General features: G+C 64.3%; 33 protein-coding genes. 22 read left to right on the forward strand and 11 right to left on the reverse strand.

What is annotated here, in order from left to right; genetic code table 11:
* Positions 1 to 34: 34 nt before the first annotated feature.
* The 4 genes from VNH11_33920 to VNH11_33935 form a co-directional block, all read right to left on the reverse strand.
* The gene (locus VNH11_33920; GenBank protein HVA51389.1) at positions 35 to 1915 is read right to left on the reverse strand and encodes a CocE/NonD family hydrolase; all 1881 of its coding nucleotides are present in this window, start codon (positions 1913 to 1915) and stop codon (positions 35 to 37) included.
* A gap of 410 nt (positions 1916 to 2325) precedes the next feature.
* Positions 2326 to 3489, reverse strand: a complete 1164-nt coding sequence (locus tag VNH11_33925) for a rhomboid family intramembrane serine protease (protein ID HVA51390.1) — start codon at positions 3487 to 3489, stop codon at positions 2326 to 2328.
* Between the two features lie 79 nt (positions 3490 to 3568).
* The gene (locus VNH11_33930; GenBank protein ID HVA51391.1) at positions 3569 to 4339 is read right to left on the reverse strand and encodes a M90 family metallopeptidase; all 771 of its coding nucleotides are present in this window, start codon (positions 4337 to 4339) and stop codon (positions 3569 to 3571) included.
* Positions 4340 to 4587: 248 nt separating this feature from the next.
* Complete coding sequence (locus VNH11_33935; protein HVA51392.1) at positions 4588 to 5511, reverse strand: glycosyltransferase family 2 protein; 924 nt, start codon at positions 5509 to 5511, stop codon at positions 4588 to 4590.
* Positions 5512 to 5747: 236 nt separating this feature from the next.
* On the opposite strand from VNH11_33935, the gene VNH11_33940 reads away from it, so the two are divergent.
* The 3 genes from VNH11_33940 to VNH11_33950 all read left to right on the forward strand — a co-directional run bounded on the left by VNH11_33940 (position 5748) and on the right by VNH11_33950 (position 10170).
* Positions 5748 to 7064 carry a Gfo/Idh/MocA family oxidoreductase gene (locus VNH11_33940; GenBank protein HVA51393.1) on the forward strand — a complete coding sequence of 439 codons (1317 nt, stop codon included), beginning with the start codon at positions 5748 to 5750 and terminating at the stop codon, positions 7062 to 7064.
* A 104-nt stretch (positions 7065 to 7168) separates the two neighbouring features.
* Positions 7169 to 8674, forward strand: coding sequence for a sulfatase (locus VNH11_33945; protein ID HVA51394.1), 1506 nt, complete (start codon positions 7169 to 7171; stop codon positions 8672 to 8674).
* A gap of 59 nt (positions 8675 to 8733) precedes the next feature.
* A complete protein-coding gene (locus VNH11_33950; GenBank protein ID HVA51395.1) occupies positions 8734 to 10170 on the forward strand; it encodes a PQQ-binding-like beta-propeller repeat protein in 1437 nt (478 codons plus the stop codon).
* 245 nt (positions 10171 to 10415) lie between these two features.
* Here VNH11_33950 and VNH11_33955 read toward each other — a convergent pair whose 3' ends face one another.
* The 4 genes from VNH11_33955 to queC form a co-directional block, all read right to left on the reverse strand.
* On the reverse strand, positions 10416 to 12473 hold the full coding sequence (locus VNH11_33955; protein ID HVA51396.1) for a hypothetical protein: 2058 nt from the start codon (positions 12471 to 12473) through the stop codon (positions 10416 to 10418).
* Positions 12470 to 13450: a trypsin-like peptidase domain-containing protein gene (locus VNH11_33960; GenBank protein HVA51397.1), complete on the reverse strand. Its 981-nt coding sequence runs from the start codon at positions 13448 to 13450 to the stop codon at positions 12470 to 12472. The genes VNH11_33955 and VNH11_33960 overlap by 4 nt, the downstream gene beginning before the upstream one ends.
* 158 nt (positions 13451 to 13608) lie before the next feature.
* Positions 13609 to 15840 carry a hypothetical protein gene (locus VNH11_33965; GenBank protein ID HVA51398.1) on the reverse strand — a complete coding sequence of 744 codons (2232 nt, stop codon included), beginning with the start codon at positions 15838 to 15840 and terminating at the stop codon, positions 13609 to 13611.
* 328 nt (positions 15841 to 16168) lie between these two features.
* Positions 16169 to 16906 (reverse strand): 7-cyano-7-deazaguanine synthase QueC, encoded by a 738-nt coding sequence (queC, locus tag VNH11_33970; GenBank protein HVA51399.1) that lies wholly within the window; start codon positions 16904 to 16906, stop codon positions 16169 to 16171.
* A gap of 237 nt (positions 16907 to 17143) precedes the next feature.
* Here queC and VNH11_33975 point away from each other — a divergent pair, with 237 nt between their 5' ends.
* The 14 genes from VNH11_33975 (at position 17144) to VNH11_34040 (ending at position 38597) form a co-directional block, all read left to right on the forward strand.
* On the forward strand, positions 17144 to 19342 hold the full coding sequence (locus tag VNH11_33975) for a hypothetical protein (GenBank protein ID HVA51400.1): 2199 nt from the start codon (positions 17144 to 17146) through the stop codon (positions 19340 to 19342).
* A gap of 21 nt (positions 19343 to 19363) precedes the next feature.
* Positions 19364 to 19624, forward strand: coding sequence for a DUF4160 domain-containing protein (locus tag VNH11_33980; protein HVA51401.1), 261 nt, complete (start codon positions 19364 to 19366; stop codon positions 19622 to 19624).
* A gap of 3 nt (positions 19625 to 19627) precedes the next feature.
* Positions 19628 to 19873 carry a DUF2442 domain-containing protein gene (locus tag VNH11_33985; GenBank protein ID HVA51402.1) on the forward strand — a complete coding sequence of 82 codons (246 nt, stop codon included), beginning with the start codon at positions 19628 to 19630 and terminating at the stop codon, positions 19871 to 19873.
* A 29-nt stretch (positions 19874 to 19902) separates the two neighbouring features.
* Positions 19903 to 20343, forward strand: coding sequence for an SMI1/KNR4 family protein (locus tag VNH11_33990; GenBank protein HVA51403.1), 441 nt, complete (start codon positions 19903 to 19905; stop codon positions 20341 to 20343).
* Between the two features lie 50 nt (positions 20344 to 20393).
* Positions 20394 to 20579: a hypothetical protein gene (locus VNH11_33995; GenBank protein ID HVA51404.1), complete on the forward strand. Its 186-nt coding sequence runs from the start codon at positions 20394 to 20396 to the stop codon at positions 20577 to 20579.
* Positions 20580 to 20624: 45 nt separating this feature from the next.
* Complete coding sequence (locus tag VNH11_34000) at positions 20625 to 23327, forward strand: hypothetical protein (protein HVA51405.1); 2703 nt, start codon at positions 20625 to 20627, stop codon at positions 23325 to 23327.
* Positions 23328 to 23351: 24 nt separating this feature from the next.
* Positions 23352 to 23939, forward strand: a complete 588-nt coding sequence (locus VNH11_34005) for a hypothetical protein (protein HVA51406.1) — start codon at positions 23352 to 23354, stop codon at positions 23937 to 23939.
* Between the two features lie 134 nt (positions 23940 to 24073).
* A complete protein-coding gene (locus VNH11_34010) occupies positions 24074 to 25762 on the forward strand; it encodes a hypothetical protein (protein ID HVA51407.1) in 1689 nt (562 codons plus the stop codon).
* Between the two features lie 191 nt (positions 25763 to 25953).
* Positions 25954 to 27534: a hypothetical protein gene (locus VNH11_34015; protein ID HVA51408.1), complete on the forward strand. Its 1581-nt coding sequence runs from the start codon at positions 25954 to 25956 to the stop codon at positions 27532 to 27534.
* A 50-nt stretch (positions 27535 to 27584) separates the two neighbouring features.
* Positions 27585 to 28952, forward strand: coding sequence for a hypothetical protein (locus tag VNH11_34020; GenBank protein ID HVA51409.1), 1368 nt, complete (start codon positions 27585 to 27587; stop codon positions 28950 to 28952).
* Between the two features lie 2 nt (positions 28953 to 28954).
* Positions 28955 to 30694 (forward strand): PDZ domain-containing protein, encoded by a 1740-nt coding sequence (locus tag VNH11_34025; protein HVA51410.1) that lies wholly within the window; start codon positions 28955 to 28957, stop codon positions 30692 to 30694.
* Between the two features lie 359 nt (positions 30695 to 31053).
* The gene (locus VNH11_34030; GenBank protein ID HVA51411.1) at positions 31054 to 34515 is read left to right on the forward strand and encodes a hypothetical protein; all 3462 of its coding nucleotides are present in this window, start codon (positions 31054 to 31056) and stop codon (positions 34513 to 34515) included.
* Between the two features lie 7 nt (positions 34516 to 34522).
* A complete protein-coding gene (locus VNH11_34035) occupies positions 34523 to 35656 on the forward strand; it encodes a squalene--hopene cyclase (GenBank protein ID HVA51412.1) in 1134 nt (377 codons plus the stop codon).
* A 7-nt stretch (positions 35657 to 35663) separates the two neighbouring features.
* Positions 35664 to 38597 (forward strand): TlpA disulfide reductase family protein, encoded by a 2934-nt coding sequence (locus VNH11_34040; GenBank protein ID HVA51413.1) that lies wholly within the window; start codon positions 35664 to 35666, stop codon positions 38595 to 38597.
* 17 nt (positions 38598 to 38614) lie between these two features.
* On the opposite strand, the gene VNH11_34045 is transcribed toward VNH11_34040, so the two are convergent.
* Both VNH11_34045 and VNH11_34050 read right to left on the reverse strand, forming a co-directional pair.
* Positions 38615 to 38821 (reverse strand): hypothetical protein, encoded by a 207-nt coding sequence (locus tag VNH11_34045; protein ID HVA51414.1) that lies wholly within the window; start codon positions 38819 to 38821, stop codon positions 38615 to 38617.
* Positions 38822 to 38876: 55 nt separating this feature from the next.
* Positions 38877 to 39137, reverse strand: coding sequence for a hypothetical protein (locus VNH11_34050; protein ID HVA51415.1), 261 nt, complete (start codon positions 39135 to 39137; stop codon positions 38877 to 38879).
* Positions 39138 to 39338: 201 nt separating this feature from the next.
* Here VNH11_34050 and VNH11_34055 point away from each other — a divergent pair, with 201 nt between their 5' ends.
* Entirely contained in the window at positions 39339 to 39815 is a 477-nt protein-coding gene (locus VNH11_34055; GenBank protein HVA51416.1) for a flavin reductase family protein, read from the forward strand.
* Here the strand turns inward: VNH11_34055 and VNH11_34060 are convergent.
* On the reverse strand, positions 39794 to 39994 hold the full coding sequence (locus tag VNH11_34060; protein HVA51417.1) for a hypothetical protein: 201 nt from the start codon (positions 39992 to 39994) through the stop codon (positions 39794 to 39796). The two genes, VNH11_34055 and VNH11_34060, sit on opposite strands and share 22 nt — an antisense overlap.
* A gap of 190 nt (positions 39995 to 40184) precedes the next feature.
* Here VNH11_34060 and VNH11_34065 point away from each other — a divergent pair, with 190 nt between their 5' ends.
* The 4 genes from VNH11_34065 to VNH11_34080 all read left to right on the forward strand — a co-directional run.
* On the forward strand, positions 40185 to 41807 hold the full coding sequence (locus tag VNH11_34065) for a HAMP domain-containing sensor histidine kinase (protein HVA51418.1): 1623 nt from the start codon (positions 40185 to 40187) through the stop codon (positions 41805 to 41807).
* Positions 41808 to 41811: 4 nt separating this feature from the next.
* Entirely contained in the window at positions 41812 to 43170 is a 1359-nt protein-coding gene (locus VNH11_34070; GenBank protein HVA51419.1) for a sigma-54 dependent transcriptional regulator, read from the forward strand.
* A gap of 149 nt (positions 43171 to 43319) precedes the next feature.
* On the forward strand, positions 43320 to 44231 hold the full coding sequence (locus tag VNH11_34075) for a hypothetical protein (GenBank protein HVA51420.1): 912 nt from the start codon (positions 43320 to 43322) through the stop codon (positions 44229 to 44231).
* Positions 44232 to 44367: 136 nt separating this feature from the next.
* The coding region (locus tag VNH11_34080) for a hypothetical protein (protein HVA51421.1) at positions 44368 to 44728 on the forward strand (361 nt) is incomplete at its 3' end.

Genomic DNA, 44728 nt, shown 5'->3' on the forward strand with positions numbered 1-44728 from the left:
CCCCCCCCCCACCGCGAACGCCTCACTCCGTCCGTCAAGGCACTACCGGCAGCAGCACGCGCGAGGCGAGCTTCCCGGAGCGATAGAGCCGCTGCGTCGCCCGCCGGAAGTCAGCGGGCTGCGCGTGGTAGATGTCGACAAACTGCTGTGGGTTGCGGTCGACGAGCGGAAACCAGGTGCTTTGCACCTGCAACATCAGGCGGTGCCCGCTGCGGAATGTGTGATAGGCGTCCTGCAGCGTGAAGGCGACGAGCGTAGGCTCGCCCGGTGCAAACGCTTCAGGCCGCTCGAGGCTGTTGCGGAATCTCCCCCGCATCACATCTCCGCGAACGAGCTGCTGATAGCCGCCCATGCGGACGCCCGCCGGGTTGGGATTCGGATCGGGGTAGTCGTCGGGATAGACGTCGACCAGCTTCACGATCCAGTCGCTGTCGGTGCCGCTGGTCGATACGTGCAGCTCTGCCCGGAGCGGGCCGGCGATCATCACGTCCTCCTCCAACACGTCCGTCTGATAGACCAGCACGTCGGGCCGCCGCGCGGCAAACCGCTGGTCGGCAATCATATACTCGGCAGCCATGCCGATCGTGATCTGGTCGATGAACGGCACCGGCCGGTCGGGGTCGCTCGGGTATTCGTCGTAGGCCGGGCCGTTCTCTTCCGGCGGCCCGAACGACAGCCTTCCGCCGGCGCAAAAATAAAGCGGCTTCGGTTGCGTCGCCGCCGGAGGCCAACGCTCGTGCTTGCGCCATCGGTTCGTGCCGGTCTCGAACACCCAGGCTTCCGGTGGCTTGAAATCCCCCTTGCCTTTCAGGTGAAACTCGAAGAACGGCAACTCGATCTTCTCGCGGTAAAACCCCGACACCTTCGAGTTGAACGCAACGTCGCCCAGCTTGGAGCCGTCGTCGCCGTTCCAACCGCCGTGCCGCCAGGGTCCCATCACCAGCATGTTGGCGGCGTCGGGGCTGCTTCGCTCGACCTGCTTGTACGTCTCCAGCGCTCCGAACAGGTTCTCGGCGTCGAACCAGCCGCCCACGGTCATCACGGCCGGGCGGATGTTCTTCAAGTGCGGACGCAGGTTGCGGGCCTTCCAAAAGTCGTCGTAGACGCCGTGTTGCATGGCCTCGTTCCAGAACGCCACCTGATCTTCGAAATACTTGGCGTTCGCGTCGGCCAGCGTGCCAAGTCGCAGGAAGAAGTCGTAGCCGTCGGGCGTGTCGTGCTCGAACCGCGACCGTTGCTTCTTGATCGGCTCTGGCCGCGGGCGGCCGAAGTTCGACATGAAGTTGAACAGGTGCGTCAGAAACAGGGCGCCGTTGTGGTGCCAGTCGTCGCCGACGAACCAATCGGTGACGGGTGCTTGCGGCGAGGCGGCCCGCAGTGCCGGATGGGCGTCGATCATGCCGGCCGCCGTGTAAAAGCCTGGATAAGAAATGCCCCACATGCCGACTTTGCCGTTGTGGTTCGGAACGTGCCGGGTCAACCATTCGATGGTGTCCCAGGTATCGCTGCTTTCGTCGATGTCGGCCGGTCCGTTCTTTTCCGGCAGGCAGGGCCGCATGTTGACGAACTCCCCTTCCGACATCCACCGTCCGCGCACGTCTTGATAGGCGAAGATGTAGCCTTCCTTGCCGAACAGCGGCGACGGGCCGAGGTCGCCTTTGTATTGGTCGGCGCCGTAGGGACCGCTGCTGTAGGGCGTCCGCATGAGCAGAATGGGCCAGGCTTGCGTGTCGTCCTTCGGCACGTAGACGGCGGTAAACAGCCGCTTGCCGTCGCGCATCGGGATGCGGTATTCATATTTCGTGTAGTTCGCTTTGACGTGCTCCGGCCCTTGTGCGGCGGCGACGCCGGCCGATGCGATCGGCAACAAAAGCAGCGGGAAAACAAACGCGGGCAGTCGAACTCTCAGGGGCATCGAGGAAGTCTCCGGTTAGTCCAAAGGTGTGCGTCTCGCCGGTTCGTCGGCAGTGGACATCTATTATTCACTGCCCGGCCGTGGATTGCACGGGGCCCGTCGCCGTCGTTGTTCTACACTTCTCGCGCGTCAGCCGCGTAGCGGCGAGATAGTATAGCCGTGGGCGCAAGCCCACGGGACCAATGGGGTAGGTCAGATAAGCCGCGTAGCGGCGACAGAGGTAGGTAGCGCACCACGCGCTCTGTCGCCGCTACGCGGCTGCGCGGACCGTTCGCGTTCCTCTTCCGAGGGCTTGCGCCCACGGCTAAACTCCACCGTCCCTACGGGACTGGGGAACGCAACGGCCGCGCCGGGGCCTCGGACTTGTGTAGAACAACAAGGCCCGTCGCCCCAGCGGATCGCGGTGTCGTTCACCAATCTTCGCACGCCAGTTCCGGTGGGGCCAGCTCGCGCAGCCTGGTTGCCTCGTCGAGCAGCTTTTTTCGCACCGGTTCTAGGGAGGCGGGCAGGCTTCCCTCGGGCAGCTTCGCCAACACCCGCAGCGCTTGGGCCGGGCGACGCTCGTTGCGCACCAAGACCTGCCCCAGCTTGAGACGCACGCGGGCGGCGTCGGGAAAGTGCGCCAGGTGGCTCACCATCAACTCGATCGACTCCGGCCAGGCCTCGGTCTCGAGCAGCTTCGCGATGAGCTGGCGCGAATCGGGCTCCGGGAGCTGCCAACCTTCGATCGTCGGCGACATCTTCTTGTTCAACGCGTAAGCGCCGCGGGCGTGCCCTTCGCCGAGCAGCCTTTGAATTTCAGCCAGCGCAGCGGCCCGCTTCGCGCCGGCTTGTTGGCCCGCGGTGCGCGCGTCGGCCTTGGTTTTGGACTTTCGCTTTTTGCGTTTCTTGACCTTTTCTCCCTCTCGGCCGGCGAACACGGCATAAAGGTCCCAGCCTTCACAATCGACCCGGTCCGACTTGAGCAACCAAGTGGCGGCGACGAAGCCGAGTGCCGCGCCGGAAAGGTGCAAAACGCTCGGTCCCCAGCCGAAACCGTCCAAAGCGGCGGTGGCGATCTCGATGCCGAGATAGATCGCGGCCATCGCCAAAATCGAAATCTCGAAGCTGATCGGCCTGAACCCGACGATCAAAATGCAGCTCAAATCGTTGCGCGGCGCCCAGACCATGGCCATTGCCAGCAGGCCGTAGATGGCGGCCGAGGCACCGAGCGATCCGCCACCGTCGGCGCCGAGCATGCAGAGTTGTTCCAGCGCCGACTGGACGACGCCGATTCCCAGGTAAACCGCAGTGAACCGCCACCAGCCGAGTTTGCCCTCGACCACCAGCCCGAAGGCCCACAGAAACACCATATTGCCCAGCAGATGGAAGAATCCCGCGTGCAGGAAACTGGAAGTGAGCCATTGGAGCGGGTGCAGCCCGTCGCCGTAGGCCAGCATCCACGGTTCGACCTGTTCCTCAGGCACACCGCTGGCCCAGAGTGTCATGAACACGACGGTGTTGATCACGATCAGTCCGCCGGTGGCCCAAGGCGGATGATAAATCGGCGCGTCGGTATTCCAGGGAATGAGCACGCGGGGATTCTTGCAGCGTGAGTGCCAAAGGGACGGGTTCCATCTGCCTCGACATAATACTAATTGGCGCGGCGGGCGGTCACAACGGGCGGCCCCAGGGCCAACTCGCCGGATCCTGCCGGTAGAAGTCGCGCAGGATGGCGTACAGTTCGGGGTGGCGTTCTCGCAGCACGACCGGCCGCTCAAAAAAACATTCGGTGGCCACCGCGAAGAACTCCGCCCGGCTCGACGCGCCGTATTCATTCAAGAGCGTGGCGCGTCCCTGGCGTGACGCCCGCACCAGCCGGTGGTATTCTTTTTCGACGACCCGCTCCCATTGCCTTTCCTGCCCGTGCTCCAAAGGGGGCGTGCCGTCCATGCCGCCGTCGAGATCGTCGAGGTGATGGGCAAATTCGTGAAACACCAGGTTCCCGCCCTCTTCGTCGGCCAGACCTTGTGTGTTTTTCCAGGAGAGTACGATCGGCCCTCGATGCCAGGCTTCGCCATAGACCGGGTAGCCGTTGTGGACCAGGCCGTCTCGGTCGCCGGGCGGGTGGAGGTAGGTGTCGGGGTAGATCAGCACCGACTGGATCTGATCGTAGTGATATTCATAGTCGATGCCGAGCACGAGCAAGCAGGCCTGGGCGGCGATCGTCACTTTCATCTCATCATCGACGACGAGACCGCCGCACCCCAGCCAGTTTTTCTCCGCCACGAACACTTGGACTCGTTGCCGCAGTTTCGCTTGTTCCGGCGGCGTCAGCAGCCGGTACTGAACCACGTTGCGGTTCAGGTGCGCAAGCCAGTCCGCGGGAAACGGGCTGGCAAGAATCCGCTTGCGGCGGCGGCGTTTGAGCCAAGAGAAGATCATCGAGGCGTCCTTCGCGTATGCGAGCTCGCCTCGCGCGGATAGCACGTGGCAACGTGTAACAGATCGCCGTCCTGCCGCTCACTTCTGCGCCACATGGCCGAAACTTAGCGGATCGCGAGGATCGATTGCGGGGATCACCGTCTGGAAACGGCCGGCATCGCATAGAGAGATGTTCGCGACATCAACCGGCGGACTGTTGGCCGACGGCGGCAGCACACGCGATTCGTCACGCCGAGCACTGCAAATTGTCAAGGCCCAACGAGGAATGATGAACCACCTTTCTCCGCCGCGGGGTTGAGCACGACCTCCTGCACGGCGTCCTCCTGCACGGCGTCGCGACCATCCGGCGCGTGCCGCGCCGCCTCACCGCGGTAATAGTCGGTTTGCAAACGGAGAGTGGGACCGGGGCTGAACAGTCGGCTCTCGCTCAACCCCCATTTCCAGAGGCGATAGGCGATACTCGTCTTCAACACGCCCAGACCATACACCACCGAGCGGCGGAAGCTGATCGAGCTGGCTTCGGTAAAATACTTGGTCGGGCAACTCACTTCGCCCACGTTCAAGCCGAAGGCGATGGCTTGCGTCAGCATCTGATTATCGAACACGAAGTCATCGGAGTTCGCCAGCAGGGGCAACGTCGTCAGCGCCTTGCGCGAAAAGGCCCGGTAACCGGTGTGGTACTCCGAGAGCTTGGCTCCCAGCAGGATATTTTGAAACAGGGTCAGCAGGCGGTTGAAGACGTACTTGTAGAGCGGCATTCCGCCGCGCAGCGCCGTGCCGCCGAGCACGCGCGAACCAAGCACGACGTCGTAGATGCCGGAGGCCACCATGCCCGACATCGCCGAAATCAGCCGCGGATCATACTGGTAATCGGGGTGCAGCATCACGACGATATCGGCCCCCAGGGCCAGTGCTTCGCGATAGCAGGTCTTTTGATTGGCGCCATAGCCGAGGTTCCGCTGATGGACGAAGACGTGCATTCCCAGGTCGCGTGCCAACTGGCTGGTTTCGTCGGTGCTGGCGTCGTCGACCAGCACCAGCTCGTCTACGATGTCGAGCGGAATATCGGCGTAGGTCTGCTTGAGCGTTCTGGCGGCCTTGTAGGCCGGCAGCACGACAATGATTTTTTTCTGGTGCAGCATCAGTTCCGAAACGGCGAATTCGTTGGTCAAAACCCAGAGCCGGTTTAATTATGATCGAGCGCCAGCGACGCTGCCAAGGGCACTAACCCAATCCTGACCCAAATCCGTTCGCCACGGCAAGACCGGCACCGACAAATCCGTTAATGCCGTCGCCCTTTGCCGATGCGGTGAAACCCGTCGCATTTGCCCGACCCATCTGTTATCTTGATACTCGCGGCGCGCGTGCCGCCCCCGCCTGACAATTTGTCCTGCCAAGGAGCCTTTTCATGTCGTCTTCGCCCTCCACGAACCATCAAGCCAAGGCCGCCAACGCCGTCCCTTCGCGTCGCGATTTTCTCAAGCAGTCGAGTGCCGCCGTGGTCGGCGGGGCGCTGGCCGGAACGCTCAGCGTTGCCCGCAGCGCGCATGGCGGCGTCGACGATACGCTCAAGGTTGGCCTGATCGGCTGCGGCAACCGGGGCACCGGGGCGGCCAAGAACGCGCTGTTGGCCGATAAGAACGTCAAGCTCACCGCCCTGGGCGACACCTTCGCCGACCGCATCGCCTATAGCCTCGACGCGCTGAAGAAGGAAGTGCCGGAAGATAAAATCGCCGTTGCCGACGACCATTGCTTCGTCGGCTTCGACGCCTATCAGAAGGTGCTCGACAGCGGCGTCGATGTGGTGCTGCTCTGCACGCCGCCCCACTTTCGCCCGGCCCACTTCAAGGCCGCCGTGGCGGCCGGCAAGCACATCTTCGCCGAGAAGCCCGTAGCCGTCGACGCGCCCGGCGTGCGCAGCGTGCTGGCCACGGCCGAAGAAGCCCGCAAGAAAGGGCTGTCGGTCGTGTCGGGCCTCTGCTGGCGCTATCACCAGCCCAAGCGCGAGGTGATCGGGCGGATTCACGACGGCGCCATCGGCGACGTGGTGGCGATGCAGGTCAACTACAACACCGGCGGCCTGTGGGTCAAGCCCCGGCAACCAAACTGGAGCGACATGGAATGGCAGATCCGGAACTGGCTCTACTTCACCTGGCTGTCGGGCGACCACAACGTCGAGCAGCACATTCACAGCCTCGACAAGGCGGCCTGGGTGATGAAAGACGAGCCGCCGGTCAAAGCCACCGGGCTGGGCGGCCGGCAGGTGCGCACGCAGCCGGAGTACGGCAACATCTTCGATCATCACGCGGTGGTTTATGAATATGCCAACGGCGTCAAGCTGTTCGCCTTCTGCCGGCAGCAAGACCATTGCAGCAGCGACGTGAACGACTACATCCTGGGCAGCAAGGGCAAGGTCGACGTGATGGCCCACAACATCACGGGCGAAACGCCTTGGCGTTATCGCGGGCCGCAGCCCAACATGTATCAGGTCGAGCACGACGAACTGTTTGCCAGCATCCGCTCCGGCCAGCCGCTCGACAACAGCCTCTACATGGCCCGCAGCACGATGCTGGCCATCCTGGGCCGCATGGCGACCTACACCGGGCAAACGATCACTTGGGAGCAGGCGATGAACTCGCAAGAAGACCTGACGCCGCCGGCCTACGATTGGACCTCGCTGCCGGTGGCCTCGGTCGCCTTGCCCGGCGTGACGAAGTTCGTTTAGCCGCCATGCTGGCCAGGCCGTGTCGGGCGCCGTGGAAGTTGCCGGAAAGTACGAGTGCTTGAACGGGACGGCCTGGGAAGACCATCCTCCGCATCCGACATGCTATGAAACATTCCCTTCGCACGCTGGCCGTTCTGCTCCTGTTGTCGCCGCTGCTCCGCGCCGCCGATGCCGTTCCAGCGCGGCCGAACATCCTCATCATCTTCCCCGACCAAATGCGGGCCAGCGCCATGGCCTGCGACGGCAACGCGGACGTCAAGACGCCCAACATCGACCGGCTGGCCGCCGAAGGGGTCCGTTTCCATCGCACCTATGCCAACGTTCCGGTCTGTTGCCCGGCACGCGCGACGCTGCTCACCGGAACCTATCCGCACGTCAACGGCATGTTGGCGAACGACCTGCGGCTACGGGAAGACCAGGTCACCTTGGCCGAAATCCTGCGCGGCGCCGGCTATCGCACCGGCTTCGTCGGCAAGTGGCACTTGGACGGCGGCCCGCGCGATCCGGGCTTCGTGCCGCCGGGGCCGCGCCGCCAGGGTTTCGAGTTTTGGGCGGCCTATGAATGCCATCACCGGCACTTTCGCCCCACCTATTTCCGCGACACGCCCGAACCAATCACCGTGCAAAAGTTCGAGCCGGAAGCGTCGTGCGACTTCGCCGTCGAGTTCCTCCGTTCGCAGCCAAAGGACCAGCCGTTCTTTCTGACCGTGCAGATGGGCCCGCCGCACGATCCTTACGGCGCGCCGGAGGAATACATGCGACAGTACCTGCCGGAACGGATCACGCCGCCCGAAAATTGGCGGCCGGGGAGCGAAGCCAGCAGGCCGCCGCCCCAAAACCGTCCGCTCGGCGCTGCGTTCGTGCCCTATGTGCCGGCGGGCGGACGCGAGGAAATCGCGGCCTATTACGCGGCGGTGACGGCGGTCGACGACCAGGTCGGCCGGCTGCTGCGAACGCTCCGCGAGCAGGGGATGGACGACAACACGATCGTACTCTTCACCTCCGACCACGGCGACATGCTCGGCTCGCACGGGTTGCGGCGGAAGCGGAAGCCCTACGACGAATCGGCCCGAATTCCCGGCATCGTCCGCTGGCCGGCCCGCATCGGCCAGGGCCGCGTGGTCGAGACGCTGTTCAGCCACGTCGACATGGCCCCCACGTTGCTGGCTCTGGCGGGGGCCGACGTGCCGCCGAACATGCAGGGGACGGACCTGTCGCGCGTGGCCCTGGGTGAAACGACCGATGGCCCCCAGGCGGTGCTCTTGCAGATGTTCGTGCCCTTCAACCCGGACCAGGTGAGCAGGCCCTGGCGCGGCATCGTCACCGCCGATGACACCTACGCACGCTTCGAGGACGAGGCGTGGGTGCTGTTCGACCGTCAACACGATCCCTCCGAGCTGCACAATCTTGTCGGCGACGAGGCCCACGCGGAGTTGCAGCGCACGCTCGATCGGCAGCTTGCCGCGTTGATGAAGAAGCAGGGCGACTCGTGGAGTTTCAATTCCTCCGAGCTTGTGGAAGAAGGCGGCCGGCTTTACCGTCACGCGACCTTTTACACGATCGACGAATACCGTGCCTGGGCCAAGGCCCGGCGGGATGCCGCGAAGTGAACGTACACTTGCCTGCCAATTTACAATCGTCTCTGAAACTTACCTTCGGAATAAGCACCATGACCCATCGCTTTGCTCGCTTTTCATCGGCCCTGTTTACCGTGCTCGCGCTGGCCGCCCCGGGCCAGGCGGCGCCGGCGGACGACTCCTTTTTCCGGCGCGATGGCGGCGCCGCCGAGGACGGGCAAAAGCTGCCTGGCCGGCTCGATGAAAGCACCCAGAAATGGCGCACGCCGCTGGCTTCCGGGCACTCCACGCCGTGCGTCTACGGCGATGCGATCTATGTCACCACGTTCGACGACGGCAAGCTCGCCACTGTGGCCCTCGACCGCGGCACAGGCCGGACGCGGTGGAAGCAAACGGCCCCCGCCACGCGCATCGAAACGTATCACGCCACCAGCAGCCCCGCCGCAGCCACGCCGGCCTGCGACGGCCAGCGGCTGTACGTGTTCTTCGGCAGCTACGGCCTGCTGTGCTACGACCTGGAAGGCAAGCTCGTCTGGTCGCGCGAGCTGGGTCCGTTTCAGGACGAGTTCGGCGCGGCCAGCTCGCCGATTCTCCTCGACGACAAGCTGATCGTCAGCGCCGACCACGATGTTGATAGTTTCATCATGGCCGTCGATCGCCGCACGGGCAAGACGCTCTGGAAGACGGACCGGCCGGACTTCACACGCAGCTATTCCACGCCCGTGGTGGTCACGGTCGACGGCCGCAAGCAGATCGTGGTGGCCGGCGCGTTGCAGCTTGTGGCCTACGACGCCGACGACGGCGAAAAACTATGGTGGGTACACGGGCTGGCCCGCATCGTCAATCCCACCCCCGCTCAGGACCGCGGCCTGCTTTACGTGGCCACGTGGTCGCCGGGCGGCGACACCGATGCCCGCGTGGCGATGGATCCCTGGCCCACCGCCGTCAAGAAATTCGACGCCGACGGCGACGGCAAGCTCACTCAGGAAGAGGTCAACGATCCCGAAGTGCTCGACCGCTTTTTCCGCATCGATCTCGACCAAAACAAGAAACTCGACGAAGCCGAATGGACGAAGTACGCCCGCGTGTTTGAGTTGGCGCAGAACACCTTGTTGGCCATCCGGCCGGGCGGTTCGGGAGATGTGACCGATCAGGCGATCGTCTGGGAATATCGCAAGGGATTGCCTTATGTTCCCAGCCCGCTGGTTTATCGCGGCGTGCTGTACCTGGTGAAGAACGGCGGCATTCTGACCTGTCTCGACGCGGCCAGCGGGCGGCTGCTCAAGCAGCTCCGTTTGCCGTCGAACGAAGGCTACTATGCTTCGCCCGTGGCCGGCGACGGCAAGGTCTATATCGCCAGCGAGCCGGGCGTGGTGACGGTGGTCAACACCGGCTCGGCCACGAGCACGCTGTCGTCGCACGACTTCGGCGAACGCACGATGGCCACGCCCGTGATCGCCGGCGGCGACGTGTATCTTCGCACTGAGAAGGCGCTCTATTGCTTCGCACGCGACACACGCAGTCGTTGACTCGTAGGTTGGGACCAGCGAACGCAAGCGACACGCGTGTCGCGTCTGATGCGATTTCCCCAAGGCGGGACCGAGGCTAGGCCCACGCGCGCAGAACAAAAGCGACACGCGCGTGTCGCTTTTGTTCTGCGCGCCGTGTCCATGTGGCAAGCAACCCGTCCATCCGTTTCGCCGTAAGGCTCTGATATAAATGGAGTTGCGGAGAGCGAACTCCGACGCGTCGTCTTCGGGCGGCGCGGGTCCGCTCACGGAGGGGGCAACTCCGACGCCGACTGCATCACCATGCCGTCGTCGGTCACGACCGTCTGGCTGATGCTTACGCCCAGCATGCCGCTGAGCTCGTCGTCGCTGGGCAAGATCGCCTTGATCTTGTCGAGCAGGGCCTTGCGATCGCCTGGCACGGACGATTTCAACGAGAACTGCAGGCTGGGGCCGACGTGAGCCAGCGGCGCGGCACCGACATTGGTTAGCAGCAGCGATTCGATCAGCGATTCAATGGCCCGGCGTGTCACTTTGGCGTTGGCGCCGGCGTCAGTCAGCTCGTAAAGCAGGCACGGCTGGGGTGCGACCAACGCCCGGCCGCGCTCGACCAGACCGTTGCTGCGCATCGCTTTGTCGCCTACCGGCGGCGTGACCAGCACCGAGAGCAGAGACTCGCTCACCTCCGGGCCAACGCCGACCGCCAGGTAGCCGTTGCCGATAAAGATGCCCACCTGATTGTCGCCCCGCTCGATGCGGCAACCGCTGAAGCCCTGCTCCTCGACCATCTTCAGCCCGCCGGCCGCCCCGCCCTTTGCGAAACGGGCGGCGACTTGCAGCAATTGCTTCCAGATTTGCTCGTTGTCGATCTTGCACACCAGACCCATCCGCTGCACCACTTCGGGTGCCGCCGGCTTGGCGTCGTCGTCGTTTTTAGCCGGCTCTTTGAAGCGCGGCGCGAAGCTGACGGCGGCAAACTGCTCGCCCAGCGACGACAACAAGGTCGGCAGGTCGATCTGCAAAAACGTCTTGGCAGCGGTCTCGATCTGGTCGAACGATTGTCGGCCGGCGTCGCCCGACTGGGCGACGGCCAGTTCCTTGAGGCGGCTGTAGGCCTTGCCCAGCTCGAAGCTGAATTGTTGATAGCTGATGGCGCTGGCCGGCACCCAGGCCGGGGGCTCGGGCGCCAAGGGCGGCTGATCGACCAGCGCCGGCAAGCCGGTCCGCGGAGCGGGCAGCGAGAGAAACAGGCCCTCACGCAGCGCCCCGCCGTCGAGGGTCGCGCGCAGGGCCAGCGGTCCCACTCCGCCGGCGCCGAGCAGCTCGAGCATCTGCTTGACCTTGGCGGGGTCGTCGGCCAAGTCGGCCAATTTCATGAGCGGCCTGGGATCGCCGAGCAATTCGACGAGCGGCACGCCGCCCGGCAGGGCCGCTTCGAGGCCGGGCGTTTCCAGCAGCCGGCGCGGGCCTTCGATCGGAGAACCGTCGTGCGCCGAAAGGAACCGGCCGAAGACCTGGGTCGCTTCTTCCAGTCCGGTCAGCGCGTCCCAATCGATCGCCTCGCGCTCGGAGTCGTTTTTCTTCTTCGTCTCGCCGCTCGACTGCGGCACGGTGCTGGCCCACAACAGGCGTCCGCCCAGCCGCGCCACGAATACGTGAATGCGATCGATGTCGACCTGCTTCGCGTTGTTCAGACGCTCCTGGAATTTGTCGGCGTCTTGCTGAAGCTGCGCCTCCGAGGCTTCGCCGTCGTCGACTTCGGGAAGCTGGGGCGTGACCTCGTCGCGAATCGGAATCTCAATGTGCATCACGTCGCGGCCGGCCAACTCCAGGTCTTTGCGTTTCGGCGCATCGGCCGTCCCGTCGGCCAGCTCGGCCAAGAGCGTTTGCACGGCGGTCAGCAGCCGTTGCGAGAGATCTTCGCCCGGTTCCAACCAGCCGAGCAGCACCACCACAGGAGCGCGGCCTTTGCGCGGCTCCAAGGTGAGGGCCACTCCCGCGTCGTTGTGGAACAGGCTTTGCCAATCTTCGGGCTTGAGATCGAAACGGCCCAGTCCTTTACGAAGCTCGTCCCAGTCTTGCGCGATCTGTTCGCGGACAAGTTCGAGCACCCGCTCGATGCGGTCGTGGCTGAGAAGCACGGCGCCCAGCTTGGTTTGCGACCGCAGGGCGTCGATAAACGCCTGGCCGTTGGGAAGCCGCAGCATGAGAGTGGTTTCTTCCGGCAGCGCGGTCCACGACGCCGGCAGCTCGTCGGCCGCCGGACAGATGCTTGCCAAGGCCAGGCAAAAGGTCAGGGCCAGCGGTAGAGCAGTTGTTTTCACGAAGCTTTATCCTTCGGTTCGGGTTTGGCGGCGGTGGCGGGCGTTTGACCCGGTTGCGGTTCGGCCGGCTCGCCCTCGCCGGGTGCCCGATATGGCGGGGCGAGATACGTCGCACCGTTCAGCGGCTGGGCCGCATCATAAAGATAGCTCTCGCGGTGCAGCAGGAAGTCGACCAGCTCGTTGGCGGGAATGCCGAACGCCAGCCCGTCAAACGACGTGGCGCCGGCGCACACGATGCCCACCACCTCGCCGCGCGCGTTGAAGAGCGGGCCACCGCTGTTGCCGGGGTTGATCGAGGCGTCGGTCTGGATCAGCCGCAGGTGGCCGATGGTCCGCGTGGCGGAGCTGACAATGCCTTGCGTCACCGAGCGCTCCAGGCCCAGCGGATTGCCGATGGCGAACACCAGGTCGCCCACGCGCAGATCGTCGGAGTTGTTGATGACGACCGGGTCGGGCAATGCGCCGTTAAGCTCCGTCGCGTCAAGCTGCAGCAAGGCGATGTCGCGCAGCGGCTGCAGCGCCAGGATGCGGGCCTTTTTCAGCTCGTGCTTTTCATAACCCTGCTCCGTGCGGCGGAACAGCGTCACCTGCACCTTGTTCTGGCCCTCGACGACGTGGTAGTTGGTGATCAGGTGCCCGGTCTTGCTGATTAAGAAGCCGCTGCCCGTGCCGGCGGCGGTCTTCACCACCACCACGGCGTCGCCGTAGCGTCGGACGAGTTCGGGTACGTCGGCCGGATCAAGCCGTCCAGTGTGAAAGATGCCATGGTCGCGGCGGGCCTCGTTTTTGCCGGCGGCCTCTTCTCGGCTGACGTCGAGCACGCGATTCTTGGGGATATTGAGCACGTCGAAGCCGAGATCGAGCACGACGCCGTCGTTGCTCTCTCGCAGCAGCGTGGCCGTCACCTTGGCGCCGCCCGCGAGCGTGACCGTCACCTGGTCGCCCGCCTGAGCTGTACCGGCACAAAGGGCTGACAAAAGGGCGCTGCAAACAACGGCAAGTGAGAAGCGCTTCACACATGACACCGGATAACGGTGGGCCGGCGCTCGCAAGCTCGCTGGTCCCACCCTACGCCGGGCCCCGAACGCCCAAAGCCTGATGCCTGACGCCTGACGCCTGATGCCTACCTCACCCATCATTTCACCTCCCGTGCCATATAAAAGAGCAAGCGATCGTGACACAGCAAAGCCGCGTCTTGATGGCCGTCGCCGTCGGCGTTCAACCCGACGATCATGCGCGGCTCTGAAACCAGATTATGCTGCGTGCCACCGTAGGGATACGTCTGATCCTCGAACACCGGCCACGACAGCCGCGGCTCGAGCTTCGCGTCGGTCCGCCCGAGCACCGTAAGTTGGTGCCGGCGGTCGTCGCAAAGCACGACTTCGTCGATGCCGTCGCCGGTCAAATCCGTGATCATGATGCGATGGATGGTCGCTTCCTTCACCCCGCTGGGACGGCCGACGCGGCTGTCGAGACTTTCGATCAGCTTCAATTCCCACGGCCGCCCCCGCGACAGCCGCACCAGGCGGTCTTGATCGACCAGCATCAGGCCCAGCAGCGGATCATCGATCGCGTTGGCGCCGCCGGGCAAACGCACGCTGTCCGTTTCGCGAAAAATGCCGGACTCGTCCGGTTTCAGCTTGTGCAAGAAGGTGCCGCCTTGTTCCATCGCCCAGGCCTGGCCGTCGGCCGTCGGCAGAAAGGCCGCGATGCGCTGCCCGGCCGAAAGCATGATCTGGTCCGAGGGCTGTAAGTCGTCGTCGAGCCATTGCCACACGCCGTCCGTGAGCCGTGCGGCCCGCAATGTCTGATTCATTTCGACCAGCCGGAACTCGTTCAGGTCGGCCTTGGCCAAATTGGCCGGTTCCGAGACGGTGGTCTTGCCGTCGGTCAGCCGGACGAGCTTCGCAGCTTTGGCGAAAGCGTCCTGCACGAGCACCAGGTTTCCGCCCAGCCAGACGACCTTCTCGACTTTAGCGCCTACGGCTGCGAAACGGGTCTTGGCCGCCTCGGCGTCGCCGGGCTTCCAAACATAGAGGTCGAGATCGGGCCCGACGCGCTGCGCCCACCACGCCGTCTTGCCCACACGGTCGAGGGCCAAGATGCGGCGGTCCTTCACGTCGGCCGATTGGGGCAGCAGCTTGGGATAGGTCAGCCGGTTCGCTTCCCAGTGGCTCTCGTAGAGGTCGGCGGCGTCTTTGACCCAGATCAAGAGGGTTCCGGGCTTGGCCGCCGGCGCCTCCAGGCCGCGAATGTTTCCGATGGTCGGAAAGCTCTGCTCGGCCAGCCAGCCTTCGCTCCCCAGCGGCTGCACCCGCAGCCGAGGCCGCAACGGATCGACGGCCACCAGGGCCGGCGCTCCGGCCAGCGACAAGCTGCACCAGGCGACCGTTCCGCCACCGGGCATCGGCACCGCCTCATGCCGGGCGATGTCCTTTTCTTCGCCGCGGGCCAGAACGTATCGCCGCAAAAGACCGTGCTGCGAACCGCCCAAGACCAGCAACTCGGCAGGCTGGCCGGGCAAGGAAAGCACGTCGAACCCATGCACCGTCTGATCGAAAATCGCCTGGGCCGGCAGCAGCTTCCCCTCATGGCACTCGTACCAACGCAACGTTTGCCGGGCCAATTGAGACCATTCCACCAGGTCGAGATCGCCGTCGCCGTCCAGGTCGGCCAGTTTCCACCCCTGCCGGCCTTGGCTTTCCCGCGGACTCAGCCACGCGGCGCGGCTGCCCGCAGTGAGCGTCAATACCTGGATCCCCTGTTCGCAACTTATCAGCAACTCCGGCTTGCCATCGAGCCGCGTGCGCACCAAGAGGCCGTTCTTGGCCACCGGCGAACCGGGCAACAGGTCCCAGGAACCCGCCTTCTTCCACTCGTCGGCGGCGGCCAGCCGGTAGGCCACGATCTTGTTCGACGGGCTGGTAAGGATCACCAGTTCCGGTTTCTGGTCGCCGTCGAGATCGTGGGCGACCGCGTCCCAGGGCAACTCTTCGAGGACGAGCTCCGATTTTTTCCAGTCGGGCGCCAGCGGCAGCTCGTTGGGGCTGTCGTCGATGGCGGCAGGCGGCGCCTCTTTCTCACGCTCGCCCGGCGGCAGCCAGCGGAACAAGTCGAGCCGCGAATCGCGTGTGTTCACGACGATCAACTCCTCGCGTCCTTCGCCGTCGAGATCGGCCGCCAGCATACGGGTCGGACTGCCGTCTTGAGCGGCGACCCGCATGGCCTGCCAACCACGCATCGACTCGTCGCCGGCCGCCGTCGCCGCCAGCAGCACCACCCACGCACCCGACAACATCCACCGCACCACAGGCCTCTCCGTAAAAAACGAGCCGAAGTCGTAGGTCACCCCTGGTCGCTGCGACAAAACGCGGAAATCCACTTATCAATATATCTTGCCCAGAAGGAGTTGTCAGGCGGGAAAACAGGCGTCAGGCGTCAGGCGTCAGGCGTCAGGCTGCTTATCCTGGCGGTGGCTGGGGCAGAGGCTGGCCACGTAACGGTCGAGAATGCTCAAAACCGCCGCGGCCAGCCGATGCCCCGGTAGCGCCACCACCGGGGCATCGCTTGGCCGGCGGCGCGTCTTGTGGGGCGAACTCGGTCTCGGCCAAGCTCTGCCCCAGCCACCGGGATTTCTCACCGTCGCCCGCGTGAAGCATGGGCGTAAGGTGGGGCCGGCGCTCGCAAGCCCCACCCTACGTGCGGCAGTCGCCCGTTTGATACGCAATCGGGTCCGGCACCCCCACGGCGGCGAAACCGTTCAATCGCAGCAAACAGGCATCGCACGATCCACAGGCGGCGCCGCTCTCCGGGTCGGGGGCGTAGCACGACGACGTGAGGCTGTAATCAACACCCAACTCCAGGCCGGTGCGGATGATTTCCGCCTTGGTCAACTGAACGAGCGGCGCATGGATGCGAAAATGCCGCGTACCCTCGACGCCGGCCTTGGTCGCCAGATTGGCCAATTGCTCGAAGGCCGCGATGTATTCCGGGCGGCAATCGGGATAGCCGCTGTAGTCGATGGCGTTGATGCCAATAAAGATGTCGTCGGCCGGCAGCACCTCGGCCCACGCCAGGGCCAGCGACAGAAAGACCGTGTTGCGGGCGGGAACATAGGTAATCGGAATGCCCGTGGACATTTCTTCGAGGCTGCGCTGCTTCGGCACGGGCAAGTCGCTGGTCAGCGACGATCCGCCGAACTGGCTCAGGTCGATGTCGACGATACGGTGTTCGCGGACGCCCGCCGCGCAGGCCACCTTCGTGGCCGAAGCGATTTCGACGGCGTGCCGCTGCCCGTACCGAAAGGAAATGGCGTATGCCTCAAACCCTTGGCTTTGCGCCACGGCCAAGGTGGTCGCCGAATCGAGCCCTCCGCTGAGCAGCACCACGGCTTTCATAAAAACGGTCAGAACGAGTTGCCGGTTGTTGCCCACGGACGATTGGATGATAAACTAGACGTTTCGTCTGTGGTTCGCGACGGGCGGGGCGTGTCGCCAAGATACCGAGCACCGGGAGCCGGGTCAAATTAACAACGCACCTTGGGCGGAGAAGAGCCGGAGGATGGCCTTCCTAGGCCGTCCAGCAGCAAAGGTGACGGCCTAGGAAGGCCATCCTCCGCAAACGTTTAGCCTAGGTTCGCTGTAATGTGAAACAGAACTGACCTTGTTCCTATGGCCGACTACCGCTCACTGGCGCTGTTCTGGACAGGCTGGTCGGTCGTGTTGTCGATCTTGGTCACTGCCGTCGTGGCCGCGCTCGGCTTCGTCGCCTGGAGGCGCAGCGGATACCGCCGGGCCATCGGCGTTCTGGAAATCTTCCGTCTGGCGATCGTCGTCGCCATTGCCGTCCTGCTCAATCAGCCCGAATGGGTCGAGCAGTTTCGCCCGGACCAAAAGCCGACGCTGGCCGTGCTGTGGGACGCCTCGCGCAGCATGCAGACGCGCGATGTGCTCGACCGCCGCCAGCCAAGCATGCCGCCGCGCACCCGTGCCGAGGCCGTCGCCCCACTGGCCGATCCCGCAGCCTGGCAAGCCGTCGGTGAAAAGTTGCAGGTTGTCAGCCAGCCGTTTGCCGAACCGCGCGAAGGCCACGGCACCGACATCAACGTGGCGCTCGCCCAAGCGATGGAGAAGTACGGCACGCTGCGGGGCATCGTGCTGGCCAGCGACGGCGATTGGAACGAAGGCCGCCCGCCGGTGGAAGCGGCCGGCCGGCTGCGATTGAAGAACATTCCGGTTTATGCCGTGGCGGCCGGCAGCCCGTCGCGTCTGCCGGATGTCGAGTTGGTCAGCCTCGATCTGCCGACCTTCGGCGTGGTGGGCAAGTCGGTCCGCATCGCCTTCTCGATCGACAGTTGGCTGCCGCGCGAGCACGTGGCCAGCGTGCAGCTCGAAACGTCGTCGGGCGAGAAGCTCATCAAGGAAGTCCGCATCGCCGCGATGGGCCGCACCAACGATTGGATCGCCTGGAAGCCGGAACTGGCCGGCGATTATCGCCTGACGCTCAGCGTGCCAGTGCATCGCGACGAATTGCTCAAAGACAACAACAGCCAATCGGCCCCCATCGCCATTCGCAACGAGCGGCTGCGCGTGTTGCTGGTCGAGTCGTATCCGCGCTGGGAATACCGCTATTTGCGGAACGCCATGTCGCGCGATCCGGGCGTGGAGCTTTCGTGCCTGCTGTTCCATCCCGGCCTGAGCAAGGTCGGCGGCGGCAACAAGGATTACATCGCCCATTTCCCCGACCGGCTGGAAGAGCTGGCGACCTTCGACGTGGTGTTCTTGGGCGACGTGGGCCTGGGCGACGGGCAACTTACGAGTGAGCAATGCCGGCTGCTGAAAGGGCTGGTCGGGCAGCAGGCCAGCGGGCTGGTGTTCATGCCGGGCTGGCAGGGGAGGCAAAACTCGCTCTTGGAGACCGAGCTGAGCGACCTTTATCCGGTGGTGCTCGACGCCGCTCAGCCCAACGGCTGGGGTTCGAGGTCGGCCGATCATTTCGAGCTGACCGAGGCGGGCCGCCGCAGCCTGCTGACCAAGCTGGCCGACACGCAGGACGAAAACTCGGCGGTCTGGGAAGACTTGCCGGGCTTTCCGTGGTACGCGGCGGTTGTGCGGGCCAAGGCTTCGGCCGAGGTGCTGTGCGTCCACAAATCGGCCACCAATGAATATGGCCGGATTCCGCTGTTGGTGACGCGGACCTACGGCACGGGCAAGGTGCTGTTCATGGGCACCGACGGCGCCTGGCGCTGGCGAAAGGGCGTGGAAGACAAATACCACTACCGTTTTTGGGGGCAAGTGGTACGATGGATGGCATATCAACGGAACATGGCGAAGGGCAAGACCGTGCGGCTCTACTTTCAGCCAGATCAGCCTTCGGTGCGGAGCACCATCACGTTGCACGCCAACGTGATGACGTCCGCCGGCGAGCCCGTCGAAGACGACGACGTGACGGCCAAGGTCACATCGCCCTCGGGCACGGTCGATTCCCTGCGATTCACGCACGAGGGCGACGAGTGGGGACTCTTCTCCACTCAATACACGCCGGCCGAGGCCGGCGAGCACCGCATTTCGCTGGCCGGCAAGCGTTCGGGCGCCTCGCTCGACTCGACCTTTTTCGTGCAAGGCGCGGCGATTGAGCGCGTCGGCCATCCCGCGCGGCCGGAGGTGTTGGAAGAGATTGCCCGCGTCACGGGCGGCAAGGTGGTGCAACCCGGCGAGCTTGATACCGTGCTGCGTTCGCTCGCTGCGTTGGAGGAGCCATCGCCCGAAGTGCGGCGTCTCCAGCTTTGGAGCCATCCGGTGTTGGCGTCGATCCTCGTGGGGCTGATGAGTGTGTTTTGGGTGTGTCGAAAAGTGGTGGGGCTGGTTTGACCCGAGAGACGTAGGTGGACCTTGCCGATAATCAGCCGGTTCTTTGGCATCGCCATCCGTATGTATTACGATGATCACCCGCCGCCCCACTTTCACGCCTATTATGGCGAACAGCATGTCGTGGTGGAGATCGAAACGCTCGCTTTGCCAGAGGGGCATTTGTCTCGCCGTATTATCGGCATGGTGCTCGAATGGGCTGCCGACCATCGCGACGAACTGATGGAGAATTGGAGCCTAGCTGACCTTCACCTTCCCCTGAACCCAATCGACCCCTTGGAATGAGAGATGTACCGAATTGCTGACGTGAAAACCCTGCCGGGCTACCAGTTGCAAGTCCGATTCGAAGACGGCACGCACGGAACCGTTTCGTTAGCGGAGCGGCTGTTCGGGCCGATGTTCGAACCGTTGCGCGATTTGTCGTTCTTCGAGCAGGTCTTCATTGATGAATTCGGCGCGATATGCTGGCCCAATGGCGCCGATTTGGCGCCTGACGCTATCTACAAGGATCTAACCGTGAACGCGAACGAATAATCGCCGCCACTCCTCTCTTCTGGATAAATATGATGACGACCGACGCAGAGGAACTCGTCAACGGCCTGCCGCTCCCGTCGGCCTTGGTCGAAGCAATCCAAACTGGACGATGGGTGGCTCCTTTACTCCACAAGCTTGAAGCGGTTTTTCCGCTGGCAGCCGATGAGGGCGAGCCGATTTGTCACCCGGCGTTCTTCGATTTGGACGGGATGCAACGGGAAAACGACGGCTGGAGCGAAGAGACGCTGCCGTCGTATTTGGGCGAAAAGGATGACAAAGTTCAGCCTGGCGATATCGACCCTAGTCAATCCATCGTCATCGCCGACCTTGGGCCCGATCGGCTTGTTGCGCTGGACTATCGCGTATCGGACGAGAATCCGCGTGTCGTTTATCTTACCGGCAACCAACAGCCCCGGTGGGTCGAGGCTGCTCCGAACGTCGAGAGTTTAATGCGCCTCTTGGGGCTATGAATAGGCCGTGCATGGGAAATGGAGTACCGAACCCGCAACTGAGGTGAAGCATGCCTGGAAACAACGATGGTTTTCGTGTTCTCAAGGAGTTCAAGTGCCAAGCGGTTGCCGACCCTGCGTTGATGGGGCTGGCGCCGGCAACTGCCGTACATGGAACGAACGAGGGCGTTCGCCTGTTGCCAGAGATCGTGGTCACCGCAGAACGTCCAGAAGATCAAGAGCCACCAAGCAATTAGCCCAATCCAGAATCCAAAATCGAAAATCCAAAGTTCGAGCCTCCCATGTCCATCACACACGTCCACAACGGTCCCCAGCTTCCTGAAACTCTGCGGGTGCAGCTTCTCGATTTCCGTCGCCGCGTGTGGTCGATCAAGACCGCCGAAGCGCTGGCTATGGCCGGTTTTGGTTTGCTGATAATGTACCTGGCGGTGTTTGTCGGCGATCGCTTTGCCGATACGCCGGCTTGGGTGCGAGCGGTCATGCTCATGGCGGCCTTGGCCGTGTCGGGCATCGTGCCTCTGTATGCCTATCGCTGGATCTGGCGACGTCGACAGCTTCCGCAGTTGGCACGGTTGTTGAGCCGCAAGCATCCCGACATCGGCGATCAACTGCTGGGCATCATCGAGCTGGTGGAAGACAAGGACGAACAGGTGCGCTCACGGGCATTGTGCGAAGCGGCCATCGTGCAGGTCGCCCAACAGGCGTCGGGCCACGACTTCCGCCATGCCGTGCCCAAGCCGCGGCATCGCCAGTGGAGTTGGGCCTTGGCGGCGCCGGCAATGTTGGCACTCTTGGCCGCGGCCATCGCACCCGCGGCGGCCGGCAACGCCTGGCTGCGGTTCCTGGTCCCCTGGCGAAATACTCCGCGTTACACGTTCGCGGCCGTCGCAGCGGTGCCCGATCGAATGGTCGTACCGCACGGCGAGCCGTTCACCTTCGCTGTGAAACTGGCCGAGCAATCGCGCTGGCGTCCGGACGAGGCGACGGCCCGCTACGGCGAACAATCGCCGATTGCGGCGTCGCTGGCGGAGGGCGGCTACCGCTTCGATGTGCCGGCGCAGATCGACGGCGCCTGGCTGACGCTGCGCGTGGGCGACGCTTCACATCGCGTGCGCGTCGAGCCGACGTTGCGGCCTGAGTTGACGATGGTCGAAGCCCGCGTGAAGTTGCCCGATTATTTAGGCCGGCCCGGAGCGATCAAAAAAGACGTTCGCGGCGGAACGTTGTCGGTGGTGAAAGACAGCACCGTCGGCGTGATCGCCACGGCGAACCGCGAGTTGGCCGGTGCGACAGCAACCAGTACACTAGCCCGAAGCGCAAGCGAGGCGGTCGACACCTCGCTGGCGCTTCGGGTTGGTGTGGACAGATTCTCGTTCGCGGCGCCTGAAATGGGCCTCAGCGAATCGCAGCAAGTCGAGCTACGCTGGCAAGACCACGACGGCCTGACCGGCCTGGCGCCGTTCGTGCTTTCGATCGAGGCCCGCGACGACGATCCGCCCACGGTCGCCTGTCAGAACCTGCCGCGGCTGAAGGTAGTGCTCGACAGCGAGCAGTTGAGCTTTGTGGCCATGGCGCAGGATGACTTCGGCGTGAAGCAAGTCGGCATCGAGTGGCGCGGCTTGCCCGACGAAGACCGGCCGGGACGGACGCCCGCCGAGGGCGAGCGCGTATTGTCCGCCGGCGGTCCCGACCGCGAGCTGCTGGAAGCGGCCGGCGTGTTCTGCGCCAAGGCGCTGGGCATCGAGCCGCAGGCGATCGAGCTGCGGGTATATGTGGAAGACTATTTGCCGGGCCGCGAGCGGGTCTATTCGCCCCCCTACACGCTATTTGTGCTGAACGCCGAGCAGCACGCCGCCTGGCTGGCGGAGCAGCTCGACCGCTGGCACCATCACTCGCTCGAAGTCCGCGACCGCGAGTTGCAGCTCTACGAGGCCAACAAGGAGCTGCGTGACTTGCCGGCCGGCGAACTCGACCAGCCCGAAACTCGTAAGCGCATCGAGCGGCAGGCCTCGGCCGAACGGGCCAACGGCGCCCGGCTTTCGCGGCTGGTCTCGGCGGGCGAAGACCTGGTGAGCCAGGCCGCCAAGAACCCCGATTTCGGCGTGGGCCATCTGGAAAAGTGGGCCGAGATGCTGCAGATACTCAAAGACATTTCGGCCAACCGCATGCCTTCGGTGGCCGAACTGCTGGCCGACGCTTCGGCCGCGCCGGCGGAGAGCAAGCCTTCCGGCGAGAAGCAGTCGTCCGCTCCGCAGGTCGGCCGGAACCGCGACCCAGGCACGAAGCCTGGTGGTGAAGGCAAGAAAGACGAGCCGCCCAAGCCGCCGGTTCCTTCCATCGTCGACCGTGAAAGCTCGCAGCAACCCAAAGACAAGGACGACAATGAGGAGTCGCCGCCGCCAGGCGGCGGTTCGCCTAAGTTCACGCTGCCGGTGACCACGTTGGCGGCGGGCAAATCGAAGGGCGGCTCCTGCCCGGCTGCGAAAAAAGTCGACGAGGCGGTGCGGCAGCAGGAGGACTTGCTGGCCGAGTTCGCCAAGGTGGCCGACGAGCTGAACCGCATTCTGGCGAATCTCGAAGGAAGCACCTTCCTCAAGCGGCTGAAGGCGGCGTCGCGCAAGGAGCTGGGAGTGGCCGAGGATCTGACGCAGCGGATCACGGGCGACTTCGGCGTGCCGGCGAACCGGGCCTCGGAGCAGGCCCGCGAGCTGTTGCCCAAGATCGGCGAAAGCCAGGTCAAGCTGGCCGACAACGTGGGCACGATCATGGACGACATGAAAGCCTACTATGAGCGGCGGCGGATGACGAAGTTCAAGAACGTGCTCGACGAGATGGAAAAGGTCGAAGTCGTGGGCCGGCTGCGGCAGGTGAGCGACGACCTGCCGCGCGAGTCGGGCCTGTCCATCGCCCAGTGCGAGTTCTGGTCCGACACGCTCGACCGCTGGGCGGAGGACCTGGTCGATCCCGCGTCGGGCGGCACGTGACCGGGCGGCAAATCGGCCGGCAGTTTGCCGCCCTCGGTCGTGTTGGAAGTGATGCAGATTCTGGAAGCCGAAATCGCCCTGCGTGAAGAGACCCGCGTGTCCGAGCAGTCGCGGCCCGCGATGGCCGCCGACAAGTACGCCGCCGACGCCGAAAAGCTCGCCGCCACGCAACGGGAGTTGCGCGGGCGCGTCGACGCCGCCGTGAAGCGGATCGGCGAGTTGCCCGACGCCGCCGGCAATTTTGGCGGAGAGATGGGATTGTTGCAGATGGTCAGCGGCGTGATGGGGGAAGCCGCGGAGATTCTCAAGCGGCCCGACACCGGCCCGCCGGCCATTGCGGCCGAGACGGAGGTGATCGAGTTGCTGTTGCGGGCCAAGCGGTGCAACCCGAAGTCGGGCGGCGGCGGCGGCGGCACGCCCGGCGGCGGCGGCGCGGAAGATCCGGCCCAGCAACCGGCCTTGGCGCTGTTGGGCAGCGGCGCCAACGAAAAGGCGCGCCCCGACGAGCGCGACGTGCCGCAGGCCGTCGGCCAGACCGACCGCACCTTGCCTGAAGAGTTCCGCGCGGGTCTGGACGAGTATTTCAATCGTTTGGAGAGATCTCGAGAATAAGGCGCCCGTTTTGGAGTGCGGCGATTCATCGCCGCTTTCCGCCGCGGTGGAGCGACCCTTCGCGATAAATCACCGCACTCCACGGAGCGCGTCGCAGAATCAACATCAATCAGGCATCCAGAAGGGAATGCACGATGCTAAAAAGCCGACTCTTTCGTGGTGAGAAGCCGCAAGGCCGGCGCAGCGACATGATCGGCAGACACGCGGCGTGCCTGACTGTGTTTCTGGCCCTCTTGGCGCCCGCAGGCGGCGTCGAAGCGCAATCGCCCGGTAGCGCGCCGCAAGGCGATTCCGGCGTCATCGACGACAACGATCTCGGCCAAGTCAATATAGGCTTGATTGCCAACCTGCCGGCCAGCGAGAGGATGCAGCCCGAGCCCTTGCGCAACGTGCTGTCCCGAGAAGGCGAGTTCATGGCCAAAGTCGGCGAGCTGTCGTCTGAAGAGGTCGAATCGTTGCTGGGCGAAGGTGAAAAGGCCCTGATACTCCACGGAGGCCGTCTTGCCGACGGTGAAATGAGGTTCGCCGGAACTCGCGGCGTGATCGCCTTCGACGGCCGTTCCATGACGTTCAAGGAGCCGCCCAACCGGAACGCGCGTCGTGTCTTGGCGGTCGTATTGAAGCGCATCTCGCCCAGGGCGCGGGAAAGATTTGACGCCGAGAGTGAGCGGCTCGAAGCGCGCCGAAGGCATGCGGCCGCTGTTGTACAGGTCGCCGAGTTGGATGAGGCCCTGTTCCTGTCGAGCGAACAGCGGGAGAAACTGCGCGAGATTCTTTCCGCGGGACGCGGGGTTCCGTGGTGGCCGATGAACGAGTCGGCGGTCCATTTCCGACTGCCACAGAAAAGCCTGATCGCCGCGGGCGGCCTGGGGTGCTTCGTCGTTCCCGAGGCGGAATTGTCGACCGTCTCGCGGCTCTGGCAGTTGGCGTGCTACGGAAAACTGCGCCATCCGATGCAAGAAGAGGTCGTCATCGAACAACTCGTTCGTCGGCCGGCGGCGGATGCGCCGGCCCTACGGCCAGGTATGTGGCCGGTGGTGGCCGTAGGCGCGAAACTGCGTGCGCGGCGGGAGGCCGTCGACGAACATGGCGTCAGGCATCGACCAGATTTGCGACAGCGGCTCGAAACCCACTTATCGAGGTTGGTCGAAGACGTGGCGCTAAGCTGCGGTCTGACGGAGAGTGAGCGCGGCAAGCTTTTGTTGGCCGGCAAGCTCGACATCCTCGCCCTTCGCGAGCGCGCGCCGCGGGAGGAATTGCCCGAAGGGGAAATGGTATTTCAGACGGTGGCCCGGGTGCCCGCCACAGGCCCGCGCTTGCCGCCGGCGATTTTCGACGACGCGGGTTCGGCTTTTCAAAAGGAGTTCGAACACCGGCTCTCGGACCAGCAGAAAGGGCGGCTGGCCACCGCGTGGCGCGAGCGGCGCGACTTTCAGCGACAGGCCTTGGCAGAAGCGGTAGTGGTCGGTTTCGAGCGTTCGGCCGCGCTCACTTCGGCGCAGTGCGAGAAGCTGTCGTCGGCGCTCAACGAGGCGCTGGCCACCGGTGACGAGGACACGGCGCGGCTGACACCAGCCGGTCGGGCCGCCGCGAGCGACTGGCAACTCAAGTGCCTGCATCGCATCGCGCAACTCCCCGCCGAGACGCTGCAACCCTTGTTCTTCGACTCTCAATGGCCCGCCGCTGGGCGGCAACAAGGGCGGTTAGCCGAAGCGGCGCGACGGATAGAAGCCCAGGCGGGGGCGGGCGCCAAGATACGGGTCGCGGATACCCAGGGGAACGTAATAGAATTCGACGCCCTTCAAATCGACGAGAACCAATGAGTCGCGCTGCGTGCTCTTCAACGTCGGAGGCGATCTCGCTTGCGGGCGCCACCCGCGCCTTTAGGGCATCGGCGTTCTTATCGGCGCTCGCCGCTAAAAAGGCAGGACGATCTCTAAATGCAAAGCTCGTGGCAAACCGACCACTCTTGATCGTTGCGGCATGGCTCGCCGCAGCTTTATTCCATGTTTCAGTGGCTCAGGCCCACGTCGCGCCCCGCGCGGTGCGAATTCCGGTGGAACGGTCCGATGAGGCGTTGGCCGCGCAGCTCAAGGGCTATATCGATCCGTTGCGGGAGGCCCTGCCGTTGGAGTTGCGATTCGTGAAAAACGTCGGCCAGATCAGCGACGAGGAAATCGCGGAGTTGCGGGCCACGGCCGAGGAGGAGATTGAAATCATCTCGCGGCAAACGGCCGCGGTGCTGCGGGACTACTGGAAAGGCAATCGACGCCAGAAGGTGGTGGCCGTCGATGGCAAGCGTATGATCGTTCCGGCGAACCTGGACCAGTGGATCGTCGAAGCGCCCGGCGCGGTGACGCATCAGATCGTGGCCGCGGCACTTAAGGCGAAATGGCCCGAAGCTTTGGACAAGTTAGACGCCGAGCGCGAGCGGCTCAATGGGCGGAGAAAACGGGCCGCGGTTCTGGCCGAGGTTGCTCTACTCGACGAAGCGTTGCTTTTGTCCGGCCAGCAGCGCAACGATCTCTGCCAGCGGCTCGAGGCGATCGGAGCGGACGCGTTACGTCGTCCGGCAATCGTAGCACCGCTCATCGACCCGGCGGTCCAACGACTTCATACATCGCTGGCCGCTTGGCAACTCGATACCTTTGCGACCTCCGAAGCCGCGTTGGCGGCGGCCTTGCGTCCGCCCCAGTTGGCGGTTTTGCAAGAGCTTGAACAGCCACGGCAGCAGGAAATGGTCCTTGTTCAGCAAGCGGCGCCGCAGCGCGCCCGCGTGGCCCCGCCCGCGCCGGCAGTTGCGCCGCTCGATGCGAACCGGCCGCGGCGAATCGCCATCGACCAGCAAGCGGCGCGCGAGCTCGCGGTCGCGCAGCAGGAGGCGATGGGCCGACTGCAAGTTGTGCAGCGCCGCGTGGTGCGGCGCGGCCCATCGACCAATGACCTGCAAGCAAAATTGATCCGTTACGTCGAGCGCCTGGTGGACGACATCGACGCCGCCTGTGAGCTGACGGAATCGCAGCGCGAAAAGTTCCTGCTGGCCGGCAAACTCGATATCGAGCGCTGGCGCGAGGAGTCGGCGCGAACCGGCGAAAAGCTCGCGCCCGGCGAGCCGGTGGTGGCGCGGCAGGTGCGAGTTGTAGGCGCCGGCCCGTCTCCGCAAATTGCGATCTTTCACGCGGCGGCGTCGTATTTCCAACGGGCGTGCCGCACTCGCTTGGACGGCGAACAGAGGGAGAAGCTAGCCGCTGCCCGGCGCGCGCGGCGCGAGTTCCAGCGGCGCTCGTTGGTCGAGTCCGCCGTGGCCGGCTTCGAGCGCGCGGCCGCGCTTACCCCGCAGCAATGCGAGCAACTGTCGTCGACGATCGAGGCCGCGTTGGCGGAGAGCGATCTGGACGCCGACGATTGGCGCGTGCAAACCGTCAGTGCGATCGCCCAGTTGCCAGCCGAGAAGCTGGCGATGATTTTCGACGATGTCCAGCAGGCCGCCGCATCACGGCATCAAGTGCAAATCGCCGAGGCACTGCGGCAGTTCGAAGCTCGAACGGCGAACGCCGCCGCTCCGGCGGTGATTATCGGCGGCGGGGTTTTCTAGGTGCCGAAACTATGCGCTCGAATCGAAAATAAACTGGGATGAGATTGATCGTGCTCGCTTCCACCTTCTTAATCCTGCTCGGCGCAGTGGCTTTCGCCGAGCCACGTGCCGGCGACGAATTCGGCGAGCGCGTCAGAGATGTCTTGGTTCGCGAGATGTGGTTCATGGCCACCGTCGCAGAGCTCTCGCCACAGGAAACCGAGGCGCTGACCCTGGAAGCTCAACGAGCGCTCGATCGCTGGGGCGCCCGTATTGAGAGCACCTCCCTGGGCGCATCGTTGCGGCGCGAATTGACGCCCCTGCTCAAGAGCATCTCGCGCCAGGGGTGGGAGAAGTACGACGCCGAGCGCGAACGGCTCGAGGAACGGCGCGCGCATGCGACGATCGTGGCGCAAGTGGCCGAGTACGACGAAGCGCTGCTCTTCACAAGCGAGCAGCGCGACAAGCTCTGCGCAGAACTGGCCGAAGCGGCCCGCGGAATCGGCTGGCAGACCCGAGTGACCGGGCCGCCGCTCATTCCGGCGCGCCGATTTCCGCCGGAGATATCCGCCGGCGGACTGGGGCGCTTCGAGCCGGCGGAGTCCAGGTTGGCCGTCGTTCTTACGCCGGGCCAGCTTGCGGCGTACAAGCAGTTTAGCCATGCGATCGGCCAGCAAATCATCGTGGCGGCGCCGGGTGCCCAGCAGGCCGCAGCGGCCGTTCGTCCTAAGTTTGACGACCAGCACCCGCGGCTGAAGCTACTCTTGGAGCGGTTCGTCGATGCCGCCGACGCCGTCTGCAACTTGGATGACTTGCAACGTCAAAAGCTGCTGATCGCAGGCCAAATCGACATCGACCAATTGCGGGAGCGGTACGGCGCGATCGAATCGCAGGAGGGCGACGATCCCATCCGGTGCGTCGCGAGACTTGGCGCTCTGACGGATGCCGCGCGCACCATGTTCGACGACCCCGCTTCGAAGTTCCCGCGGACGCTTCGCTCACGGCTGACCGACGAACAAAAAGCAAAGCTCGCGGTCGCCGAGCGCGAGCGACACGCCTTCCGCTGCCAGGCGCTTGTGCAAGCGGTAGTCGTCGGCTTCGAGCGGTCGGCGGCCCTGACGTCGGCGCAATGCGCAGAGTTAGAGCGCACGTTCGACGAAGCCGTTGCCGACTGCCCTATGTCGCCGCAGTGGCAGATCCCATGGCTGCGAACGATGACCGGCCTGCCGCATGAGAAGCTGCGCCCGATCTTGGCCGATCAGCAATGGCCGGCCTTCGAGCGTCAGTTGGCACAACTCAAGGAAGTCGCAAGACGGCTCGAAGAGGAGTTTGAGAAGAAGGTAGGCGCGCTCCGCGGCGTGAAAATCATGGCGGTTGACAAGGATGGAAAGGCCGTAGCGGAACTGCGGGCCGACGAGATAAGGCTGAATTTGGACTGACCATGCGAATTGCGTTTCGATTGTTGCTCTGCGTCGCGCTGTCATCGCCGGCACTGCAGTCGGACCGCGCATCGGCACAGGATAAAGAGCCTTTCGGTCCGTCACAAAACAAGTTTGTCGGCATCGGAATCCAGTCGAAACGAGAGCACGGCGCCCTTGTGGTCATGACCGTGCTGCCATTCAGCCCCGCTCAGCGGGCCGGCTTGCGGCCGGGCGACCGGATTACGGCGGTTGAAGGCCGTTCCGTCGCTGAACGTTCCACGGACCAGACCGCCAAAGCTTTCCAAGGCAAAGAAGGCTCGTTCGTCAGCGTGACCGCCGTCACCGCCGGCCAACAACCGCGGCAAGTGCGAATCCGGCGCGAGCTCATCGAGGCACGGAGATTCCATTCGCCGGCGGCGGCACAGGCGCACATCATGGCCGCCGCCCGGCGGCAAGAGGCATTGATGGCCCGGGTGCAGGGGCCTTTGCGCGAGGCGCTCCGGCGAGACGTCGAGTTTATGTCGACCATCGGCGAACTCACCTCCGCGCAACGTGAATCGTTGCGCGCGGACGCCGAGAAAGCGATCGAGCGCCTCGTCGCTCGGGTCTCCGTGGAGCGCGAGGGCGGCGTTCGCCGCTTCATCGTCGATGTCAACGGTCAAAGGGAACTGCGCGCCGAGTACGTCGATACGACGGAGCAAGTCGCCCGACAACTACTGACGCCGCTGCTGAAGACCATCTCGCCGGATGCATCGGAAAAGGTCGACGCCGAATGCGGCCGAGTGCGGCAGCGGAGCAAGCAGGCCGAGGTTTTGGCCCAAATCGCCGCCTTCGACGAAGCATTGCTGCTGACGCGCGAACAGCGGGAAATGCTTGTCAGCCTGCTTGGCGCGCGCTGGACCGACGTGTGGCGGGGGCACCTCACCGACCGCACGGCAACGGATCCCATCTCGCTCTGCCGGTCCGCCGTCGGCGCGATGGACTTGTTCACGATTCCCGACGTCGAATTAAAGGCGATCTTGACCTCTAGCCAAGTGGCGACCTTCAAGCTGGTGCAACTGCCAACCAGAGAGGTGTCGGTGTTCGTCCAGGACGGGCAGCAGCCGGCGGCACGCCGCTTCGTGCGCCGCGGGCTGCCCCTCGAAGAGGAACGCCTGCGGCTCAAATTGCTGCTCGAGAGGTTGGTCGATGACGCCGCGGCGCACGGCGGCCTGGGCGAAGAGCAAAAGCAAAAGCTGCTCACGGCGGGCAAGCTCGACCTCGATGCGTACTTCAAGCGGCAGGCGGCGCTGGAGGAAAAACCGGCGGACGGACGGGCAGTCATTGTGCCGCACGAACAAATTGCGGGCGTGAAGGCGCGATTGCCGACGATCTTCGCCGACGCCGACTCGACGTTCCAGCGGATATTTCAGAAACGCCTGTCGTCGGAACAACGAGCAAAGATCGCCGAGGCCGACCGCGAGCGCGGCCGTTTCCACCGGCAGGCGGTACTGGGCGTTTTGATAGTCGCGTTGGCCGAGCGCGCCTTGTTGACCGACAATCAGGCCGGGCGACTGCAGACGCGGCTTGCCGATTCGCTCCCGGAATCAGACAATGCCCAAGACCTCGCCGGCTGGCGGCAGGCGACATTGAAAAAACTCCGCCAGTTGCGGCCGGAGGCGATCGGGCCGCTGTTGGACGATTGGCAACGGCCCGCGGCGAGGGAATACTTGACGGAGCTGGCCGATTCGGCGTTGATCGACATCGAAGGTGCGCCATGAAGCAACTGATTTGTAACCGACTTCCGCTTTTTGACCGTAGGGTGGGACCAGCGAGCTTGCGAGCGCCGGCCCACCATCGGCGCGACGCCGAAACAATGGTGGGCCGGCGCTCGCAAGCTCGCTGGTCCCACCCTACGTCCCTCGCGAAGGCAGTCCGAAGCACAATCGCAACGCTCGTTGCCTTTGCGCTCGCCTCTTGCCTGGCGGCGGCCGACCCACCCAGGTCGTTCGATCAAGCTGCAGTCCTCAAACGGGCCGCGGTCGCGTTCAAGGCGGCCGATCATGATGGCGACAACAAGGTTACACGCGATGAGTTTCTCGCTTCCTACCGCCAAGTCGATCGCGATGAGCGAATCAGGTTGTTTAATGAATTCGATTTCGAAGGTGACGGCGTCTTTGAATTCGATTTCGAAGCCGACGGCACGTTGGACCGCAATGAATTCCTGAAGCTTGTCTCGCCCACGGACGAGCGGCCGGCGATTCCTGACCCGATGGCGGAGTTGGAGCAGGCCGCCTTGGCGAAGTGGCAGGCAGAACTCGCCGTCGCTGACCGCGACGGCGACGGAGCTTTGGCCCGCGATGAATGGCCAGGCAAGCGAATCGCCGCACAAGTTCCGGCTGTGGCCGAAGTCACCTTCGAGCAATGGGACCGAAATCACGATGCCAAAGTCGACGTCGCCGACGCGAAGTGGCTGTTGGAGGTCGCCTATGGACTGACCCAGTTGGATGGCCGCGCCGTTCGCACGCCGACAGGCCGAGTCTTTAGCTGGTACTTTTTCCGCAGTTTGGACAGCAACCACGATGGAACGCTGTCGCGCAATGAATTCGTCGATCGATTGTTCTTCGAAAAGGAAAAGAACGCGATTCTGTTCGACAAGCTCGACGCAGATGGCGACCGGCAGCTCACCGCCGAGGAAACGCGGAAGTTTCTCTGGCACGATACTCTTTCCAACTTTTTCACATTTGACCGAAACCTCGACGGATTTCTGACGACGGATGAATTCATCGCCATCGGCTGGGGCAAGAATCTCGGTCTGCGAAGCGTGCGCGCGTTCGATGGCGACGGCGACGGACGAGTCTCGTTCTCGGAGTTTCGGCACACGACGTTTGCCAACCAGGCTTCCGATTGGCTGCGGCCGCGGCGAGACGCGGACGAAGATGGCCGTTTGTCTTGGAAGGAATTCTACATTGAAATGCCCCCGCTTCTACTCGCGCAGAGCCGCTATTTTTTCGACCATTTCGATCTCGATCGCGATGGTTTTCTGTCGGCGGCGGAATTCGATTTCGAAGCGGACTTTGCCAAAGCGGACGCCGACCACAATGGACAGTTGACTCTAGACGAATTCCTCGCAACGTACGCCGAGGCCGACCGCGGCGAAGGCGCGCGGCGGTTCTTGGTGTTCGATTTCGACGGCAACCGCAAGTTGGACGGAGACGAATACCACAGCTTCTCCGCGCCCGTCGACGAGCGGGGCAACGTGCCGGATCCGATGGCCGAATTCGCCGACGCCGCCCTGGCCAAATGGGAAGCGATCGCCGTCGCGGCCGACCGCAATCGCGACCTTGCCTTGTCCACGGCCGAATGGCCGGCGAAACAAATCGCGACGGAGATTCCCGACTTGGCGGACGTGCCGTTCGTGCTCTGGGACCGTGGTGATGACGGCAAAGTCGACCGCGCCGACGCGCGATGGCTGGTTGACGTGGCCTATGGCCTGGCGCAGCTCGACGGCCGGCCGTTGCGGACGACAACCGGCCGGATGTTCGCCTGGTATTTCTTTCGCCGTCACGACGCCGACCGCAACGACCGGCTGGCACGCAACGAATTCATGGCGGGCTACCACCCCGCCAACGTCAACACCGCCGAGCTGTTCGAGAAGCTCGACGTCGACGGCGACGCGCAGTTAACGCAGCGGGAGACCTGGTCGGTGTTTTGTCACGACACCATTGCCGCCTTTCTCGACTATGACCGAAACCGCGACGGCTATCTGACCGCCGACGAAGTTCGGGCCATTGGCTGGGGAGGATACCTGGCCCGCCGCACTGTGCCGGTGTTTGACGACGACCGCGACGGCAAGCTTTCGTTCCGCGAATTCCGCCTGACGAACTTCGCCAACCAGGCTTCCGACTGGTGGCAGCTCAAAGACCTGGACCACGACGGCCGAATCGCCTGGCACGAGTTCTATCGAGAGAAGCCGCCGCTTTTAATCGCCCAAAGCCGCTTCTATTTCGGCCGCTACGATCGCAACCACGACGGCTTCCTCTCAGCCCTGGAGTTTCCCAGCGAAGCCGATCCGGCGCACGGGCAGGTTCTGGCCAATGCCGATATGCTCGAGCGCGTGCTTCCCCTGGAAGTGCAATTCGCAAAACGTATCTGCCGGTTGACGAACGACGATGCGGCCGTGCTCGAACGAGACGGCTATTCCGCCATTGAGCGGCTGGTGGAACAATCGCCCAGGGCGGCCCGAAAGAATCAAACGAGTCTCCCCGGGGCTGGCACCGCGGGCCCCTACTCCGTGGCCATGCCGGCCAGGACGGGCACTGATCTCGCGATCGTGCGGTCGCCGCATCTGCTGCTGCGCCGGGAGCTGGTGGAGTCGATGCGCGGACGGTTGAAAAAAGGCGGCGACACGCTCAACGGCTTTCGCGTGGCGGCAGAAGACTGCCAAACACTCGACAGCGAGCGCGTGCGGGCCGAGAAGCGCCGCCGCCAGGCCGCGATTCTGGCCCACGTCGCCGTGCTCGATGAGGCGTTGTTGTTGTCGGCGAGGCAGCGAAAGGATCTGTGCGACCTGCTCGGCCAAGACGCCGCCGACGCCTGGTGGCGCCCGATCAATTCGGGCACGATCATCGACCCCACGGTCGAATGGTTTTTCGCTTCGGCTTCCGGTGGGGGCTTCTACGGGCTGTTTGTGCCCGATGTCGAGTTAAAAAAGAGACTGACCTCGCGGCAGTTGGCGGCGCTCACGGAGCTCCAGCGGCCGTATGAGCAGGAGATCGTCATCGTCCAGCAGGCGGCGCCCAAACCGGGCGGCGCGGCCGTGCCCGCGGCAGTGGGAAGGGTGGCGGGTGGCGCCGTCGTACCGCGCGCGGCGGCAGCGCCGGGGCTCATCGCAGGTGGACAAGTGGCGGCGCCGCGTGCGGTCAGGCGCATCGTGCGTCGCGGGCCGACGGTCGAAGAGCAACAGCGGCGGTTGGCGCAATACGTCGAACAACGATTGGACGACATCGAGGCGGCTTGCGGCCTGAGCAAGCCTCAGCGCGACAAGTTGTCGCTGGCCGCCAGGCTCGACGTGGCGCGCTGGCGAGATCAATCGTCCGCGCCCGATGAGAAGTTGAACGACGGCGAAGAGTTGGTTGTGCGAAAGCAGCAAGTCCGGGGCGGCGCTGCGCCGTTGCCGTTAGCGATCTTAAGCGATGAAAACTCCTATTTTCGAAAATCGCTGCAAACCCGGCTGACCGACGAGCAGAAGCACATGCTGGCCGAGGCCAACGGCCAACGGCGCGAGTTCCAGCGTCAGGCGGTAGTCGTCGCCGTCGTCGCAGGCTTCGAGCGGGCGGCCTCGCTGGACTCGGCGCAGTGCGATGGGCTGGCCACGCTGTTGAACGATTCGCTCTCCGACGCTGAGGCCGGCGGCACCGCCGAATTTGTCCGGCGCGTCGCGCAGTTGCCGTTCGCGCGTTTGCAGGCGATTTTCTTGGACATTCAGCTTCCCGCCTTCCAACAGCACTACGGCGAATTGTCCGGCGCGCTGCGGCAGTTCGAAGTGCAACAAGGCAACCAGGTTTTCCGCGCGGCCGCTGGGGCGGGGCCCGGGTTTTGAGTGTACCATGAAACAAGCGATTTACACCCTGCGTGCGCTTTTTGGTGTCTCGATGTTCCACGCCGTGTCACGAAGCATACCGTCAACAATTGCCCTGGCGGCCCTCACCGGCGTCGCACAGGCGCAACTGCCCGAATTGCGGCACGGCGGCGCGGTGCCGCACGAGGTGCGCGAGATCTACGACCACGGCTTGCAGTATCTGGCCGCCAGCCAGGAAGCGGGCGGCGCCTGGACCCGCGGCAATATGCAGGGCCCGGCCATCACCGGCCTTTGCCTGATGACCTTCTTGGCCTCCGGCGAAGATCCGAACTTTGGGCCGTATAGCGCGCAGGTGCGCGCGGCGCTGCGCAGCATCATTGGCGCACAAGACACCGTCAGCGGCTGCATCGGGTCGGGCAATATGTACGAGCACGGTTTCGCCATGCTGGCCCTGGCCGAAGCCTATGGCGCGGTGGACGATCACAATATGTGGAGCGCTTCGCCGGCCGGACGCGCGGTTTCGGTCTCGCGCGCCGCCGGCGCTGCCGCCAACCGCACGGTCGGGCAAGCGCTGGAACTGGCCGTGCGCTGTGCCCTGGCGTCGCAAAAGCAGAACCAATTGGGCGGCTGGCGCTATTCGCCCAACGCCCAGGACGCCGATACGTCGGTCAGCGGCGCCGTGCTGGTGGGACTGCTGGCCGCGCGCAACGCCGGCATCGAGGTGCCCGATCAGGCCATCGACCGGGCCTTGGCCTACTACCGGCAATCGACCGGGCCGGACGGCAGCGTGGGCTATGCGGGCGGAATGGCCGGCGGACCGGGCGATTCGCTGGCCCGCTCCTCCATCGCCACGCTCGTCTACGCCGTCGCCCGGCGCAAAGACCTGAAGGAATACAAGGCCACCATCGACTATCTCAAGCACGAGCGCGGCCAGGGGCGCAACCATAACGACGAATACACGTTTTATTACCAGGCCCAGGCGCTGTATCAGGGCGACCCCGACGCCTGGGAAAAATGGAACAAGGCCCAGATCCGCCGGCTGAAGCAATCGCAGCAGGCCGACGGCAGCTTTGCCTCGCAGTTCGGGCCGGCCTACGGCACGTCGATGTCGCTGTTGGTGCTGGCCGTCAACTACCGCTTTTTGCCGATTTATGAACGATAGAGCGATTTTGGATTTTCGATTTTGGATTTTGGATTGCCGCGGCGCGTTTGCTGAAGCCGTAGGGTGGAAAAAGCGAGCTTGCGAGCGCCGGCCCACCAACGGCACGACGTCGCAACAATGGTGGGCCGGCGCTCGCAAGCTCGCTGGTCCCACCCTACTGCTGGCTCTGCTTTGCTCGCCCGCGGTCGCACAGCGCAACCGCGCCGACATCGGCGTGATCAACGATGTTTCGCCCGGTTCGCGCGGAGTGCAACAAGCGGCGCCCGCCGTCGAGCCCACCCCGCCCGCCGATGCGCCGGTGGCCTATCTGCAAGACGACGATTGGATGACGGGCACGCCGGCCGCCGGCGAGCACTCCGACCGGTTCGGCTGGCAATCGCCGGGCTTCACACAGCCGTTCGAGCTCGACCTGCACGCTTTGCAACGGGTGCGGTTTCCGGTCGCGTCGGCCCCGGCCTGGCGCGATCACGACTACCGGCTGGAGCTGGCCGGCGGCGACGTGCTGTTTGGCGAGCTGCTCGCCGTGAGCGACGAAAACCTGCGGTTTCGTTCGTCGGTGGCCGGAGAGCTGCGCGTCAAGCGTCCCGCCGTGCGCTGCCTGGAACGTTGCAAGGCCAACGCGCTGGTCTATATCGGCCCCAACGGCCTGGCCGAATGGCAAACGCCCGGCCCCGACGATGCCTGGCGCGAAGATGAAGGGCACCTGCTGACCGAGAAAGACGCCGCCTCGCTCTACAGCCCCATCGGCCTGCCGGCGCGGGCGCTGGTCGAGTTCGAGTTGTCGTCGCTGTTTCCGCCCGTGTTCAGGCTGGCGCTCGGCGTGGGCGGCGATGCGGCCAGCCGGCGGAAGGGCTTTCGGTTGGAAGTGGTCGATCTCGACGTGATCGCCGTCTATGAGACCGGCAACGACATCGACGTGGCCCGCGTGATGACGCTGGCGCCCGGCCCGGAACGCGACCGCGTGCATTTGCGTGTGCTGCTCGACCAGCAGGAGCAGCGGGCCGAGGTTTTTTCGGCCGAGGGGCTGCCGCTGGCAACCGTACACATCGATGCCGACGCTCCCAAGGTTTCGCCGGGCATCCTGCTGGAGCACAAGCGGGGTGGCCTGCGGTTCGAGCGGCTCCGCGTCTGGGAGTGGAGCGGCTCGTTGCCGCAACCGGTGGCGGCCAATCGCCCGCAGTTGCACCGCGTCGACGGGCCGGTCATCAACGGTAAGCTGAGCGGCTACGACGGTCAAAAGCGGCAGTTCAGCATGAAAACCGAACAGGGCGACGTCGCCTGTCCGGAAGAGCAGGTGGCCAGGATTTGCTTCGGCGAGCCGGCGGCCCCGCCCGACCGCCCGATGCGGGTGTCGTGCGCCGACGGCACGCAGTTGAGCGGCTGGTTCGCTGGCGTGGACGGCCAGCGGCTTTCGCTCGATTGCCTTTCGATCGATACGCCCGCGCTCGATTCGAGCAGTTTGCCGCTGGCCGCCGTGGCGAGCATCGCGTTCAACTATCAACTCGACGCGCAAGACAAGGTTGTCCCCGCTGCCAAAAGCAGCCTGATGGTGCTGCGTCTCGACACGGCCCGGCTGCACGGCTGGCTGGCGCCGGCCAAGGCGGGCACCGGTCACAGCGGCATCGCCTGGCGGCCGGCGGCGAGCGCCGGCGCCAGCCCTTTGCGCGAAGGCATTCCCGGACGCGTGACCGGCGTCACCGCCACGCGGCGAATGAGCCGCTCCGAGGACGCCACGGTCCGTTACGATAGGCTCTATCTGATGACGGGCGACACGTTCAGGTGTCGTGTCACCGGCATCGACGATCGGGGCGTGGCCTGCCACACGGCGTCGGCCGAGAAGCAAATCGCCCATGACAGAATCAAAGCGATCGATCTCTCGGAACTATCGGGCCGTTCGGGCACGGGAAGGCCGACATTCGAAGAGTTCGCCCGGCAGGCCGTCGCGGACCAAGAGCGGGGGCCGCTCACGCGCCAGCGGGAAAAGCTGGAACGGCTGTTGACGTTGCCGCGGCTCAATCGCGACGATCCGCCCACGCACATTCTGTGTGCCACCAGCGGCGACTACCTGCGCGGCCGGCTGTTGAACATGGCCGGCGACGTCGTCCACTTCGCGGTGGGCCAAAACGAGCGCGAGTTCCCTCGCGAGCTTATTGCCGCGATCGTCTGGCTGCACCCCGATCCGCCCACGGCCGATGCCCGGGCGGCCGAGACTCCCAGCCTGGTTCACGCGGTCTGCAGCGACGGCACGCGGATGACTTTTACGGTCAGCGAGACCGACGACCGAGTGATCGCCGGCACGAGCGACGTGCTGGGCGAGTGTCGCTTGCCGCTCGACCGCCTAAGCGAGTTGCTCCTGGGCGAGCGGGTGCGTCAGGCCACGAGCAAGGTGGGCTATCACGGTTGGACGTTGACGCCGGCGCCGGACCCCAAGGCGTTTCAGGAGGGCGGCGAGCTGCCCGCCGGCACGGGCCGAGACTCTTCGCTCGTCGGCCAACCGGCGCCCGACTTCGAGTTGGACCTGCTCGACGGCTCGAAGTTCCGCCTTTCCGAGCACAAGGGCCGCACGGTCGTGCTCGATTTCTGGGCCTCGTGGTGCGCTCCCTGCGTGCAAAGCCTGCCGAAGCTGTCGCGCAGGGTCGCCGAATCGAAAGCGGCCGATGTGAAGCTGGTGGCGGTGAACCTGCAACAATCGGCCGACGACGTGAAGGCCTCGCTGAAGCGGATGCAGCTCGACATCGTCGCGGCGCTCGACCGCGACGGCGCGGTCGCCGCGCGGTATGGAGCGACGGTGATTCCCTATACGGTGATCATCGCCCCCGACGGCAACGTGGCCCGCGTGTTCATCGGCGCCGGCCCGGAGAACGAGAAAGGGATCGAAGCGGCTCTGGAAGAAGCGCATGCTGCTAAGGAGGCGGCACAGCCCAGCAAGGAAGGCAATTGAGCATGCGGCAGCCACGCTTAGTTCAATCCGGCTTGTGCGACGTCGTCAATGAATTCCAGCCAAACGATGTGCGAGAGCGAAATGGCAATGCGTCGTCTTGCAAGCGGAACAACGTGCCCTGGCGACTCGATCCACAGTATCGACCTGCCCAGCATCGTGAACTCCGGGGATCCGATGTCAACGACCATGCCCGTCGAAAGGTGCAACCTGAACGGTTGAAACATTCGCGCTTCGAGCAAATCCCTCAACTGATTTGGCCGCATTATTACAAGCTTGCAACTAGGTTAACCCGGTCTGCTGCGGGGACAGTATCTCGAAACGGGTAATCATATTGAGCGGGACCGTGACAAGAGTTTCGCAAATGCCGAGCGGCTCGTCGTCGGCCTGGATTCCAATATCCAAATAGTCTTCTCCCACAATGACGTGTCGCCGTGACACAATGTCGATTGATTCGCCGTCCGTCAGATGGACCCGGCGCGGTCGAAACGGCGTCTCTTCGAACTCGTGGTAAAGTGCCAGTGGATCAATCGGTTGATTCATCGTCTCTCCCTGCAGTGCCGTGGTACATTGCCGCATTGGCATGGCGCATTGCGAGCGCGGCCGCCGATGCACAGTGCATCACGAAATGATAACACGGCGGCGGAACCGTTGCGAAGCCCTGGCCAACCAGCCTTTCCCAACTCCGCCCGGCTTGTTACGCTCAACGTTTCTCCAGCCGCCGAACCACGTGCAGAGGCCTTCATGTCGCAATTCGACAGCCAGCTCCAACGACGGATCATGGGCCATTTCGCCACGGGCGTCACGGTGGTCACCACCCGCCGCGGCGAAGAACTGTTTTGGATGACCGCCAATGCCGTGGCCTCGCTTTCGCTTCACCCGCCGCTGGTGCTGGTGGCGGTCGACAAGCGCGCCCAGATGCACGAGCACCTGCTGGCCAGCCGGTTTTTTGCCGTCAATATCTTGCGCGAAGACCAGGAAGCCTTGTCGCGACGGTTCGCCATGCGCGGCCCCAAGGAGTGGTCGGACCTGAAGCTCTCGACCGCGGTGACGGGGGCGCCGGTCCTCGACGACGCGTTGGCCTGGGTCGATTGCAAGCTGGCCGAATCCCTGCCCGGCGGCGACCATCACATCTTCACCGGCGAGATCGTGGCGGGCGACGCCCGCGAAGGGCGGCCGCTCCTCTACTATCAAGGCAATTACGCCCGGCTGGCCGAGTGATCCGGCGACCAAACGTCGCCCGGCCCGTCTTCCACGACGATCGGCGGAAACTCTTCCGCACGCTCGATCGTCTCCGGATAGCGGTCCATCAGCTCGCTCAGCGCTTCGCCCAGCCGGCACAGGCCGGGCGACACGTGTTGCACCTTCTTGATCGGACCACTTCGTTCAACGGCAATCATCGCTTGCTCTCCTCAACGGGACATCTGCACACTGCACATGTAAGTGTACTCAAGTCTGTACGAACGTCAATGGCCCGCGGTTCGGATGTTCGATGTTCGGACAAACCGGGCCAATCGTTCTTGCCCGCTCCCGGCGACGGTGGTACAGTCCGCCGCCGCAAATCACCCCGCGCCGACTGGGAGGTCGTGGTTGCTCTTCAAATGGCCGATCCGCAAAAAGCTCTTCCTCTGCCTTGGTCTCCTGCTGGTCATGGTGGGAACCTTGGGCTGGGGGGGGATCTACGGGCTTTACGCCTATCGCAGTTTAGTGCGCAGTTTGGGCCGGCGCGTGCCCGAACTGCCGTTGGCGAATATTCTCAGCCAGCGCGTGGGCGATCTGCGGGTGGCCCTGAGCGACGACGCGCCGCTCGTCCACCAGGCGCAGACCGAGGGACAACGGGCGGTTTTTGAGATGCACGAGCCGCTGCTGCGCTATGCCCGGCAAGAGTTCGAGGCGGGCCTGGAGAACGTCAAGATTTGCCTGAGCCAATACCGGCAGCAGCTTAACGACAACCCGGACCCGTCGGGCCAGATCGGCGACAGCCGGCAGGAATGGGAGAGCGTGCGGCAAATCGAGGTGCTCATCGAGCGGATGGACGCGACCATTCACGATCAGAACTGGCTGATCGACCAGCCGAAACGCGGCGCGCTGACCCACGACTTGGAGCAACTGCAGCTTCTGGCCGCCCGGCTTCCCACACACCTTTACAGCCGGATCAGCGAGTCGACGATCGAGGCCAAACGACAATACCGGAGGCTCTTGACCTTGACCTGGGCCACCAGTGGCGCGGCGGCCGTGCTGCTGGGACTCTTCGTTCACCTGTTTTACCACTGGGTCTTTCGACCGCTGCGGATTCTGATCAACGGTTCTCGCAAGGTGGCCCGCGGCCAATTCAACTACCGCATCCGCCTGCAAACGCACGACGAGATGTCGGAGCTGGCCGCCGCCATGAACGACATGACCGCGCGGTTTCAGGCCATCCGCGACGATCTCGACTGCCAGGTGAAGCAGCGGACCAAGCAAGTCGTGCGCAGCGAGCAGCTTGCCAGCGTCGGCTTTCTGGCCGCCGGCGTGGCCCATGAAATCAACAACCCCCTGGCCTCGATCGCCATGTGCGCCGAGTCGCTCGAAGGGCGAATGGCGGGTCTTGCCGAGCTCGCCGAGGGCGAACAAGAGGTGGTCCGCAAATACCTGCGGATGATCCAGACCGAAGCCTTCCGCTGCAAGGGGATCACCGAGCGGCTGCTCGACTTTTCCCGCATGGGCGAAGTCAAGCGGCTGCCGACCGAGTTGGGCGAGCTGGTGCAAGGCGTGATCGAAATGGTCCGCCACGTCGGCAAGTATCACGATGCGCACGTCGAGTTCGCGTCGGACGGTCCGGTCGTCGTCTCGGCCAATCCGCAGGAGGTCAAGCAGGTCGTGCTGAACCTGCTGGCCAACGCGCTCGACAGCCTCGATGCGGAAGGGACCGTCAGGGTGACGCTCGACCGCCGCGGCGGCGAGGCCGAGTTGGTCTTTGCCGACGACGGCTGCGGCATGACGCCGGAGGTCATGGAACACCTGTTCGAACCATTTTTCACGCGCCGCCGCGGCGGGCAGGGCACGGGGCTGGGCTTGTCGATCGTCTATCGCATCGTGGCCGACCACGAAGGGACGATCGACGCGCATAGCGACGGGCCGAATCGCGGAACGACGTTCCGCGTGCGCCTGCCGCTGGCGTCCGCGGCCGGCCACTTACCGAAGGAGAAGAGCCATCGCCACCAAGCCGCCTAAACCTCTGAAGCTGCTGTTCGCCGACGACGAGCCCTCGTTGCAGTCGTTGATGAGCCTGGAGCTGCCGCGCATGGGGCACGAAGTGACCGTCTGTCCCGACGGCGCCGTGGCCCTCGCCGCCTTGGAACGCAACACTTACGACTGCATCCTGGTCGATCTCGACATGCCCAAGCTGTCGGGCATCGAGGTCATCGCCAAAGCCAAGCAGCTTTCGCCCGACACCGAGGCGATCGTGCTGACCGGCAAATCGTCGCTGGAGACGGCCATTTCGGCGTTGCGGCAGGGCGCGTTCGATTACCTGACAAAGCCCTGCAAGCTGGCCGAGCTGGAAGCGCTGTTGGCACGCGTGGCCGAAAAGCGCGAGCTGACCAATAAATATCGTGCCGTCAAGCGGCAGCTCGAACGTGTCGAGGGCAAGTCGGATCTCGTCGGCGAATCGCCCTCGATGGACCTGGTGCGCACGCTGATCGCCAAGGTGGCGCCGACCGGTTCCACAGTGCTGGTGCTCGGCGAGACGGGCACCGGCAAGGAGCTGGTCGCCCGTGCCATCCACGACCAGAGCCTGCGGGCCGAAATGCCGTTCGTGGCGATCAATTGCGGGGCTTTGCCGGAAAGCCTGATCGAGAGCGAGCTGTTCGGGCACCGCCGCGGGGCCTTCACCGGGGCCGACGAGCACCGCGTCGGGCTGTTCGAAGTGGCCGGTGGAGGCACGATTTTTCTTGACGAAATCGGCGAGCTGCCCAAGGCGATGCAGGCCAAGCTGCTGCGCGTGCTCGAATCGGGCGAAATCCGCCGCGTGGGCGATAACGAATCGTTCACCGTCGATGTGCGCGTGGTCTGCGCCACGCACCGCGACCTGGAAGAGATGGTTGCCGAGGGCGAGTTTCGCGAAGACCTGATGTTTCGCATCAACACGTTCGAGATTCGTCTGCCACCGCTGCGCGAGCGAATCGACGACATTGCCGGACTGGCCCGCCACCTGCTGCGACGTTTCCGCCGTTCGGTCCGACCCAACGACGAGCTTTTGACGCCCGCGGCGCTCGATGTGCTTAAGTCGCATACCTGGCCGGGCAACGTCCGCGAGCTGGCCAACTCCGTGGAGCACGCGGCGATCTTGTGCGGCGCCGGACCGATCGGGCCGGAGCACCTGCCCGGCCGTCTGGCAACGCGGCGGCTGCGCGGACCGCACTTCAAGCTGATCGGCCCGCCGCAGACCTTGCGCGAGATCGAAATGCAGGCCATTCAGCAGATACTCGACAAGTACAGCGGCAACAAGCCCAAGGCCGCGGAAGAGCTGGGAATCAGCCTCAAGACGCTTTACAACAAGCTCAACCAGGTGAGCCAGCTCGAGCGGTCGGCATAGGAGAGGGTTCAGGGTTCAGGGTTCAGGGTTCAGGGTTCAGGGTTCAGGGTCTTGGGTCTTGGGAAAGGCGGCATCCCTCATCCCTCATCCCTCATCCCTCATCTGAACCCTGAACCCTCCCCGACGCCTGACACCCACTGATGCAAGAAATGGTTACGCACTCACTACTCGCCGCTCCCCTGTCGCCTTGGGCAACGCTGCCCAAGGCGGCGCGGCTGCTGCTCGTCGCGACGAAGCACGATGCGGCCGAATGGTTGCGTGGACTGTTTGAGTCAGACCGGGCCATGGCCGTGACCATCGACGTAGCGATCGGCGCGGCGGCCGGCCTGGCGACGTTGAGGAGCCAGGCCTACGACGCGGTACTCGTGCGACATGTGCCCGACGACTTGGATGCCATCCAGTTCATCGAAGCCCATCGTGCTCAGGCCGCCGACGACCCGCTGGTGGTGCTCGGCGACTGTCCCGAGCACAGCTTCGCGCCGCACTGTTACGAGGTGGGAGCCGACGGCTATCTGCCGATTCGAACGGCCAGCCCGCGGCAATTGATCTGGGTTATCGGAAGGGCAATCGAGTGGCGTCGCCTGCTGCGTGAGAATCGCCGCCTGGCGGAACGCGATCGACAACGGCTTAAGCTGGAACATCGCGAAGCCGAACGCCTGCTCGCGCAGCAACGGACCTTTGTCGGCGATCTGCACGACATCCCCGCGCACGCCGACGCGACCGCGGCCTTCGACCTCGCACCGGCGGCCGATGGCCCACTGGAACTTCCCAGTGCCTTGGTCGATCGCTACCGCGAGCTGTTGCGGGCTTATGTCATCATGGGGTCGGGCAACCTGGCGGCGGAAACGGCGGCCTTGGTCGACGCCTTGCACGCGCGTGGTCTGCCTGCGCCGCGCGTGATGCAGTTCCACGTCTGCGCACTGGAAGAAACGCTGCGCGGGCTGGGAGGCCGCAGCTCGCGTCACGTGATGGCCCGCGCCGACCTGCTCGTGCTGGAGGTGATGGTGCAGCTTGCCGAACGCTTCCGCAAACAGGCGTCGCTCGCGGTATCGCGGTCCTAGCGCCACCGGTCTCGCTTCGCCGAGCCAGGCTTCGAACAAAAGCCAACGAGCTGGACGGGGCCGGCAAATCCTGAGTCGGCTTTGAACAAAATAGCGGCGATCGCGCGAAAAGTTCGCTTGAAGCCGGCTGCGGCCCATGCTCAACTTCCTTGTGCGCCCTGGTCATGGCCGCCCTGCTATACTGAATCGGAGGAAAACGTGGCGAATAAGGCTTCTGTTTGCTGAGCGCACGCCACTCGGCTATCGAGCGGCGCTCACCCGCGACCGGTGGCGGGAGATTATCCGCTTCAAACATCCGGCCTTGGCTGGCCACGAAGCGGCGGTTCGCGACTGCTTGCGAGATCCCGATCTCGTTCGCGAAAGCGCCCAGGATCCTGACGTGCATTTGTTCTATCGACGAACTGGGCGCAACTATCTTTGTGTGGTAACGGCGGGGCAGGAAACGGCGGACCGATTCGTGGTCACCGCCTATTTCACGAAGAATATCAAACAAGGAA

It is taken from the genome of Pirellulales bacterium (assembly GCA_035533075.1).
In the GTDB taxonomy this organism is placed as follows: Bacteria; Planctomycetota; Planctomycetia; order Pirellulales; family JAICIG01; genus DASSFG01.

What these genes read in the sequence shown, in the direction of transcription:
- VNH11_33920 (HVA51389.1), bottom strand. Translation starts at nt 1,915, where the DNA reads ATGCCCCTGAGAGTTCGACTGCCCGCGTTTGTTTTCCCGCTGCTTTTG.
- VNH11_33930 (HVA51391.1), bottom strand. Translation starts at nt 4,339, where the DNA reads ATGATCTTCTCTTGGCTCAAACGCCGCCGCCGCAAGCGGATTCTTGCC.
- VNH11_33940 (HVA51393.1), top strand. Translation starts at nt 5,748, where the DNA reads ATGTCGTCTTCGCCCTCCACGAACCATCAAGCCAAGGCCGCCAACGCC.
- VNH11_33945 (HVA51394.1), top strand. Translation starts at nt 7,169, where the DNA reads ATGAAACATTCCCTTCGCACGCTGGCCGTTCTGCTCCTGTTGTCGCCG.
- VNH11_33950 (HVA51395.1), top strand. Translation starts at nt 8,734, where the DNA reads ATGACCCATCGCTTTGCTCGCTTTTCATCGGCCCTGTTTACCGTGCTC.
- VNH11_33975 (HVA51400.1), top strand. Translation starts at nt 17,144, where the DNA reads ATGGCCGACTACCGCTCACTGGCGCTGTTCTGGACAGGCTGGTCGGTC.
- VNH11_33985 (HVA51402.1), top strand. Translation starts at nt 19,628, where the DNA reads ATGTACCGAATTGCTGACGTGAAAACCCTGCCGGGCTACCAGTTGCAA.
- VNH11_33990 (HVA51403.1), top strand. Translation starts at nt 19,903, where the DNA reads ATGATGACGACCGACGCAGAGGAACTCGTCAACGGCCTGCCGCTCCCG.
- VNH11_33995 (HVA51404.1), top strand. Translation starts at nt 20,394, where the DNA reads ATGCCTGGAAACAACGATGGTTTTCGTGTTCTCAAGGAGTTCAAGTGC.
- VNH11_34000 (HVA51405.1), top strand. Translation starts at nt 20,625, where the DNA reads ATGTCCATCACACACGTCCACAACGGTCCCCAGCTTCCTGAAACTCTG.
- VNH11_34010 (HVA51407.1), top strand. Translation starts at nt 24,074, where the DNA reads ATGCTAAAAAGCCGACTCTTTCGTGGTGAGAAGCCGCAAGGCCGGCGC.
- VNH11_34025 (HVA51410.1), top strand. Translation starts at nt 28,955, where the DNA reads ATGCGAATTGCGTTTCGATTGTTGCTCTGCGTCGCGCTGTCATCGCCG.
- VNH11_34035 (HVA51412.1), top strand. Translation starts at nt 34,523, where the DNA reads ATGAAACAAGCGATTTACACCCTGCGTGCGCTTTTTGGTGTCTCGATG.
- VNH11_34045 (HVA51414.1), bottom strand. Translation starts at nt 38,821, where the DNA reads ATGTTTCAACCGTTCAGGTTGCACCTTTCGACGGGCATGGTCGTTGAC.
- VNH11_34050 (HVA51415.1), bottom strand. Translation starts at nt 39,137, where the DNA reads ATGAATCAACCGATTGATCCACTGGCACTTTACCACGAGTTCGAAGAG.
- VNH11_34055 (HVA51416.1), top strand. Translation starts at nt 39,339, where the DNA reads ATGTCGCAATTCGACAGCCAGCTCCAACGACGGATCATGGGCCATTTC.
- VNH11_34060 (HVA51417.1), bottom strand. Translation starts at nt 39,994, where the DNA reads ATGATTGCCGTTGAACGAAGTGGTCCGATCAAGAAGGTGCAACACGTG.
- VNH11_34075 (HVA51420.1), top strand. Translation starts at nt 43,320, where the DNA reads ATGGTTACGCACTCACTACTCGCCGCTCCCCTGTCGCCTTGGGCAACG.